52 protein-coding genes and 1 tRNA gene (1 of these 53 running past the window's edge) are annotated in these 55,857 nt (G+C 73.2%); 28 read left to right on the top strand and 25 right to left on the bottom strand.

What is annotated here, in order from left to right:
• Positions 1-69: 69 nt before the first annotated feature.
• A tRNA-Ala gene (locus tag ACUXPL_RS00530) sits at positions 70-142 on the bottom strand.
• Positions 143-176: 34 nt separating this feature from the next.
• Positions 177-587 (bottom strand): VanZ family protein, encoded by a 411-nt coding sequence (locus ACUXPL_RS00525; RefSeq protein WP_180536176.1) that lies wholly within the window; start codon positions 585-587, stop codon positions 177-179.
• Between the two features lie 351 nt (positions 588-938).
• Between ACUXPL_RS00525 and ACUXPL_RS00520 the strand changes: the two genes are divergently transcribed.
• Genes ACUXPL_RS00520 through ACUXPL_RS00510 form a run of 3 tightly spaced genes read left to right on the top strand, consistent with a single transcriptional unit; the run spans position 939 to position 3,355 of the window.
• Entirely contained in the window at positions 939-2,636 is a 1,698-nt protein-coding gene (locus ACUXPL_RS00520) for a sodium:solute symporter family protein (RefSeq protein ID WP_454181176.1), read from the top strand.
• A gap of 33 nt (positions 2,637-2,669) precedes the next feature.
• Complete coding sequence (locus tag ACUXPL_RS00515) at positions 2,670-2,798, top strand: putative transporter small subunit (protein ID WP_020624128.1); 129 nt, start codon at positions 2,670-2,672, stop codon at positions 2,796-2,798.
• Between the two features lie 56 nt (positions 2,799-2,854).
• Complete coding sequence (locus tag ACUXPL_RS00510) at positions 2,855-3,355, top strand: DUF2871 domain-containing protein (RefSeq protein ID WP_454181174.1); 501 nt, start codon at positions 2,855-2,857, stop codon at positions 3,353-3,355.
• 32 nt (positions 3,356-3,387) lie between these two features.
• Here the strand turns inward: ACUXPL_RS00510 and ACUXPL_RS00505 are convergent, their stop codons facing one another.
• Genes ACUXPL_RS00505 through ACUXPL_RS00495 form a run of 3 tightly spaced genes read right to left on the bottom strand, consistent with a single transcriptional unit; the run spans position 3,388 to position 6,580 of the window.
• A complete protein-coding gene (locus ACUXPL_RS00505; RefSeq protein WP_454181172.1) occupies positions 3,388-4,083 on the bottom strand; it encodes a LutC/YkgG family protein in 696 nt (231 codons plus the stop codon).
• Positions 4,080-5,720, bottom strand: a complete 1,641-nt coding sequence (locus ACUXPL_RS00500; RefSeq protein ID WP_454181170.1) for a lactate utilization protein B — start codon at positions 5,718-5,720, stop codon at positions 4,080-4,082. The genes ACUXPL_RS00505 and ACUXPL_RS00500 overlap by 4 nt, the downstream gene beginning before the upstream one ends.
• Complete coding sequence (locus ACUXPL_RS00495) at positions 5,717-6,580, bottom strand: (Fe-S)-binding protein (protein ID WP_180536180.1); 864 nt, start codon at positions 6,578-6,580, stop codon at positions 5,717-5,719. Before ACUXPL_RS00495 ends, ACUXPL_RS00500 begins: the two co-directional genes overlap by 4 nt.
• 201 nt (positions 6,581-6,781) lie before the next feature.
• On the opposite strand from ACUXPL_RS00495, the gene ACUXPL_RS00490 reads away from it, so the two are divergent.
• Positions 6,782-8,443: an L-lactate permease gene (locus ACUXPL_RS00490; RefSeq protein WP_454181167.1), complete on the top strand. Its 1,662-nt coding sequence runs from the start codon at positions 6,782-6,784 to the stop codon at positions 8,441-8,443.
• A gap of 79 nt (positions 8,444-8,522) precedes the next feature.
• Positions 8,523-9,251, top strand: a complete 729-nt coding sequence (locus ACUXPL_RS00485) for a FadR/GntR family transcriptional regulator (protein WP_180536182.1) — start codon at positions 8,523-8,525, stop codon at positions 9,249-9,251.
• Positions 9,252-9,273: 22 nt separating this feature from the next.
• Here ACUXPL_RS00485 and ACUXPL_RS00480 read toward each other — a convergent pair whose 3' ends face one another.
• Positions 9,274-9,771, bottom strand: coding sequence for a DUF456 domain-containing protein (locus ACUXPL_RS00480; protein WP_454181165.1), 498 nt, complete (start codon positions 9,769-9,771; stop codon positions 9,274-9,276).
• Positions 9,772-9,876: 105 nt separating this feature from the next.
• On the opposite strand from ACUXPL_RS00480, the gene ald reads away from it, so the two are divergent.
• Positions 9,877-11,019 (top strand): alanine dehydrogenase, encoded by a 1,143-nt coding sequence (gene ald, locus ACUXPL_RS00475; protein ID WP_454181163.1) that lies wholly within the window; start codon positions 9,877-9,879, stop codon positions 11,017-11,019.
• Between the two features lie 36 nt (positions 11,020-11,055).
• Here ald and pdxT read toward each other — a convergent pair whose 3' ends face one another.
• From pdxT to ACUXPL_RS00455, 4 genes are all read right to left on the bottom strand, one after another.
• On the bottom strand, positions 11,056-11,688 hold the full coding sequence (pdxT, locus tag ACUXPL_RS00470; RefSeq protein WP_454181161.1) for a pyridoxal 5'-phosphate synthase glutaminase subunit PdxT: 633 nt from the start codon (positions 11,686-11,688) through the stop codon (positions 11,056-11,058).
• Positions 11,685-12,629, bottom strand: coding sequence for a pyridoxal 5'-phosphate synthase lyase subunit PdxS (gene pdxS / locus ACUXPL_RS00465; protein WP_036313496.1), 945 nt, complete (start codon positions 12,627-12,629; stop codon positions 11,685-11,687). Before pdxS ends, pdxT begins: the two co-directional genes overlap by 4 nt.
• A gap of 116 nt (positions 12,630-12,745) precedes the next feature.
• Positions 12,746-13,231, bottom strand: a complete 486-nt coding sequence (locus tag ACUXPL_RS00460; RefSeq protein ID WP_454181159.1) for a DedA family protein — start codon at positions 13,229-13,231, stop codon at positions 12,746-12,748.
• A 51-nt stretch (positions 13,232-13,282) separates the two neighbouring features.
• Complete coding sequence (locus tag ACUXPL_RS00455) at positions 13,283-14,128, bottom strand: HpcH/HpaI aldolase/citrate lyase family protein (protein ID WP_454181157.1); 846 nt, start codon at positions 14,126-14,128, stop codon at positions 13,283-13,285.
• A gap of 157 nt (positions 14,129-14,285) precedes the next feature.
• Here ACUXPL_RS00455 and ACUXPL_RS00450 point away from each other — a divergent pair, with 157 nt between their 5' ends.
• The 10 genes from ACUXPL_RS00450 to ACUXPL_RS00405 all read left to right on the top strand — a co-directional run bounded on the left by ACUXPL_RS00450 (position 14,286) and on the right by ACUXPL_RS00405 (position 26,803).
• Positions 14,286-15,083, top strand: coding sequence for a hypothetical protein (locus ACUXPL_RS00450; protein ID WP_454181155.1), 798 nt, complete (start codon positions 14,286-14,288; stop codon positions 15,081-15,083).
• A 72-nt stretch (positions 15,084-15,155) separates the two neighbouring features.
• Positions 15,156-16,370, top strand: coding sequence for an aminotransferase-like domain-containing protein (locus ACUXPL_RS00445; RefSeq protein ID WP_454181153.1), 1,215 nt, complete (start codon positions 15,156-15,158; stop codon positions 16,368-16,370).
• 94 nt (positions 16,371-16,464) lie between these two features.
• A complete protein-coding gene (locus tag ACUXPL_RS00440; protein ID WP_454181151.1) occupies positions 16,465-18,063 on the top strand; it encodes a fumarylacetoacetate hydrolase family protein in 1,599 nt (532 codons plus the stop codon).
• Between the two features lie 2 nt (positions 18,064-18,065).
• The gene (locus tag ACUXPL_RS00435; protein ID WP_454181149.1) at positions 18,066-18,767 is read left to right on the top strand and encodes a GntR family transcriptional regulator; all 702 of its coding nucleotides are present in this window, start codon (positions 18,066-18,068) and stop codon (positions 18,765-18,767) included.
• 83 nt (positions 18,768-18,850) lie between these two features.
• A complete protein-coding gene (hpaE, locus tag ACUXPL_RS00430) occupies positions 18,851-20,395 on the top strand; it encodes a 5-carboxymethyl-2-hydroxymuconate semialdehyde dehydrogenase (RefSeq protein WP_454181148.1) in 1,545 nt (514 codons plus the stop codon).
• A gap of 262 nt (positions 20,396-20,657) precedes the next feature.
• Positions 20,658-21,824, top strand: a complete 1,167-nt coding sequence (gene hpaD / locus ACUXPL_RS00425) for a 3,4-dihydroxyphenylacetate 2,3-dioxygenase (RefSeq protein WP_454181145.1) — start codon at positions 20,658-20,660, stop codon at positions 21,822-21,824.
• A 392-nt stretch (positions 21,825-22,216) separates the two neighbouring features.
• Positions 22,217-23,002 (top strand): 2-oxo-hepta-3-ene-1,7-dioate hydratase, encoded by a 786-nt coding sequence (locus tag ACUXPL_RS00420; RefSeq protein WP_454181143.1) that lies wholly within the window; start codon positions 22,217-22,219, stop codon positions 23,000-23,002.
• A gap of 128 nt (positions 23,003-23,130) precedes the next feature.
• Positions 23,131-23,991 carry an HpcH/HpaI aldolase family protein gene (locus ACUXPL_RS00415; RefSeq protein WP_454181141.1) on the top strand — a complete coding sequence of 287 codons (861 nt, stop codon included), beginning with the start codon at positions 23,131-23,133 and terminating at the stop codon, positions 23,989-23,991.
• Positions 23,992-24,200: 209 nt separating this feature from the next.
• A complete protein-coding gene (locus ACUXPL_RS00410; protein ID WP_180536195.1) occupies positions 24,201-25,151 on the top strand; it encodes a hypothetical protein in 951 nt (316 codons plus the stop codon).
• A gap of 155 nt (positions 25,152-25,306) precedes the next feature.
• Positions 25,307-26,803 (top strand): protein adenylyltransferase SelO, encoded by a 1,497-nt coding sequence (locus tag ACUXPL_RS00405; RefSeq protein WP_454181139.1) that lies wholly within the window; start codon positions 25,307-25,309, stop codon positions 26,801-26,803.
• A 60-nt stretch (positions 26,804-26,863) separates the two neighbouring features.
• Here the strand turns inward: ACUXPL_RS00405 and ACUXPL_RS00400 are convergent, their stop codons facing one another.
• Complete coding sequence (locus ACUXPL_RS00400) at positions 26,864-28,153, bottom strand: NAD(P)/FAD-dependent oxidoreductase (RefSeq protein ID WP_454181136.1); 1,290 nt, start codon at positions 28,151-28,153, stop codon at positions 26,864-26,866.
• On the bottom strand, positions 28,150-28,479 hold the full coding sequence (locus ACUXPL_RS00395) for a bifunctional 3-phenylpropionate/cinnamic acid dioxygenase ferredoxin subunit (RefSeq protein WP_180536198.1): 330 nt from the start codon (positions 28,477-28,479) through the stop codon (positions 28,150-28,152). Before ACUXPL_RS00395 ends, ACUXPL_RS00400 begins: the two co-directional genes overlap by 4 nt.
• 321 nt (positions 28,480-28,800) lie before the next feature.
• Between ACUXPL_RS00395 and ACUXPL_RS00390 the strand changes: the two genes are divergently transcribed.
• On the top strand, positions 28,801-30,870 hold the full coding sequence (locus ACUXPL_RS00390) for a LysM peptidoglycan-binding domain-containing protein (protein ID WP_454181134.1): 2,070 nt from the start codon (positions 28,801-28,803) through the stop codon (positions 30,868-30,870).
• A 187-nt stretch (positions 30,871-31,057) separates the two neighbouring features.
• Here ACUXPL_RS00390 and ACUXPL_RS00385 read toward each other — a convergent pair whose 3' ends face one another.
• From ACUXPL_RS00385 to ACUXPL_RS00375, 3 genes are read right to left on the bottom strand one after another with little or no spacing between them, the layout of a single operon-like run.
• A complete protein-coding gene (locus ACUXPL_RS00385) occupies positions 31,058-31,723 on the bottom strand; it encodes a 3-oxoacid CoA-transferase subunit B (protein ID WP_454181132.1) in 666 nt (221 codons plus the stop codon).
• An 8-nt stretch (positions 31,724-31,731) separates the two neighbouring features.
• Positions 31,732-32,496: a 3-oxoacid CoA-transferase subunit A gene (locus ACUXPL_RS00380; protein ID WP_454181131.1), complete on the bottom strand. Its 765-nt coding sequence runs from the start codon at positions 32,494-32,496 to the stop codon at positions 31,732-31,734.
• 48 nt (positions 32,497-32,544) lie between these two features.
• On the bottom strand, positions 32,545-33,822 hold the full coding sequence (locus tag ACUXPL_RS00375) for a thiolase family protein (protein ID WP_454181129.1): 1,278 nt from the start codon (positions 33,820-33,822) through the stop codon (positions 32,545-32,547).
• 127 nt (positions 33,823-33,949) lie between these two features.
• Between ACUXPL_RS00375 and ACUXPL_RS00370 the strand changes: the two genes are divergently transcribed.
• On the top strand, positions 33,950-34,780 hold the full coding sequence (locus tag ACUXPL_RS00370; RefSeq protein ID WP_454181127.1) for an IclR family transcriptional regulator domain-containing protein: 831 nt from the start codon (positions 33,950-33,952) through the stop codon (positions 34,778-34,780).
• Positions 34,781-34,897: 117 nt separating this feature from the next.
• Positions 34,898-35,419 carry an HPP family protein gene (locus tag ACUXPL_RS00365; protein ID WP_180536204.1) on the top strand — a complete coding sequence of 174 codons (522 nt, stop codon included), beginning with the start codon at positions 34,898-34,900 and terminating at the stop codon, positions 35,417-35,419.
• 10 nt (positions 35,420-35,429) lie between these two features.
• Here ACUXPL_RS00365 and pcaDC read toward each other — a convergent pair whose 3' ends face one another.
• The 8 genes from pcaDC to ACUXPL_RS00325 all read right to left on the bottom strand — a co-directional run bounded on the left by pcaDC (position 35,430) and on the right by ACUXPL_RS00325 (position 43,767).
• A complete protein-coding gene (gene pcaDC / locus ACUXPL_RS00360; protein ID WP_454181124.1) occupies positions 35,430-36,671 on the bottom strand; it encodes a bifunctional 3-oxoadipate enol-lactonase/4-carboxymuconolactone decarboxylase PcaDC in 1,242 nt (413 codons plus the stop codon).
• Between the two features lie 105 nt (positions 36,672-36,776).
• The gene (locus tag ACUXPL_RS00355; RefSeq protein WP_454181122.1) at positions 36,777-38,207 is read right to left on the bottom strand and encodes a lyase family protein; all 1,431 of its coding nucleotides are present in this window, start codon (positions 38,205-38,207) and stop codon (positions 36,777-36,779) included.
• Complete coding sequence (gene pcaG / locus ACUXPL_RS00350) at positions 38,207-38,854, bottom strand: protocatechuate 3,4-dioxygenase subunit alpha (RefSeq protein WP_454181120.1); 648 nt, start codon at positions 38,852-38,854, stop codon at positions 38,207-38,209. Before pcaG ends, ACUXPL_RS00355 begins: the two co-directional genes overlap by 1 nt.
• Positions 38,854-39,663: a protocatechuate 3,4-dioxygenase subunit beta gene (pcaH, locus tag ACUXPL_RS00345; protein ID WP_454181896.1), complete on the bottom strand. Its 810-nt coding sequence runs from the start codon at positions 39,661-39,663 to the stop codon at positions 38,854-38,856. Before pcaH ends, pcaG begins: the two co-directional genes overlap by 1 nt.
• Before the next feature lie 45 nt (positions 39,664-39,708).
• Positions 39,709-40,917, bottom strand: a complete 1,209-nt coding sequence (locus tag ACUXPL_RS00340) for a 4-hydroxybenzoate 3-monooxygenase (RefSeq protein WP_454181118.1) — start codon at positions 40,915-40,917, stop codon at positions 39,709-39,711.
• A 122-nt stretch (positions 40,918-41,039) separates the two neighbouring features.
• On the bottom strand, positions 41,040-41,840 hold the full coding sequence (locus ACUXPL_RS00335; RefSeq protein ID WP_454181116.1) for an IclR family transcriptional regulator: 801 nt from the start codon (positions 41,838-41,840) through the stop codon (positions 41,040-41,042).
• 10 nt (positions 41,841-41,850) lie between these two features.
• Positions 41,851-42,981, bottom strand: a complete 1,131-nt coding sequence (locus tag ACUXPL_RS00330; RefSeq protein WP_454181114.1) for a histidinol-phosphate transaminase — start codon at positions 42,979-42,981, stop codon at positions 41,851-41,853.
• Between the two features lie 57 nt (positions 42,982-43,038).
• Positions 43,039-43,767, bottom strand: coding sequence for an IclR family transcriptional regulator (locus tag ACUXPL_RS00325; protein WP_454181112.1), 729 nt, complete (start codon positions 43,765-43,767; stop codon positions 43,039-43,041).
• Positions 43,768-43,965: 198 nt separating this feature from the next.
• Here ACUXPL_RS00325 and ACUXPL_RS00320 point away from each other — a divergent pair, with 198 nt between their 5' ends.
• A complete protein-coding gene (locus ACUXPL_RS00320; protein ID WP_454181110.1) occupies positions 43,966-45,879 on the top strand; it encodes an FAD-binding monooxygenase in 1,914 nt (637 codons plus the stop codon).
• 34 nt (positions 45,880-45,913) lie between these two features.
• Here ACUXPL_RS00320 and ACUXPL_RS00315 read toward each other — a convergent pair whose 3' ends face one another.
• Positions 45,914-47,413 (bottom strand): hypothetical protein, encoded by a 1,500-nt coding sequence (locus ACUXPL_RS00315; RefSeq protein WP_454181108.1) that lies wholly within the window; start codon positions 47,411-47,413, stop codon positions 45,914-45,916.
• 29 nt (positions 47,414-47,442) lie between these two features.
• Positions 47,443-47,880, bottom strand: a complete 438-nt coding sequence (locus ACUXPL_RS00310; protein WP_454181106.1) for a hypothetical protein — start codon at positions 47,878-47,880, stop codon at positions 47,443-47,445.
• A gap of 261 nt (positions 47,881-48,141) precedes the next feature.
• On the opposite strand from ACUXPL_RS00310, the gene paaA reads away from it, so the two are divergent.
• From paaA to ACUXPL_RS00270, 8 genes are all read left to right on the top strand, one after another.
• A complete protein-coding gene (paaA, locus tag ACUXPL_RS00305; RefSeq protein ID WP_454181104.1) occupies positions 48,142-49,149 on the top strand; it encodes a 1,2-phenylacetyl-CoA epoxidase subunit PaaA in 1,008 nt (335 codons plus the stop codon).
• Positions 49,150-49,152: 3 nt separating this feature from the next.
• Complete coding sequence (gene paaB / locus ACUXPL_RS00300; protein ID WP_020624884.1) at positions 49,153-49,455, top strand: 1,2-phenylacetyl-CoA epoxidase subunit PaaB; 303 nt, start codon at positions 49,153-49,155, stop codon at positions 49,453-49,455.
• Positions 49,452-50,285, top strand: a complete 834-nt coding sequence (gene paaC / locus ACUXPL_RS00295; RefSeq protein WP_454181102.1) for a 1,2-phenylacetyl-CoA epoxidase subunit PaaC — start codon at positions 49,452-49,454, stop codon at positions 50,283-50,285. The genes paaB and paaC overlap by 4 nt, the downstream gene beginning before the upstream one ends.
• A complete protein-coding gene (paaD, locus tag ACUXPL_RS00290) occupies positions 50,282-50,791 on the top strand; it encodes a 1,2-phenylacetyl-CoA epoxidase subunit PaaD (RefSeq protein WP_454181100.1) in 510 nt (169 codons plus the stop codon). Before paaC ends, paaD begins: the two co-directional genes overlap by 4 nt.
• Entirely contained in the window at positions 50,791-51,960 is a 1,170-nt protein-coding gene (gene paaE, locus ACUXPL_RS00285; RefSeq protein ID WP_454181098.1) for a 1,2-phenylacetyl-CoA epoxidase subunit PaaE, read from the top strand. Before paaD ends, paaE begins: the two co-directional genes overlap by 1 nt.
• Before the next feature lie 31 nt (positions 51,961-51,991).
• Entirely contained in the window at positions 51,992-52,777 is a 786-nt protein-coding gene (locus ACUXPL_RS00280; protein WP_049159390.1) for an enoyl-CoA hydratase/isomerase family protein, read from the top strand.
• A 230-nt stretch (positions 52,778-53,007) separates the two neighbouring features.
• Entirely contained in the window at positions 53,008-54,366 is a 1,359-nt protein-coding gene (locus ACUXPL_RS00275) for an MFS transporter (RefSeq protein ID WP_454181096.1), read from the top strand.
• 291 nt (positions 54,367-54,657) lie between these two features.
• Positions 54,658-55,857, top strand: partial view of a thiolase family protein gene (locus ACUXPL_RS00270; RefSeq protein WP_454181094.1) — the 5' portion only. The gene runs 18 nt beyond the window's last position; 1,200 of the gene's 1,218 nt are visible here — the first part of the coding sequence; the start codon lies at positions 54,658-54,660; the stop codon falls past the right edge of the window.

The raw sequence follows: 55,857 nt of genomic DNA, 5'->3' as shown, positions 1-55,857 counted from the left end.
GGCGCACACGCCCCCGTCACGAGAAAGTCCCGGCCCGCGACCTCGAGGATCGCGGACCGGGACGGTCCGTGGAGCTAAGGGGAATTGAACCCCTGACCTTTTCATTGCGAACGAAACGCTCTACCAACTGAGCTATAGCCCCAGGTCATGCCCTCCCGCGGGAGCGCACCGGACCATCATACGCCCGACGCCCCCGATCCTCCAATCCGGCGGCGCCACGCGGCGACCACGCCGAGCACCACACCCGCCAGATCCGCGACGACATCCACCGGGTCCCCCGTCCGCAACGGCACCCACGCGTGCTGCACGAGCTCGCTCACCGGCGCGTGCACCGCGAACGGCAGGGCCCACCACGCGCTCCGCCCCCACCAGGCGGCGAGGAACGCGGGCAGCGCGAACACGGCCACGTGGATCGCCTTGTCCAGCCCCGGCACGGCGAACCCGGCCTGCGGCACCTGCTCGCCCGGCAGGTACAGCACCACCAGCTGCACCACGACGGCGACGGCCAGCGCCGCCGCCAGGGCGCGGCGCCGTCGTGGGGAAGCGGGGGCGGAGCGGGCGGCCGGGGAGCCGGAGGGAACGGTCATCCGCCCATTCTGTCCGGCGTCCGCGCCGGGCACTCATGGTCCCCGCCCTGCTGAAAAGTCTCTATGTTTTTGTCATTTCTGCGCCGACCATGTGATGATCGCGCCATCCGGGTGGGCTCGTTCCGCCCGGATGCCGGTGTTGACAGCGCCGCCCAGGGCCGAGGGACCGCGATGGCTTGAGCAGAGAGCTCGCCGTTCGTGGACTCGGGACCCGGCGGGATGCCCTCCACCTCCCCGGCCCCTGGCCGCGACGTGATCGGTACGCCACCCTCCGCCCTGCGGAGCCGTGCCCTGACCGGACCGCGCCGGGAGATCGGGACGTCCGTAGTCACTCGTGCGAAAGGAAGTTCGATGCCGCCCTCCCAGGACGCAGCATCCCTGACCCAGCTCGGCGTGATCGGGGTGATCCTGCTCGTCGTGCTGTTCTACGGCGGGACCATGATCATGTCCGTGGCCATCTCCAAGAAGAAGGAGAACGCCGACGCCTACATGACCGCCGGAAACAAGATCGGCTTCGGCGTCTCCGCAGCCTCCATGACGGCCACCTGGATCTGGGCCGCCTCCATGTACGCCTCCGTGACCGCCGGCTACACGTACGGCGTCTCCGGCCCTCTCCACTACGGCCTCTGGGGCGCCCTGATGATCCTGTTCATCTACCCGTTCGGCCGCCGCATCCGCGCGGTCGCGCCGCGCGCCCACACCCTCGCCGAGGTCATGTACGCCCGGCACGGCCGCTCGTCGCAGCTCATGCTGGCCGGCTCCAACGTGCTCGGCTCCGTCATCTCCCTGACCTCCAACTTCATCGCCGGCGGCGCCCTGATCTCCCTGCTGTCCCCGCTGTCCTTCGGCGCGGGCATCCTGATCGTGGCCGCGGGCGTGCTGCTGTACACCCTGTGGTCCGGCTTCCGCGCCTCCGTGCTCACCGACTTCGCCCAGGTGATGGCCATGCTCGGCGCGACCGTCATCATCATCCCCGCCGTGTTCTTCGCCGCCGGCGGCCCGGACATGTTCCAGGCCGGCGTCGAGGCGGGCCACGTCACGGCCCAGCAGCAGAGCTTCTTCTCCTCCGACGCGTTCATGAACCAGGGCGCGCCGTACATCGCCGCCGTGCTGGCCTACGCGATCGGCAACCAGACCATCGCCCAGCGCCTCTTCGCCGTGCGGGAGGACCTCATCAAGCCCACCTTCGTCACGGCCACCCTCGGCTACGGCGGCACCGTGATCGGCGTCGGCATGCTCGGCGTGATGGCGCTCTACCTGGGCGTGGAGCCGCTCGACGGCGACGTCAACAACCTCCTGCCGCAGATGGTCGCCGACCACCTGCCGCTGGCGCTCGTGGCCCTGGCGTTCCTGATGATCATCGGCTCGCTGTCCTCCACCGCCGACTCGGATCTGTCCGCCCTCTCGTCGATCGTGATGACGGACGTCTACGGCCAGTCGGTCGGCCGCAAGAACGCGGACCCGAAGACCATGCTGCTGATCGGCCGCATCACCATGATCGTGGCGACGGCGGCGGCCCTGTACTTCGCCACCGCCAAGTTCGACATCCTCGACCTGCTGGTCTTCGTGGGCGCCCTGTGGGGCTGCCTCGTGTTCCCCGTGATCGCGTCCTTCTACTGGGGCAAGATCACCAACGTCGCGTTCACGGCGTCCGTGCTCGCCGCGCTGGCCGTGTTCCTGCCCGTGCGCTTCGAGTGGATCCCGCTCGAGGGCGCCTGGGCGTTCGTGGTGGAGACCCTCGCGATCCTCGGTGTGGGCGTCGTGCTGGGCATCATGTGCTTCGGCTTCTTCGGCCTGCGCCCGGCGGTCGTGGTCGGCGCGATCGCCTCGGTCGTGATGCTGTTCCTCGGCTACGGCTTCCTGCGGGACTACGCCACCCTCACGGGCTCGCTCGTGGCCTACGCCGTGTCCTTCCTCGTGTGCTGGGGGCTGTCCGTCCGCTCCGGGCAGGACTTCGACTTCGACCGGATCGCGCGCGTGACCGGTGACTTCGACCCCGCGACCGAGGGCCTGCCGCAGGCCGAGCGCGCCTCGGCCTCCGTGTCCTGATCCCCCGTCCACCGACTCGCAAGGAGCATCCGCATGACCGTCGGTCTCACCCTGTACGTCCTGATGTGGCCCGTCCTCGTGCTGGCCGTCCTCGTCGCGATCGCCCGCGGCTTCTTCGCCGACTGGGCCGCGGCCCGCCGCGAGGGCCGCTCGATCATCTGAGGCCTCCGCCGGGGGCGGCCCGGCCACGGGAGCGGCCCGGATCAACCGTTCGGGCGATGCCCCGGCACGGGCCGCTCTCCAGCGTGGAGGGCATGATGCGCCACTACGACGCCGCCCTGATGTACACCGTCCTCGGCCTCGCCGCGGGCCTGTTCTACCGCGAGTACACCCAGGCCCACGAGTTCACCGGCGCCACCGAGCTCGGCACCGTGCACACGCATCTGCTGGGCCTGGGGCTGACCGTGACCCTGGTGGTCCTCGCCCTCGACGCGGTTGTCGGCCTGACCGGCCGCGGCCCGTTCACCCGGTTCTTCCGGCTCTTCCACCTGGGCGTGCTGGTCACGTCCGTGATGATGGCCGTGCGCGGCGTCCTCACCGTGGACGGCCTGACGCCCGCCGAGACCTCGGCCGCCATCCCGGGCATCGCCGGACTCGGCCACATGCTCGTGACCGCCGGTCTCGCGCTGCTGTTCGTCGCCCTGTACAGCGGCGAACGGGAGCGTCAGGACCGCCTCGAGACGGGCCGCACCGGCGGCGCCGTCATCGAGGGGGCCTGACCCGCTCGATCCCCTGCTCGACCGCGCCCGCGTCAGCGGGCGCGGTCGAGCAGGATCACGTCCAGGCGGCGCGGCCCGTGCACGCCTTCGACGCGCTCGAGCTCGATGTCGCTCGTGGCCGAGGGCCCGGAGACCATGGTGATCGGCGCCGTCGCCTCCACGCGGGCCAGCGCCTCCGGGAAGAGCTCCACCACGGAGTCCAGCGGCACGATGCACACGTGGTGGTCCGGGACCAGGGTGATCGCCCGGCGGCCCTCGTCCGGGCGGCCGCTCAGGAAGATCGTCCCGGTCTCCGCGCAGGAGACCGTCGAGGACGTCACCACCGCGTCCACCTCGTTCAGCGCGTCCACGTTGAGGGGCTCGCGCTCGCCGTCGTGGGCGCCGCGGACCGCGGCCCGCTCCCCCGTGTGACCCACCGCGGGCTCCGTGATGCGCTCCCGGCCGGCCCCGCGGGAGTCCGCGGGGAGCCAGTCAGGCTCCAGACCGGCCGGCACCACGTACCGGGCGTCCGGGCCGAGCAGCTCGGCGATGGCCGCGGCCACCGTCTCCTCCGTCTCGTCCCGCACGGAGGCCCGGTAGTCGATCAGCCGATCGCGCAGCATCTCCACCACCTCGGCCCGGTCCCGGGAGGAGGTCCGCCGGTAGGTGCGCTGCACCGGGTCCGCGACCGGCCCGTCCGCCGTCGCCTCGCGGATGCGCCGCAGGATCTCGGCCTTCGCCTCGCTCATCGTCCGTCCTCCTCGACGTGCTCGTCCTCCTGGCGGTCCAGCCCGGCGACCCCGTCCAGGGCGGTCCGGTGCTCGGTCTCATCCTTGTGGCGGGCCCACCAGTTGCGGAAGGACTCCCGCGGGGGCGCCGGCACGTCACGTTCGTCGGTCCAGCCGCCGGCGATGCCCGGCAGCCAGCCGAGCACCCGGTCCGGCCCGGCCGCGACCCGGCCCAGCCCCAGGCCCCGCTCGGCCAGCGACATGCGCCGACCCGAGGACATCACCACAGAGGCGCCCTTCATCGCGACGTCCATCTGCGAGGGCGTGACGGACTCCACCGCCGTCTTGGCGCGGGCCAGGGGTCCGGCGTCGCCGTCCCCCTCCGTGCGCAGCGCCTTCCGGGCGGCGTGGGTGGCCTGCACGTCCTCGTCCCGGAGGTGGATGAGGATCGAGGGGATGTCGATCGCCACGGGGCACACGTCGTAGCACGCGCCGCACAGCGTGGAGGCGTAGGGCAGAGTGCCGTTCTCCCCCGCGTCCACACCGGTGAGCTGCGGGGAGAGGATCGCGCCGATCGGACCCGGGTAGACGGAGCCGTAGGCGTGGCCGCCGGTCTGCTCGTACACGGGGCACACGTTCATGCACGCCGAGCAGCGGATGCAGTGCAGCGCGGAACGGCCCTTCGGGTCGGACAGCACCGCCGAGCGGCCGTTGTCCAGCAGGACCAGGTGGAACTCCTGGGGCCCGTCGCCCTCGGTGACGCCCGTCCACATGGAGGTGTACGGGTTCATCCGCTCACCCGTGGACGAGCGCGGCAGCAGCTGCAGGAACACCTCGAGGTCCTCGAAGGTGGGCACGAGCTTCTCGATGCCCATCACGGTGATCAGCGTCTCCGGCAGGGTCAGGCACATGCGGCCGTTGCCCTCCGACTCGACGACGGCCAGCGTGCCCGTCTCGGCGACGCCGAAGTTCGCCCCGGAGATCGCCACCTTCGTGCTCAGGAACTTCTCGCGCAGGTGCCGGCGTGCAGCCTCGGCCAGGTCTGCCGGCTCGGAGGTGAGGCTCTCGTCCGTCTCCGGCATCTCCCGGAGGAAGATGTCCCGGATCTCCCGGCGGTTGCGGTGGATCGCCGGGACGAGGATGTGGCTGGGCCGGTCGTGGCCGAGCTGGACGATGAGCTCCGCCAGGTCCGTTTCGACGGCGGCCACGCCGGCCTGCTCGAGCGCGGCGTCCAGGCCGATCTCCTGGGTGGCCATGGACTTGACCTTGATCACCTCGTCCACGCCCTTGGCGGTGACGAGCTCCGTGATGATGCGGTTGGCCTCGGCCGCGTCCCGGGCCCAGTGCACGACGCCGCCGCGCGCGGTGACCTCGGACTCGAGCCGCTCCAGGAGCGCGGGCAGGTCCGCCATGACGGACTGCTTCAGCGCCGAGCCGGCGGCACGCAGCTCCTGCCAGTCCGGCAGCTCCTCGACGACGCCGGCACGCTTGGCACGGATGGTGTGCGTGGCCCGGCGGATGTTGGCGCGCATCTGGCCGTTCCCCAGCTGCTCGCGGGCAGACTCGGGGAACGGGGTGTTCAGCAGGATCTCGCCCTCGCCGTGGACGGGGCGGACGGTGGGCATTCCCAGGCGCACGCGGGTGGGTGCGGTGCTCATCGGCGGGCCTCCTCGACACGGGCGGACGGTCCGCGGCGGACGCCGGCGGACGCGGGGATGGACAGTTCGACGGGGCCGTCGACCTCGAGCGGATTCTCCCGGGTGGCCGCGAGGATCTCGGCGAGGTGCACGGTGCGCAGCGGGCGGCCGTCCTGACCGCGCGCCTCTCGACGGTGCATGGCCCCGTCCAGGTGGAGCAGGCAGGACGCGTCGCCGCCCGTGCAGAGGGAGGCGCCGGACGCGGTGACCTTCTCGATCTTCTCCTCCGCGATGGCGGCGGAGACGTCCGGGTTCTTCAGGGAGAAGGTGCCGCCGAAGCCGCAGCACTCCTCGGCGTCCGGCAGCGGGCGCAGGTCGATGTCCGCGACGGTGCGCAGCAGGTCCTCCTGGCGCGAGCCCAGGCGCAGCAGGCGCATGCCGTGGCAGGAGGGGTGGTAGGTCACGGTGTGCGGGAACCAGGAGCCGAGCTGGGCCCCGGCGTCCGTCACCCCGAGGACGTCCGTGAGCAGCTGCGACAGCTCGAGGGTGCGGGAGGCGACGACCTCGGCGTCGCGGGCCAGACCCTCGTCCCCGCCGGAGCGGGCGACGTCCGGCTGCTGGTGGCCGAGCGAGGCCACGCAGGAGGCGGAGGGGGCGACGGCGAGGTCGTAGTCGGCCTTCATGAAGGTGCGGACGTGGTTGCGCACCACGGGCAGGGCGTCCTTCATGTATCCGCTGTTGACGTGCATCTGCGAGCAGCAGACCTGGCCGGGCGGGAAGACCACCTCATGGCCGAGCCGCTCGAGGATGCGGACGGTGGCGAGGGCCACCTTGGGGTACATCGCGTCCACGATGCACGTGGCGAACAGGGCGATTCTCATGCCGGTCTCCGTTCCGGACGGGGCGCCTGGGGCGCCGTGCGGTGCGGCAGCACACGGGTGCCGTAGTGGTCAGACCATATCATGCCAGCACCTTGCAAGGTGACCACCCTCACAGTACGCTCCTTGGTCTGACCACAGTGGTCCGACCATCACCGGCCCGACCGGATCCCGCCCCGTCCCCTCGCCCACCGGGAGACCCCCGTGCACACCTTCACCCCCACCCCCGATGCCGCCGGCAGCGTCGCGCTCTCCGCCGCGCTCGGCGTCCTGCCCCTGCTGACGTTCTTCGCCACCCTCCTCGGCCTGCGCCTCAAGGCCTGGCAGTCGGGCCTCGCCGCGCTCGTGGTGGCCCTGCTCGTGGCCGTGCTGGGGTTCCACATGCCGGCCCACCTGGCGGCGCTGGCCGCCGCCCAGGGAGCGACCTTCGGCCTGTTCCCGATCGTCTGGATCGTCGTGATGGCGCTGTGGTTCTACCAGGTCACCGTGCTCTCCGGGCGATTCGACGACATGCGCGCGATCTTCGACTCGCTCGGCGGCGGAGACATCCGCATCCAGACTGTGCTCATCGCGTTCTGCTTCGGCGGCCTGCTCGAGGCCCTTGCCGGCTTCGGCGCCCCCGTGGCCATCACGGCCACCATGGTGCTCGGCCTGGGCGTGCCCCCGCTGCGGGCGGCCACCGCCGTGCTGCTGGCGAACACCGCGCCCGTGGCCTTCGGCGCCGTGGGCACCCCCATCACCACCGCCGGCACGCTCACCGGCATCCCCGCCACCCACATCGGCGCGATCGTCGGCCACCAGGCCCCGTTCGTGGCCGTGATCGTGCCGTTCCTGCTCGTGTTCATCATCGACGGGCTGCGCGGCGTGCGGCAGACGTGGCCGGCGCTGATCGTGATCGGCCTGAGCTTCGCCGTCGCCATCTGGCTGGCCTCGACCCACTTCTCCTACGAGCTCACCGACGTGGTGGCCTCCCTGGTCTCCCTCGCCGCCGCCGTCCTGCTGCTGCGCTTCTGGCGGCCGCGCGGCGCCGAGGAGGCCCGCCAGCGCCTCGACGCCCCCGCCCGCGCGGCGGCGCAGGACCTCACCCCCGGCCGGATCTTCATGGCCGTGCTGCCCTACATCGTGGTCGTGGCCGTGTTCGCCCTGGCCAAGCTGGTGCCCCCGATCACCGCGGCCCTGAACTCCGTCACCGCGAAGATCCCGTGGCCCGGGCTCGACGGGCACCTCGTCGACGCCTCCGGCGCGCCCCTGGCGAGCACCGTGTACAAGTTCGAGTGGCTGGCCTCCCCCGGCACGCTGCTGCTGATCGCCGGCCTGATCATGGCCGTGGTCTACTCCCGATTCGACCACGACGGCCGGTTCCCGCTCTCGGTGGGGAACGCGCTCGCCGAGATCGGCCGCTGCTTCGCCCGCATGCGCTGGTCCGCCCTGACGATCGTGATCGTGCTCTCCCTGGCCTACGTCATGAACTTCTCGGGCCAGACGGTCGCCATGGGCACGTGGGTGGCCGGCCTGGGCGCGGCCTTCGTGTTCCTGTCCCCCGTGCTCGGCTGGCTCGGCACCGCCGTGACCGGCTCGGACACCTCCGCGAACGCGCTGTTCTCCACCCTGCAGCAGACCGCCGCCACGAACATCGGCGCCGATCCGGCCCTGCTGGTGGCCGCCAACACCTCCGGCGGCGTCGTGGGCAAGATGATCTCCCCGCAGTCCCTGGCGATCGCCGCGACGGCGGTCGGCATGGAGGGACGGGAGTCCGAGATCCTGCGCCGCGTGGTGGTGTGGTCGGTCGTGCTCCTGCTGGCGGTGTGCACGCTCGTGTACCTGCAGTCCAACGTGCTGGCATGGCTGCTGCCGGCGGCGGGCTGACCACCTGCACCACCAGAACGGGGCGGCGTCCGTCGGTAGGATGGACGGTCGCCGCCCCGCCCCCTCGGAAGGTCCGTCCATGACCGCTGCCCCCGCCTACACCATCGTGCTCGACTGGCTCGAGGCCGAGCTGCGCTCCGGCGCCGTGGTCGTGGGGGACAAGCTGCCCGGCGAACGCACCCTGGCCGAACGCTTCGGCATCTCCCGGGCGTCCGTGCGGGAGGCCACCCGGATGCTCGAGGCCATGGGCCTGATCCGCGCCAGCGCCGGCTCCGGGCCGAACTCGGGCGCCGTCGTCGTCTCCGAGCCGTCCGCGGCGCTGGGCTGGGCGCTGCGCCTGCACATCGCCACCCGGTCCCTGCCGATGGCCGACGTCGTCGCCGCGCGCGTGCTCCTCGAGACCGATGCGGCGCAGGCCGCCGCCGCCACCTCCGGCGACCCCGAGAGCGTCGCCGTCCTGGCCGAGGCCGAAGCCCTGCTGGACCGGATGGACGACCCCGCGCTGCCGGAAGAGGACTTCCACCTGCTCGACACCGAGTTCCACGTGCGGCTGGCCACCCTGGGCGGGAACGTCGTGACGACGATGATGCTGGACTCCCTGCGCCAGGCGACCATCGGCTACGTGACCGAGACCGTGGCCGGGCTGTCCGACTGGCCCGCCGTGCGCGCCGGTCTGCAGGCCGACCATCGGCGGATCCTCGCCGCCTCCACCGCCGGGGACGGCCGGGCGGCCGCGCAGGAGCTGCGGGAGCACGTCCTCGGCTTCGCCGCCCTCGCCCAGACCGGCAGGGTGCCCGCCGCCGGCTGAGCCGGCGGACGGCTCCGGCGGTTCAGGCGGTGACGCCGTGCACCAGGGCGCCCACGCCCACGGCGGTCAGCGAGCCCAGCGCACAGCAGAACTCCACGAGCATGCCCACACCCATGGCCGTGAGGGCGCCGACCGAGCTGCTCAGGGCGGCCCGGGCGTCCCGGGTGCGGGCCCACTGGGAGGCGAACAGGCCGACGGCGAAGCCGAGGAACAGACCCACCACCGGGACCACGAAGAACCCGACGGCGGCGCCGGCCACCCCCCACAGGATCGGGCCGCGGGCGACGCGTTCACGCCGCAGCCGCCGGCCAGTCAGCACCGCGGACGCGCTCAGCCCCGCCACGGCGAGACCGGCCGCAATGACGCCGAACGTCCAGGACGCGGGGGAGCCCAGCAGCGCGGCCCAGCCGAGAGCCGTCACGAGGTTGAGCAGCGAGCCGGGCAGGACGGGGTACACGGTGCCCACCAGCCCCACCAGGAGCAGGAGCACGGCCACGAGGGAGATCAGCGCGGGAGTCACCGCACCAGTATGACGGGACGGGCACCGCGGTGACGGCGGCATCGGCGACCGCGCAGCGGCCCCCGTGCCCTCGCCGGAACGGGCCGGATCGGCTAGATTCGCCGCATGTTGGTCGCCGTGCCCACCGAAGTGAAGAACAACGAGTTCCGTGTCGCCCTGACGCAGGGCGGCGTCCAGGAGCTGGTGCGCGCGGGCCACCAGGTCCTCGTGCAGTCGGGGGCCGGCGTCGGCTCCGGCGCCTCGGACCAGGACTACCGCGATGCCGGCGCCGAGCTGGTCGACGACGTCGACGAGCTCTGGCAGCGCGCCGAGCTGGTCCTCAAGGTCAAGGAGCCCCAGCCGGAGGAGTACGGCCGCCTGCGCCGCGGCCAGGTCCTCTTCACCTACCTGCACCTGGCCGCCTCCCCCGAGTGCACGCGGGCGATCCTGGACGCCGGCACGACGGCGATCGCCTACGAGACGGTCACCCGCGGTCGCTCCCTGCCGCTGCTGGCCCCCATGAGCCAGGTGGCCGGCCGCCTGGCCCCCGCCGCGGGCGCCTACCACCTCCTCCAGCCGCAGGGCGGCTCGGGCGTGCTGATGGGCGGCGTGCCCGGCACCCGCCGCGCCCGGGTGGCCGTGATCGGCGGGGGTGTGGCCGGCGAGGCGGCGGCCGTGATCGCCGCGGGCATGGGCGCCGACGTGACCGTCCTGGACATCTCCCTCGAGCGGCTCGCGCAGCTGGACGCCGTCCACCAGGGGCGGATCCGCACGCTGGCCTCCTCCCACCTGAACATCGGCGAGACCGTGGCGGACGCGGACCTCGTGATCGGCTCCGTGCTGATCCCCGGCGCCGCGGCCCCGAAGCTGGTGACCGCCGAGATGGTGGAGTCCATGCGGCCCGGCTCCGTGCTGGTGGACATCGCGATCGACCAGGGCGGCTGCTTCGAGAACTCGCGGGCCACCACCCACCAGGATCCGACGTACCTGGTGGGGGACAAGATCTACTACTGCGTCTCCAACATGCCCGGCGCCGTGCCGCAGACCTCCACCGCTGCCCTGACCAACGCGACGCTGCCCTACATCAAGCGCATCGCCGACCTCGGATGGCGCGCCGCGCTGGCCGCGGACGAGGGCTTCGCCGGGGGCCTCAACGCGCACGACGGCGTGCTCACCCTGTCCTCCGTCGCCACGGCCGTGGCCGACGAGCTCGGCCTGGACCCCCGGAAGGACGTCCGCGTCACCTCCGAGGCGCTCGCGGAGGCCTGAACCCCGCGCCCGTCGCGCGCGAGGCCGGCCGGCCGCTCAGAGCCCCGCGAGGAACGCCCGGTGGAAGGACCAGTCGCCGGTCACCTCGGGGTGGAAGGCCGTGGCGAGCAGGTGGCCCTGCCGCACGGCCACGGGCAGCCGCGCGTCGCCGTCGACCCCCGGGTCCGCCGCGGGCACGGACAGGCGCGACGCCGGCACGCTCGCCAGGACCTCGACGCCCTCCCCCGCCTGGAGGACGGCGGGGGCGCGGATGAACACGGCGTGCACCGGCTCCGCCGCGACCGCGGGGACGTCCAGGTCCTCCTCGAACGAGTCGACCTGCGCGCCGAAGGCGTTGCGCCGCACGGCCACGTCCAGCACGCCGAGCCTGCCCTGATCCGGCGCCGGGTTGCGGATCTCCCGGGCCAACATGATCAGCCCCGCGCACGTGCCGTAGGCGGGCAGGCCGTCGCGGAGGGCGGCGATGAGCGGGTCCTTCAGCCCCATGATCCGGGCGAGGCGGTCCATCACGGAGGACTCGCCGCCGGGCAGCACGATGCCGTCCAGGCCCTCGAGGTCCGCGGGGCGGCGCACCGGGCGCGTACGCGCGCCGAGGGACTCGAGCACGTGCACGTGCTCCCGCACGTCGCCCTGGAGAGCGAACACGCCGACGGTCTTCTGTGGACTCACCAGCCGCGCTCGGCCAGGCGGTGCGGGGCCGGCAGGTCGCCCACGTTGATGCCCACCATGGCCTCGCCCAGACCGCGGGAGGCCTCGGCGACCGCCATCGGGTCGTCGAACTGGGCGGTGGCCTTGACGATGGCGCGGGCGCGCTCGGCCGGGTTGCCGGACTTGAAGATGCCGGAGCCCACGAACACGCCGTCGGCGCCCATCTGCATCATCAGGGCCGCGTCGGCCGGGGTGGCCACGCCGCCGGCGGTGAACATCACGACGGGCAGGGCGCCGGTCTCGGCGACCTCGCGCACCAGCTCGTACGGCGCCTGCAGCTCCTTCGCGGCCACGTACAGCTCATCCTGGGCCAGGCCCTGGAGCTGGGCGATCTCCTTGCGGATGGTGCGGATGTGCTTCACGGCCTCGGAGACGTCGCCGGTGCCGGCCTCGCCCTTGGACCGGATCATGGCCGCGCCCTCGGTGATGCGGCGCAGGGCCTCGCCGAGGTTGGTGGCGCCGCACACGAAGGGCACGTCGAAGTCCCACTTGTCGATGTGGTTCACGTAGTCCGCCGGGGAGAGCACCTCGGACTCGTCGATGAAGTCCACCTTGAGCGCCTGCAGCACCTGGGCCTCCACGAAGTGGCCGATGCGCGCCTTGGCCATCACGGGGATGGACACGGCCTCGACGATGCCGTCGATCAGGTCGGGGTCGGACATGCGGGCCACGCCGCCCTGGGCGCGGATGTCGGCCGGGACCCGCTCGAGCGCCATGACGGCCACGGCGCCGGCGTCCTCGGCGATGCGCGCCTGCTCCGCGTTGACGACGTCCATGATCACGCCGCCCTTCATCATGTCCGCCAGGCCGCGCTTGACGCGGGTCGTGCCGGTGCCGCGGGCGCCGTCGTCGGCGGCGGAGGCGGTGGAGGCGGAGAAGCTGCGGGCGCGCTCGTCGCTCATGGTGGTCCTTCCGAAGGGGTGGCGGCCCCGGCCGCGGGGCGGCTGGCCGGGGCGGAGACGCGGTCAACTCTAGTCCCCCGGCGGCGACCCCCGGCCCGCGTCACGGACAGACGACGTCACCCGGCCCCGTGCCGGCGCAGCGTGCGGCGTCGGCGCCAGACGACGAACGCGGCCACCGCCGCGAGGATCAGCACGAGGGCGAGGACGCCCCGGCCCTCTCCGAGCGCCGCGCCGATGACGGCCCACACCACGGCCATCCCGACGGTCCCGTACACCACGCCCCACAGGAACGTGCCGAGCGCGGCCGCCGGCAGGAACCGGCGCCAGGGCATGCGGGCGACGCCGGCGGAGCCGATCACCGCCGTCTGGATGCCCACCGTGAGGTAGCAGAACGGGATGGCCCACACCCCGTGGCGCTGGATGAAGCGCTGGGCCCGGACATAGACGGGCCCCTTCATCACGCGGGCGAACCAGCGGGTCCGCTCGACGCCGGAGGCCAGCCCCCGCCCGAGCGAGAACACGATCAGGGTGCGCAGGATCGCCAGCATCCAGAAGAACCCGATGGACCACAGCAGCGGCAGCCCCTCGATCCACGCCATCATGGGCGGAGCCACCCGTCGGTGCGGGGACTCATGTGCGCGCCCCGGCCGTGCTCACGCGTTCCAGAGCCCGTACGAGTCCGCGAGGTCCGCGATCTTCTGGGCGCGCAGCACGCGGGGCAGGTACGAGCCGTCGCCGACGGCGGCGCCCTGCGCGTGCTTCTCGAGCAGGTCGCGGGCCCACGCGAGCTCGTCCTCGGACGGAGACATCGCCCGGTTGACCCAGTCCACCTGATCCCGGTTCAGGACGAGGCGGCCGGTCATGCCCATCGAGGCGGTGACGGCGCTGGAGTCAATGACCGCCTCTTCCCCGTCCGTGTTGCCGGGCGGTCCGTCGATCGCGCCGGGCAGACGGCCCACGCGGGAGGCGATCACCATGCGGGAGCGGGCGTAGGCCATGGCCAGCGGGTCCTCGCCGACGCCGACGTCCTTGCGGAAGTCGTTCACGCCGAAGGCGAGACGGAACGTGCCCGGCGCCTTGGCCACGGCCGTGGCGTTCTCGATGCCCAGGGCGGACTCCAGCAGGGCGATCACCGGGGTGCCGGCGCGCAGCCGCATGGCGGTGAACGTGACCTGCTCCGGCTCCTCGGTCTCGGCCAGCACGACGCCGCGCACGCCGTCGAGGCCCGCGAGCGCCTCGAGGTCCCGCTGCCAGTGGTCCGTGGAGGTCGGGGAGATGCGCACCCACGCCGTCATGCCGCCGGAGAGGGCGTCCACGACGTGCTGGCGGGCCGTGTCCTTCTGCTCCTCCGGCACGGCGGCCTCGAGGTCGAAGATGACGGAGTCGGCCTCGGAGGCCAGGGCGGGGGCGAACGCGTCGGGGGTGGCCGCGTTGACCAGCAGCCAGGAGCGGCTGAGCTTGGCGGGCAGGGCGGCGGCGCGACGGTTCCTCACGGGCATGGCCTCCAGCCTAGCCCGCCGCGGCCGTCCGCCCGCGGGCCCCTTCCCCCCGTGGGAGGCCTCACACCCGCTCGCGGCGGGCGAGGCGGACGGCCGTAGCATGGAGGGGCCGTCGGCCCGTCCGACGCCGCCGAGCCCCGACCGCCAGGAGTATCCGATGCGCCCGCCCTCCCCTCCCCGCGCCCTGCGGCTCACGGGTGCCGTGGCCGCCGTGTGCCTGCTGGCCGGCTGCGCGGTCGACCCCGGCCTGGCCGAGGACTCGGCGTCCGACGACGGCGTGCCCCTGCCCGCGACGGAGGGGTATCAGCCGCTGACGGTCTACCTCGCCGTCGCCGAGGCGGAGGCGGTCCCGGGGACGAGCGGCCGGCCCTTCGGCTGCGGCGACCTGTTGGTGCCCGTGCAGACCGTGCCGACGGACACCGAGGACGAGGCGGACGCCGCCCTGGACTTCCTGTTCGCGGACGAGCAGGGCTGGCACGGCGACCCGTCGCTGTGGAACGCCGTGTTCGACGCGCGTGAGACCCTCACCCCGACCGGGCACCGCCGCGAGGGCGACGTGGAGATCTTCACCTTCACCGGCGCCGTGACGCCGGAGGACGACTGCACGGCCGAGCGGATCCGCGCCCAGCTGCAGGCGACCGCCGCCGCCTTCACGTCAGCGGGACAGGTCCGGCTCGAGGTGGACGGCCGGGACCTCGACGACGTGCTGGGGCTCGAGCCGCTCCACCTCGGCGAGTCCGTGGACGTCCCGCAGGGGGACCCCACGCCGAGCGGGGAGCCGAGCGACGGATCCGGCGAGCAGACGTGGGCGCCGGAGGGCGAGTCGTCGGAGGACACGTGGTCACCGGCCGAGCCCTCGGACGACACCTGGGCGCCGGCCGAGGAGTCGTCGTGGGGTCCCGCCGAGCCGACCCAGGACACGTGGTCCCCCGCCCAGGAGCCGAGCGCCCCCTGACCGCGCGACCCGCCGTCGTCGCCCGTCATCGGGCCTCCACCGGCGGCCGCGTCGTGCTATAGGGTGCCGAGCGTGCGGAATCTCCGAGATCACCTGTCCCAGCGCGCCGTCGGCGTGAAGCAGTCCGCGGTCCGCGACGTCTTCGACATCGCGATGGACCCGAACCTCGTCTCGCTCGCGGGCGGGAACCCGTGGCTCGCCGACCTGCCCCTCGACGAGCTGGGCCGGATCGCCTCCGACCTGATGACCCGGTTCGGCACGGAGTCCCTGCAGTACGGCCCCGGCCAGGGCACCGAGGAGATGCGCGCCGCCGCAGCCAGCGTCATGGCCGCCGACGGCATCCCGGACGCGGACCCCGAGCTCGTGGTCATCACCCCCGGCTCGCAGGCCGCGATCGACACCGCCTGCCGGGCGTTCGCGAACCCGGGCGACGTCGTCGTGGTGGAGGACCCCACGTTCGTGGGCGCGTTGACCACCTTCAACACGTGGCAGCTCGACGCCGTGGCCACGGGCACCGACGACCACGGCCTGGTGCCCGCGGCCCTCGACGAGACCCTGACCCGCCTGGCCGCCGAGGGCCGCCGCGTGGCCTTCCTCTACACGATCCCCTCGTTCGCGAACCCCTCGGGCGCCCTCCTGCCCCCGGGCCGCCGCGCCGAGGTGGGCGCGATCTGCGAGAAGCACGGCGTGCTCATCGTGGAGGACAACCCGTACGGGCAGATCGCGTTCGACGGCGAGCCCGTCGCCCCGATCGCCGCCGACCACCGGGACAACGTGGTCTACCTCGGCACGATGTCCAAGATCTTCTCCCCGGGCGTGCGCATCGGCTGGGCGCTCGTGCCGGCCGAGCTCAAGCGCGAGTTCTACCTGTGCGCGGAGTCGGCCTACATCCACGCGTCCACGTACTCGCAGATGCTTTCCACCGCTTTCGTCACGCAGCTGGACTGGCAGGGCCACGTCCGCCACGTGACCGGGCTGTACCGCGAGCGGGCGGGGGCGCTCGTGGACGCGGTGCGTGAGCACTGGGACCCGGGGGTCGAGTTCATCACCCCGCAGGGCGGCTTCTTCCTGTGGGCCACCCTGCCGGCCGGGGTGGACACCCTCGAGGTGATGCACCGCGGCATCGAGGCGGGCGCGGTGTTCGTGCCGGGGGCGGCCTTCACCCCCGTCGAGGGCACGCACTCCACCCTGCGCCTGGCGTACTCGTTCGTGGAGGCCGAGAAGCTCGTGGAGGGTGTGCGGCGCCTGGCCCCGGCGGTGAACGAGTCGATCGCCCGGGCCCGCTGAGCCGCGGCGGGCGCCCACGACGACGTCGGCCCGGCGCGTCTGCCGGACGTGCGACCCCTTCCCCGGGCCCGCGAGATCGTATACGATCTCGACCATGACGCAGAGCACACCGGAGCCCACGCCCACCGTCACCGAGCACGACTTCACCGTCCGGGAGAACCGGCCGGGCAAGGTGCTCGCCCTCCACCTGAACTACCCCTCCCGCATCGCCCAGCGCGGCCGGTCCCCGCAGGCCCCCGGCTACTTCCTCAAGGCCGGCACCTCCATCGCCCGCAGCGGCGACACGATCGAGCGCCCCGCCGGCACCGAGCTGCTCGCCTACGAGGGCGAGATCGCGCTGATCATCGGCCGCACCGCCCGGCGCGTCAGCCCGGAGGAGGGCTGGTCGCACGTCTCCGGCATCACCGCCGCCAACGACTGGGGCCTCTACGACCTCCGCCACGCGGACAAGGGCTCCAACGTCAAGAACAAGTCCGGCGACGGCTACACCCCGCTCGGCCCCGCGGTGATCTCCGCCGCGGGCCTGGACCCGGCCGCCCTGCGCGTGCGCACCTGGGTCAACGGCGAGATCGTCCAGGAGGACACCACCGAGGGCCTCGTCTTCCCGTTCGGCCGGCTCGTGGCCGACCTCTCGCAGCTCATGACGCTCGAGGAGGGCGACGTCATCCTCACCGGCACCCCCGCCGGATCCTCCGTGGCCCAGCCGGGTGACGTCGTCGAGGTGGAGGTGGACGCCCCCGGCGCCCCCGGCGCCCCGACCACCGGCCGCCTGGTGACGACGGTCGTCGACTCGGAGCACTCCCTGGCCCCGTTCGGCGCGCAGCCGCAGGTGGACGACGTGCAGCGCGAGGAGGCCTGGGGCTCCCGCGAGGCCGCCGGTCTGGCCCCGCAGGCCGCGGCGCCGTCGTCGTCCGCGGTGGACGAGAACGGCCACTGGGTCGCGAGCGCCCCGCAGCCGGACCGCTCCCTGCTGACCCCTCAGCTGCGCGCCAAGATCGACGCCATCGCGGTGGCCACCCTCACCGCCCAGCTGCAGAAGCGCGGCATCCAGAACGCGACCATCGACGGCCCGCGACCGATCCACCGGGGCCGGCGCGTCCTCGGCTACGCCAAGACCCTGCGCTACGTCCCCAAGCGCGAGGACCTGTTCAAGGAGTTCGGCGGCGGCTTCAACGCCCAGAAGCGGGCGATCGACTCGGTGCAGCCGGACGACGTGGTGGTCATGGAGGCCCGCGGCGAGCACGGCACCGGCACCCTCGGGGACGTCCTGGCCCTGCGCGCCCAGGTGAACGGCGCGAACGCCGTGATCACGGACGGTGGCATCCGCGACTCCGCCGCCGTGGCCGAGGTCGGCCTCCAGGTCTACGCCGGCGCCACGCACCCGGCCGTGCTGGGCCGCCGTCACATCCCGTGGGAGGTCGGCGGCACCATCGCCTGCGGCGGCACCACCGTGCAGCCCGGGGACATCATCGTCGGTGACGACGACGGTGTGGTGGTCATCCCGCCGTCCCTGCTCCAGGAGGTCGTGGACGACGCCTACGAGCAGGAGCTCCAGGACGCCTGGGCGTACGAGCAGGTCAAGGCCGGCCACCCGGTGGACGGGATGTTCCCCCCGAACGCCGAGTGGAAGGCCAAGTTCGCCGAGTACCGCAAGACCCTGCCGGACGCCCCGGCCCCGGAGGGCGACGCCTGAGCATGCGCCGGACGGACATCGGAACGGTCGGCCTCGCAGGCACCCCCGTCTCCAAGGCGGACCGCGCCTACCAGGCGATCCTCGAGGGGATCCGGGACCAGCGCCACGAGCCGGGCGACCGGCTGGTGCTGTCCCAGATCGCCGCGGAGCTGGGCATGTCCGTGGTGCCCGTGCGGGAGGCGATCCGCCGCCTGCAGTCCGAGAAGCTGGTGGCCTACGAGCGCAACGTGGGCGCCACCGTGGTGGGCATCGACCCGGTCGAGTACCGCCACACCATGGAGACGCTGGCGCTGGTGGAGGGGTTCTCCACCGCCCAGTGCGCCCCGCACGTGACCGCCGAGGACCTCGCGGCGGCCCGTGAGGTGAACGCGACCATGCGCGCGATGACGGAGTCGGAGACGGCCTGGGACCCGGTGGCGTTCACCGAGCTCAACCGCCGCTTCCACTCGATCCTGTTCGAGCATCACCAGAACGAGCACGTGCACGACCTCGTGCACCGCGGCTGGAACCGCCTGGCCGCGCTGCGCTCCTCCACGTTCGCGTACGTGCCCGGTCGGGCGGTGGCCTCCGTGAACGAGCACGAGCACCTGCTGCGCCTGATCGAGGACGGGGCGCGCTTCGAGGAGATCGAGGCCGCCGCCCGCGCCCACCGCCTGAACACCCTGCACGCCTACCTGGAGCACAGCGCCGAGCCGTCCGCGTGACCGCCGGCCGGACCGGCGCCGACGCCGGCTGCTCCAGGCCCCGATCATCAGACCCACCCGAAGCACTCAGCGAAAGAGACACCATGACGGAGAAGACCAGCATCGAGGCCCGCACGCCCGCGGGCCTGCCCGACGTCCTGCGCCATTACATCGACGGTGAGTTCGTCGACTCGATCGACGGCGACACCTTCGAGGTGCTCGACCCGGTGACCAACGAGCCGTACCTGACGGCCGCCTCCGGCAAGGCCGCGGACATCGACCGCGCCGTCGCCGCCGCGAAGCGGGCCTTCGAGTCCGGCGAGTGGTCCCAGGCCCTGCCGCGCCAGCGCTCCCGCGTGCTGCACCGGATCGCCGACATCATGGAGACCCGCGGCGACCAGCTCGCCGAGATGGAGTGCTTCGACACCGGCCTGCCGATCAAGCAGGCGAAGGGCCAGGCCGCCCGCGCCGCCGAGAACTTCCGCTTCTTCGCGGACCTGATCGTGGCCCAGCACGACGACACCTTCAAGGTGCCGGGCCGCCAGATCAACTACGTGAACCGCAAGCCGATCGGCGTCGCCGGCCTGATCACCCCGTGGAACACCCCGTTCATGCTGGAGTCCTGGAAGCTGGCCCCGGCCATCGCCACGGGCAACTCGGTGGTCCTGAAGCCGGCGGAGTTCACCCCGCTCTCGGCCTCCCTGTGGGGCGGGATCTTCGAGGAGGCCGGCCTGCCGAAGGGCGTGTTCAACATGGTGCACGGCTTCGGCGAGGAGGGCTACGCGGGCGACCCGCTCGTCAAGCACCCGGACGTGCCGCTGATCTCCTTCACCGGCGAGTCCCGCACCGGCCAGATCATCTTCGCCAACGCCGCCCCGCACCTGAAGGGCCTGTCCATGGAGCTCGGCGGCAAGTCTCCGGCCGTGGTGTTCGAGGACGCGGACCTGGACGCGGCGATCGACGCGACCATCTTCGGCGTGTTCTCCCTGAACGGCGAGCGCTGCACCGCCGGCTCCCGCATCCTGGTCCAGCGGTCCGTCTACGACGAGTTCGTGGAGCGCTACGCCGCCCAGGCCTCCCGTGTGAAGGTCGGCCTGCCGGACGACGAGACCACCGAGGTCGGCGCCATCGTGCACCCGGAGCACTTCGAGAAGGTCATGTCCTACGTGGAGATCGGCAAGACCGAGGCCCGCCTGGTGGCCGGCGGCGGCCGCCCGGAGGGCTTCCCCGAGGGCAACTTCGTGCAGCCCACGGTGTTCGCGGACGTGGCCCCGGACGCCCGGATCTTCCAGGAGGAGATCTTCGGCCCGGTGGTGGCCATCACCCCGTTCGACACGGAGGAGGAGGCCCTGCAGCTGGCCAACAACACCAAGTACGGCCTGGCCGCCTACATCTGGACCAACGACCTCAAGCGCGCCCACAACTTCGCGCAGAACGTAGAAGCCGGCATGGTGTGGCTGAACTCGAACAACGTGCGGGACCTGCGCACGCCGTTCGGCGGGGTGAAGGCCTCCGGCCTGGGCCACGAGGGCGGCTACCGCTCGATCGACTTCTACACCGATCAGCAGGCCGTGCACATCAACCTCGGCGAGGTCCACAACCCGGTGTTCGGCAAGCAGGAGCAGGCCGCGGCGAAGATCGACGGCTGACCCCGCGCTGACCAGCGACCACGACCGCGCCCGCACCGTCCCCGCGACGGTGCGGGCGCCGTCGTCGTGGTGGGCCGGGCCGGCTCCCTCCCCCCACCCACCCGACGCGGGTTGAGTTGTCGCGGGTGCGGGCACCCCGGACCCGCGACAATTCACCCCGCGTTCCTCGAGAGCCTTTCCGCCGGACGCCCGGATCGTATACGATCGAGCCACTGACCGTGTCCCAGGCCACAGCGCACCGCCCCCTCACCAAGGAGCACCGATGACCAACCTCGAGAGCCGCCAGAAGACCTCCTCCGGCTTCTTCGTCACGAAGGAAGCCCCCATCGACCCGGAGAACCCCCTCCCCACCCCGACGTCCGAGGCACCGGACATCCTGCGCTGCGCCTCGATGGAGCTCGTGGTCACGGACCTCGCCCAGTCTCGCCAGTTCTACGTGGACGTCCTCGGCCTCGTGGTCACCGAGGAGGACGAGGAGACCGTCTACCTGCGCTCCATGGAGGAGTTCATCCACCACAACCTGGTGCTGCGCCAGGGCGAGACCGCCGCCGTGGCCGCGTTCTCCTACCGGGTGCGCACCCCCGAGGACCTGGACAAGGCGGTCGCCTTCTACGAGGAGCTGGGCTGCCGCGTCGAGCGCCGGAGGGACGGCTTCGTCAAGGGCGTCGGCGACTCCGTGCGCGTCGAGGACCCGCTGGGCTTCCCCTACGAGTTCTTCCACGACGTCGAGCACGTGGAGCGCCTGGCCTGGCGCTACGACCTCTACACCCCGGGCGCCCTGGTCCGCCTGGACCACTTCAACCAGGTGACCCCGGATGTGCCGCGCGCCGCCCGCTACATGCAGGACCTGGGCTTCCGCGTCACCGAGGACATCCAGGACGAGAAGGGCACCGTCTACGCCGCGTGGATGCGCCGCAAGCCCACCGTGCACGACACCGCCATGACCGGCGGCGACGGCCCCCGGATGCACCACGTGTGCTTCGCCACGCACGAGAAGCACAACATCCTGGCGATCTGCGACAAGCTCGGCGCCCTGCGCATGTCCGACCACATCGAGCGCGGCCCGGGCCGCCACGGCGTCTCCAACGCGTTCTACCTCTACCTGCGCGACCCGGACGGCCACCGCGTGGAGGTCTACACCCAGGACTACTACACCGGTGACCCGGACAACCCGGTGGTCACCTGGGACGTGCACGACAACCAGCGTCGCGACTGGTGGGGCACCCCGGTCGTGCCGTCCTGGTACACCGACGCCTCCCGCGTGCTGGACCTCGACGGCAACCTGCAGCCGCTGGTCTCCCGCACCGACGATTCGGAGATGGACGTGACCATCGGCGCCGACGGCTTCTCCTACACCCGCGCCGACCAGGGCGAGGAGTCCATGCCGGAGTGGAAGCAGGGCGAGTACAAGCTCGGCAACCAGCTCTGACCGGCACTGCCGGCGCGCTCCGGGACACCACGACGACGGCGGGCACCCACCTCGGCTGCCCGCCGTCGTCGGCCGCACTCCCTGCCACCCTCCGCGTCCCCCCGTCCCACGCCGTTCGAGGCGGAAAATCCACCTCATTCGAGTCGGGAGGGCCAGTTTGAGCTCGATTTCCCGCCTCGAAGCGTGGGGAGCAGGGGTGTCCCGCCTCGCAGACGGGCCCCGAGGGGCTGGCCTGGCTCACGGTGCACCGCCGCAAGCCCGGGCTGGGCATCGGGACGCGCGCCCCGGACTGATCCGGGGCGGTGGCAGGATGGCGACGGGGCCGGGGGCGAGCTGCGTAATCGTATACGATCAAGGCCAGGCCCCTGCCCGTCGTCGTGAAGGAGACCGCTGTGCTGGACCACGAGACCCACGTCAAGATCGCCGACGAGCTGCACCGTGCGGGCATCGACCGCGTGCCCGTGCCACGGCTGACCGCGCGCTACCCGGAGATGCAGATCGAGGACTCGTACGCCGTCCAGCGCATCTGGGCCGAGCGTCAGGTCGAGGCGGGCCGCCGCAAGGTGGGCCACAAGATCGGCCTGACCTCCAAGGCCATGCAGGACGCGACCGGGATCGACGAGCCGGACTACGGCGTGATCTTCGACGACCAGGTGTTCGAGTCCGGCCACGTGTACGAATGGAAGAAGTACACCCATCCGCGCATCGAGATGGAGCTGGCGTTCGTGCTGCGGGACGAGCTGCGCGGGCCCGGCCTGAACCTGATGGACGTGCTGCGCGCCACCGAGTACGTGGTGCCCGCGCTGGAGGTGCTGGACTCCCGCATCGAGATGGCCGGCCGCACCATCACGGACACCATCTCGGACAACGCCGCCCTGGGCTCCCTGGTGATCGGCGGCCGCCCCGTGGGCGTGCACGACGTGGACCTGCGGTGGGTCGCCGGCATCCTCTCCCGCAACGAGGAGATCATCGAGACCGGGGTGGCCGCGGGCGTGCTGAACCACCCGGCCAACGGCGTGCACTGGCTGGCCAACCGCATCGCCGAGCACGGGGACGCGCTCGAGTCCGGTGAGATCGTGCTCGCCGGCTCCTTCACCCGCCCGATGTGGGTGTACGAGGGCGACACCGTCTACGCCGACTACGGCCCGCTCGGGACCATCACCTGCCGCTTCGCCTGAGCCGCCCGCCGTCGTCGCCCCGCCCGCCCGCAACGCGGGTTGACCTTTCACCAGTACGACCCCTCTCCACCCGCGACAACTCAACCCGCGTCGGGTGGAGGGCGCGGAGAACCCCGGAGGAACGTCCCATGCCCGTCCGCCACAACCCGCAGCCGCTGTTCCGCGACCTCTTCACGCCCGAGGCCGTCGCCGCCCGTGGGGGCCGCCCCGCCGCCGGCATGTTCCTCTCCTCCGGGGACCCGACGACGGCGGAGATCTGCGCCGGCGCGGGCCTCGACTACCTGCTCATCGACGCCGAGCACGCCCCGCTGACCCTGCAGGACGTCATCGCCCAGCTGCGCACGATCGCCGGCTACCGCGTGCCCACCCTGGTGCGTGTGCCGGCGCTGGACACCGTGGCCATCAAGCAGTTCCTGGACCTGGGCGCCCAGACGCTGCTGGTGCCCATGGTCGACGACGCCGCGATGGCCCGCCGCGCCGTGGCCGCCGCCCGCTACCCGGACGGCTCCGCCGAGGGCGGGGTGCGCGGCGTGGGCTCCGCCCTGGCGCGCTCCGGCCGCTGGAACCGGATCCCCGGCTACCTGCCCGGCGCGGCGGACCACGTCTCCGTGATCGTGCAGATCGAGACGGCCGCGGGCGTGCGCAACGCGGATGAGATCGCAGCGGTGGACGGGATCGACGGCGTCTTCATCGGCCCCTCGGACCTCTCCGCGTCCCTGGGCCTGCTCGGCCAGCAGTCGCACCCGGACGTGGTGGCCGCGGTCGAGGAGGTCATCGCAAAGGTCAAGGCCGCCGGGAAGATCGTGGGCGTCAACGCGTTCGTGCCCGCGCAGGCCGACGCCTACGCCGCCGCCGGTGCGGACTACGTCAACGTGGGCGCCGACGTCGCCCTGCTGGCCCGCGCCGCCGAGGCCCTCGCCGACCGCTGGTGCCCGGCACCGAGCGACGCCGCGGCCGGCGGCGAGGGAGCGCCCCGCGCGTCGTACTGATCCGGTCATCCCCTCACTTCGGGGCGCGAAATCCACCCCTTGGACGCCCGATCCTGGCCCATGGCGTGGATTTCCCGCCTCGAATGGCTCGGGGCCGGCGTTCCGGGGGACGTCGCCGCCTCCTGCACAACCGCACCGGACCCCCTCGTGCGTCCCCAGGCCCACACTCATCCGTCTCGGGATGCCGAGCGACGGGGCACGCTCGCCGCATGCCCCGTCGTCCCGCCCCGCTGCCGGCATCGATCGGCCCCGCCGCCTTCACGGTCGACGACGCGCGCCGGGCGGGTGTGACGTGGTCCCGACTGCAGTCCTCAGACCTGCGGCGGCTGCGCCACGGCATCTACGGGCCGGCCGGCCCTGCGGCGGTCTCCGTGCGTGAGTGGACGCTGGATGAGGTCCGTGCGTATCAGCGGCGCCATCCCGACGTCGTCGTCAGCCATGAGACCGCCGCCCGCCTGCACGGCCTGACCGTGCCCGCACGGCTGTTGGCCCCCGGTGCGGTGCACGTCAGCGTCGGCACCTCGGGCGGCCGGCCGGTCCAGGCGGGTCTGGTGCCCCACCGCATCGAGGTGCCGGAGGGACAGCGGATGACGCGGGGCGGCGTGCTCGTGACGACGCCGGCCCGCACGCTGTGGGACCTGTGCGCGGCACGGTCGGCGCTCACGGAGCGGGACGTCGTCGTCGCCGGTGACGCGCTGCTCTGCCCACCGTGGCTGCCCGGCGGCGGACGCGGGGCTCCCGCCTACACCCCGGAGGAGCTCGTCCGATCGCTGACCGAACGGGGACGTTTCCGGGGGCGCGGCCTGGCCCGGGCAGCGCTGGCGAGGATGCGCGTGGGGGCGGATTCGCCGCGCGAGACACGTCTGCGGCTGGCGCTCGTCGATGCCGGGCTGCCGGAGCCCGAGGTGCAGTGCCGGCTGGACCCGTCAGACCGCCGCGCTCCGACGGTCGACCTCGGGTATCGGCCGTGGCGCCTCGCGTTGCAATACGAGGGCGAGCACCACCGCACCGCCGAGCAGCAGGCCCGGGACGTGCTGCGCGACCGCTGGTGCACCGACCACGACTGGCTCTCGATCAAGGTCATGTGGTCCGACGCCCGGGACGACTACGCGGACGTCGTCGCGCGGGTGCGGCGCCGGGCGGCCGAGTTCGGTGGGTGACCCGGTGAGATCCACGGCCCCCCCCGTTTCGGGGCGGGAAATCCAGGTCATAACGCTCTGGTCCACGCCCATGGGGTCGATTTCCCGCCTCGAAAGGACGGGCGCGGTGGGAGTCGGCCCGTGAACACCCGTCCTCCCCCACGTAGCGTGGCCCCATGACCACGTCCGCCCCCACCCTGAGCTCGCATTTCGCCGATACCTTCCCCGAGCTCGCCCTGCCCTGGCAGGCCCAGGCCACGGACGGCCCGCGGCTCGTCCTGCTCAACGCCTGCCTCGCGGCGGAGCTCGGCCTCGACGCCGAGTGGCTCGCCAACGACGACGGCGTCCGCTTCCTCACCGGCGAGCAGCCCGGCCCGGACGCACGGCCGGTCGCGCAGGCGTACGCGGGCCACCAGTTCGGCCACTACTCCCCCCGCCTGGGTGACGGGCGCGCCCTCCTCCTCGGCGAGCTCACGTCCCCGGACGGTCGGCTCCACGACCTGCATCTCAAGGGCTCCGGTCGCACGCCCTTCGCGCGCGGCAACGCCGACGGGCAGGCCGTGCTCGGCCCCATGCTCCGCGAGTACGTGGTCTCCGAGGCGATGCACGCCCTCGGCGTGCCGACCACGCGGGCGCTGGCCGTCGTCGCCACAGGCCATCCGGTCCGCCGCGAGACCGTGTTGCCGGGCGCGGTGCTGGCCCGGGCGGCCGCCTCGCACCTGCGCGTCGGCACGGCCCAGTACGCCGCGGCCCTCCCCGAGCGGGTGGACCCCACGGACGTGCTGCGCCGAATCGTCGACGAGGCCATCGCCCGCCACCACCCGCACGCCTCCGACGCCGAGCACCCCGCGCTCGCGCTCTACGAGGCGGTGATCGCCGCGCAGGCCGAGCTCGTCTCCCGCTGGATGCTCGTCGGCTTCGTGCACGGTGTGATGAACACGGACAACATGACCCTGTCCGGCGAGACCATCGACTACGGCCCCTGCGCGTTCATCGACGCCTTCGACCCGGCTGCGAGCTTCTCCTCGATCGACGCCCAGGGCCGGTACGCGTACGGGAATCAGGGGCCCATCGCGGCGTGGAACCTCGCCCGGTTCGGCGAGGCCCTCGTGCCCGTGCTCCACGACGACCCCGACCGCGCCGTCGCGCTCGCCCAGGAGGCGCTGGGCAGGTTCCACGGCGCCCATCTCGCGGCGTGGCGGGGCGGACTGCGGGACAAGCTCGGCCTCCCGGCGTCGGTGGCGCAGGACGACGTCGCCGCGCTCACCGACCGCCTGTTCCCGTGGCTGGCCGCGGCGCGGGCCGACTGGACCTCGTTCTGGGTGCGGCTGGCCGAGCACACGGCGGCGCCCGTGGACGACGACGCGGCGCGCGCCGAGGCGGCACGACTCGTCCCCGGCGCCCCGGACCCCGCGGGGCTCGCCGCCTGGCTCGCGGACTGGCGGGCGATGGGTCCCGATCCGGCCCGGATGCGCGCCGTGAACCCCGTGTACATCCCGCGGAACCACCTGCTCGACGAGGCCCTGACGGCCGCGGGGGGCGGGGACCTCACCCCGGTCCACCGGCTGCTCGAGGCCGTCACGGATCCCTTCACCCCGCGCCCCGGGTTCGAGCGGTACGCGGAGCCGGGTCCGGCGGACGGGACCCCGTTCGTCACCTACTGCGGCACCTGACCGCTTTCGTTGACGAAACGGACGCCCTCCAGGCCGCTTTCGTTGACGAAACGGGCGCCCTCACCCCCGCGCCAGCGACTTGACCGGCACGGCCGGGTCCGTGAGCGCGACGGGGTCCACCACGATCCCCCGGTCGATGATGCGCCGGGCGGCCTTGACGGTCATGGGGTCGTCGATCGACGCCGCCCCGCGCAGGGTCCCGTCCGCGGCCAGGGCGAAGCTCGCCACCACGACCCCGCGCACCTCGCGGTCCACGATCCGCCCACCGGCCGGCACCGTCATGTCCCCCACGGCCTCCACGTGGGCGTCGTACCGGCCGGACCAGAACCACGGGGCGCCCGGGGCGTCCGCCTGCTCCCCCAGGATCGCCGCTGCGGCGGCCGCACCGGAACGCAGGGCCGGTTCCCAGTGCCGCGACGGTGCCCACGCAGACTCCCGGGCGCGCGCGGCGTCGCCCACGGCCAGGATCCCGGGCACGGCAGTGCGGCCCATCGCGTCCGTGAGCACGCCGTCGGCCACCTCCAACCCGGCGTCCTCGGCGAGGGCGGTGTCCGGCACGGTGCCTCCGGCCAGCACCACGACGTCGGCGTCCACGGTCCGCCCGTCGTGGAGGTGGAGCCGGTGAGCGGCCGGCAGCACGGCGCCGCCGTCGGCGTCCCGGTGCTCGATCCAGGCCGCCCGCCCGACCTCGACCGCGACCCCGTGCTCGGCGTGCATCCGGTGCAGGCGGGCGGCCAGCGCCGGCCCGACCGCTGCGCCAGCCGGGGCGTCCGTCCCGGTCACGAGCGTCACCGCGGCGAGCGAGCGGCGGGCCGCGGCCGCGACCTCGGCGCCCGTGAAGCCGCCGCCCACGACCGCCACCTCGGTCCCGAACGTCAGGCGGTCGCGCAGGGCCTCGGCGTCGGCGCGGGTGCGCAGGGTGATCAGGTCCGGGTGGTCGGCGCCGGCGACGTCGAGGGCCCGGGGTCGCCCGCCCGTGGCGAGCACGACCGCGCCCGCCTCCAGGACCCGCCCGGAGGCCGTCTCCACCCGGTGGGGCGCGGGGCCGCCGTCGGGGTGGACACCGCCCGGCACCACCCGGACCGCCTCGTCCTCCAGCAACTCCACCCCGTGCTCGGCGAACCACGCCGGCGGAGCGAGCAGCAGGCGGTGCGCGTCCGCGTCGCCGGTCAGGAACTCCTTGCTCAGGGGCGGCCGGTCATAGGGCACGCCCTGCGGGTCCACGAGGGCGATCCCGCCCGCGAAACCGCGGCGCCGCAGCTCGCGGACCACAGCGAAGCCCGCGACGCCGCCGCCCACCACGACGACCGAGCCGGGCACGCCTGCCGGGGCCTCGACGTCGTGGCTCATGCGCCGGCGACGAGGTAGAGCTGGCCCTCGCGCTCCTCGACGCGGTGCACGCCGACGCCTTTGGTGGCGGGCAGGCAGAGCGCCTCGCCGGTGCGCAGGCAGAACTGCGCGGCATGCAGCGGGCACTCCACCCGGTCGTCCTCGAGCCAGCCCTCGGCCAGCGAGGCGTCCTCGTGGGTGCACGTGTCGTCGATCGCGTGGAACTCGCCCGCGTCCGTGTGGAACACCGCGACGTCGTCCCTCGTCCCCGCCGTCGCCGCCGGGACGACGATCGCCTCGCCCTCCGGGATGTCCGCCGCCGCGCCGATGTGGATCGACTCCGCCATGGTCTGCCTCCTCTGGTTCCCGGGCCGGACGGCCCGTGGTGGTCTCCCGTCACCGTATCCCCCGGCGCGGACCCGGCACCCCTCCGCTGTGCTCCGCCCCGGTGTGGAATCGCCTCCGCCTGTGAATGGATGAACCGGACATCACGGGGGCGTGAAATCACCCGACAGGCCTGAGAAAAAGGTCCCCGGGAATGGTCGATCACGCTACGATCACGACGGCCCTCCGGCCCTCATCCCGCCCGCACCACGCCACCGACCCGGGGATGCGGCACGGCCCGCGCCTGTCGTTCCTCGGGCACTCCACCTTCCGAAGGCATCCGCATGAAGATTCTCCCGCCGCGCTCCGCCGCGTCCCCCCGCCCGCTCGCGCCCGCCGTCGCGGTCGCCGCGCTCTCCGTCCTCGTCGGCGGCCTGCTCCCGCAGCAGCCGTCGACGACCACGGAGGGCGCCCCCGACGCACTTCCGCGCGACGACGCCGCCCGCGCCACGACCGCCGGGACGGCCGCGACCCCCGCGGCGGCCGCCCCCGTCGAGGGCGCCGGCGTCGCGACCGTCCCGCAGGAGGGCGAGAACCTCGTCCCGGCCGAGGCGGCCCCGGCCGGCGTCGTGCTCGGCGAGCCCGTGGTGGACCGCCCGTTCACGGTGGCCGCTGCCGTGTGGGACGCCGCGGCGGACGACGCCGTCGAGCGCGTGGAGATCCGCGTGCGTCAGGACGGGGCCTGGGGCCCGTGGCAGGTCCTGGATCGGCCCGTCCTGCCCGAGGACGCCGCCCCCGCGCGCACCGGCACGGACCCGTTCGTCGCGTTCGGCGCGGACGGCGCCCAGCTGCGCGTGACCACCGTCGACGGCGCGGCCCCGGCCGGCCTCGAGCTGTCCCTCATCGACCCGGGCACGGCCGCCACGGACGAGACCGTCGCGAGCGCGCAGCCGGCGGTGACCGCCGAGCAGGCCGCGGAGACGGCCGGTCTGCCCCGGGGCGTGAAGTCGAGCGCCGTCGTCGGGGGCGAGGAGCCCGCCGAGGGCCACACCGTGGCCACGGCCTCGGACGCGCGCGCGAAGATCCTCCCGGACGTGATCACCCGCGCGCAGTGGGGCGCGGACGAGTCCTGGGCGGAGGACTCCCCGCAGTTCGACCAGGTGCGCGCGCTGACCATCCACCACACGGCCGGCACGAACGACTACACGCGCGCTCAGGCCGTGGAGCAGATGCGCGGCATCTACGCGTACTACACGAAGACCCTCGGCTGGGGCGACTTCCCGTACCACCTGATCACGGACCGCTTCGGGAACATCTACGAGGGCCGCCGTGGCGCCCTGGACTCGAACCCGCTGGGCACGCACGCGGGCGGGTTCAATCGGGGCACGATGGGCGTCTCCACGATGGGCAACTACGACGTGGTCGCCCCGTCCGAGGAGGTCGTGGACGCGATGGCCCGCGCCACCGCCTACTACCTGTACCGCGACGGCATCGACGCGCGCGGCCGGGTCACCCTGACCTCGGGCGGCAGCACGAAGTACGCCGCGGGCACGCCCGTCACCGTGGACACGATCTTCCCGCACCGGGCCACGTCCGCGACCGCGTGCCCGGGGCAGCACCTGATGGCCCGCTTCGACGGCCTCCGGGACCGCGCCGAGGCCATCGCGACGGCGGCCGGCCAGCCGCCGGCACCGGCCACCCCGGCTCCGACGCCGGCCCCGACGACCGCGCCGTCGACCGCCGGCACGTACACGGTGCAGCCGAACGACGGCTGGTGGACCATCGCCCGCCGCACCGGGGTGCCCGCGGCCACCCTCCAGGAGCTCAACGGCATGACCGAGTCGACCGTGCTCCACCCGGGCATGGTGCTGCGCACCGTCGCCGACCCGACCGCCCCGGAGCCCACCCCCATCACCACCGGCACGTACACGGTGCAGCCGAACGACGGCTGGTGGGTCATCGCCCGACGGACCGGCGTCAGCGCCGCGGAGCTCCAGCGGCTCAACGGCATGACGGCGTCGACCGTCCTGCACCCGGGGATGGTGCTCATCACGGCCGCCACGGCGCCGGCCGCCACGCCCGCGCCCGCCCCGGCCCCCGCCCCGGGCACGTACACGGTCCGCGAGGGCGACGGCTGGTGGATCATCGCCCACCGCACCGGCGTGACGATGGAGACCCTCCAGCGCCTCAACGGCATGACCGCGACCACCGTGCTGCACCCGGGGATGGTGCTGCGGACCGGCCAGACCGCCTCCGCCCCGACACCCTCGCCCGCCACGTACGTGGTCCAGGCGAACGACGGCTGGTGGCTCATCTCCCAGCGCACGGGCGTGTCCATGGAGCGCCTGCAGCGCCTCAACGGCATGACGGTCTCGACCATGCTCCACCCGGGCATGGTGCTGCGCACCGCCTGAGCACCCCGCCGGGACGACGTCGGCCCGCACCTGCGCGTGAAGGTGCGGGCCGACGTCGTCGGTTGAGTTGTCACCGGTCGTAGGCCGCCGCACCCGGGATAAGTCAACCGACGTTCCTCCCCAGGACAAGTCGACGAGGGCGCGCGCCGCCTCAGTCCTGTGGGGCCGGTGACTGCGGCGCGGCGACTCAGTCCTCGAGCTTCTCGAACCGCACGCCGGGGTGCGCCGCCTCCAGCTCCTCCCACGTGATGCCGTGCAGCTCGCGGACCTTCACGACGCCGGAGGCGTCCAGCAGGAAGACGCCCCGATCCGCGTAGATGCGGGAGACGCAGCCGACGCCGGTCAGGGGGAACGTGCACGCGGCCAGCAACTTCGGATCGCCCTTCTTGGTGAAGAGGTCCATCATCACGTAGGTGTCCTTGGCGCCGATCGCCAGGTCCATCGCGCCCCCGACGGCGGGGATCGCCCCGGGCTTGCCCGTGGACCAGTTGGCGAGGTCGCCGGTCGCGGAGACCTGGTAGGCGCCCAGGACGCACACGTCCAGGTGGCCGCCGCGCATCATGGCGAACGAGTCGGCGTGGTGGAAGTACGCGGCCCCGGGCAGCTCGGTGACGGGGATCTTGCCGGCGTTGATGAGGTCCTCGTCGATCTGTTCGCCCTCGGCCTGCGGGCCGAAGCCCAGCATGCCGTTCTCGGTGTGCAGGGTGACGTTCTTCTCCGCCTCCAGGTAGTTGGACACCGTGGTGGGCTGGCCGATGCCCAGGTTCACGAAGGAGCCGGGGGCGATGTCCGCCGCGATCGTCCGGGCGAGCTCGTCCTGGGTCAGCGGGGTGTCGGTCTGGGTGAAGCTCATGGCGCTCCTCACTTCCCCTCGGCGGCCTGCCCGGCCGCGGTGATGGTGGCCGCGCACGGCTTGGGCCGGCCGGCGGCCAGGGCCTCGCGCTCCGCGCGCTCCTTCTCCCCGGACGCCGTGGCGATCCGCACCACGGTGTCCGTGTAGATGCCGGGCGTGATCACGTGCTCTGGGTCGATGGGCTCCTCGCGGATCTCGTCCACCTGCACGATCGTGTGCTCGGCCGCGGCGGCCATGACGGGACCGAAGTTGCGGGCCGTCTTGCGGTAGACGAGGTTGCCGAAGCGGTCCGCCGCGTACGCCTTGATCAGGGCGACGTCGCCGCGGATCGGGGACTCGAGCACATAGTGTCTCCCGTCGATCTCGCGGACCTCCTTGCCCTCGGCCAGCGCGGTGCCGTAGCCGGTGGGCGTGAAGAACCCGCCGATGCCGGCCCCGCCGGCACGCAGCCGCTCGGCCAGGTTGCCCTGGGGCACGAGCTCCAGCTCGATCTCACCGGCGCGGTAGGCCTCGTCGAAGTGCCACGAGTCGGACTGGCGGGGGAACGAACAGATGATCTTGGCCACGCGACGCTCCTTGATCAGCAGCGCCAGGCCCGCGTCCGCCTGGCCCGCGTTGTTGTTGACCACCGTGAGGCCGGTGGCCCCGGACTCGAGCAGCGCGTCGATCAGCTCCATCGGCTGCCCGGCGTCGCCGAACCCGCCGATCAGCACGGTGGCGCCGTCGGTGATGCGGGAGACGGCCTGCGCGGCCGTGTTCACGAACTCCAGCATGAGGACTCCTTCTGGGGAGGGGGTCGGGTGGGTGCTCGGCCGGACGCGTCAGCGCGCGGCCACGTTCTCGAGGACGACGGCGATGCCCTGGCCCACGCCGATGCACAGCGCGGCCACGCCCCACCGCTCACCGGAGGCCTCGAGGCGGCGGGCCAGCGTGCCGAGCACGCGGGTGCCGGAAGCCCCGAGGGGGTGGCCGATCGCGATCGCGCCGCCCCAGGCGTTCACGATCTCCGGGTCCACGCCCCAGGCGTCGGTGCAGGCCAGGGACTGGGCGGCGAAGGCCTCATTGAGCTCGACGGCGGCCACGTCCTTCCAGCCGATCCCGGCGCGGGACAGGGCCCGGTTCGCCGCCTCCACCGGCGCGTAGCCGAAGAAGTCGGGCTCGTTGGCGGCGGTGGCGCGGCCGGCGATGCGGGCCAGGGGCTCCAGGCCAAGCACGTCCGCGCCCGTCGCCGAGCCCAGGAGGGCAGCCGAGGCGCCGTCGTTCATGGGCGAGGCGTTGCCCGCGGTGACGGTGCCGTTCTCCCGGCGGAACACGGTGCGCAGGCCGGCGAGGGTCTCGGGGGTGGAGTCCGGGCGGACGGTCTCGTCCCGCTCCAGGTCGGCGCCGGGCACGGCGGCCACGAGCGAGTCGTACCGCCCCTCGTCCCACGCCCGCGCGGTGAGGCGGTGCGAGCGCGCGGCGAACTCGTCCTGGCGCTCGCGGGAGATGCCGAAGCGCTCGCGCAGCTGTTCCGTGGCCTCGCCGAGCGAGACGGTCCACTCCGGCGGCATCGCATCGTTGATCAGGCGCCAGCCGAGCGTGGTGTTCGCCGCCGCCAGGTCGTGCAGGGGGAACGGGCGGGTGGTCTTGGGCAGCACCCACGGGGCACGGGACATGGACTCGACGCCGCCCACGAGCACGACGTCCGCCTCCCCCACCTCGATCTGACGGGAGGCCATGATCGCCGCGTCCAGGGAGGATCCGCAGAGCCGGTTGACGGTGGTGGCGGGGACGGTGACGGGCAGGCCGGCCAGCAGCGCGGCCATGCGGCCCACGTTGCGGTTCTCCTCCCCGGCCCCGTTCGCGTTGCCGAACACCACCTCGTCGATCCGGTCCGGGCGGGCGCGGTCCGTGCCGGCCTCGATCGGGGCGCCGCGCAGCTCGTCCGCCACGTCCTGCGCGCTCTCGCGGCGCAGCCCCGCCAGACCGGGCGCACGGTCCACGAGGGTCCGGAGCACGTGGGCGGCGAGGTCGTCCGGCCGGGAGCCGGCGAGCGCGCCGCCGATCTTGCCGAAGGGGGTGCGGACGGCGTCGTACACATAGGCGTCCGTGACGGTCATGGCGGGGTCTCCTCTGCTGTGCGCTCGCGATCTCTCTCGCCGGTGACGCTAGCTCCGCCCCGGACGCCGGACCAGAAGAGTTCGTTCAGCGCACACTTGTGCGCACAGCGAACGGTAGGCTCGCCGCATGCTCCCCGCTCCCCCCGCCGACGGCCCCGGCCCGTCCCGCCCAGAGGCCCCCGTGCGCGCCCTGGCCACCGGCCTGGCCGTGCTGCGGTCCTTCACCCCGGGCCGTCCGGCGCTGACCGTCTCCTCCGCCGCAGAAGCCGCCGGCATCACGCGCGCCACGGCGCGCCGTGTCCTGCACACGCTCGTCCACGAGGGCTTCGCGGTGCAGGAGGGCCGCGAGTTCCGGCTCACTCCGCGGGTGCTCGAGCTCGGCCACGGCTACTGGACGGGCACGTCGCTGGCGGAGCTGCTGCGGCCGGTGCTGGCCCGTGCCTCCCAGGCCCTCGAGCAGTCCTGCTCCGCCGCGGTGCTGGACGGGCCCTTCCTGCTCTACATCGCCCGCGTGCACACCGAGCGGATCATCCGGGTGAACCTCGACGTCGGCACGCGGCTGCCGGCGTTCCTCACCTCCATGGGCCGGGTCCTGCTCGCCGACCTGCCGCCGGCCGCCGCGCGTCGTCTGCTCCAGGGCACGCCGCGGACCCCGCGGACGCCGGAGACCGTGACGGACGTGGCCGCGCTGCTCGCCGAGCTGGCGCGGGTGCGGGAACAGGACCACGCCGTGGTCACGGCCGAACTGGACCCCCATCTCAGCTCCGTGGCCGTGCCGGTGCGCGGGCCGGACGGCGCCGTGGTGGCCGCGATCAACACGGCACTGCCCCACCGCTCCCCCGGTGTGGCCGGACCGAGCGCGGCCGAGCAGACGCGGGCCGCCGTCGACGCCGCCCTGCCGGTGCTGCGCGAGGCCGCGCGGGACGCCGAGGACGCCCTCGTGGCGCTGCGCCACTGAGCGGCCGTCACAGTCCCGGCCTCTCCGCCCCCGGGCGCCCCCGGACCCCGCCCGCGGCCTACCCTGGAGGAGCCCGACCCGGGCCGCGACCGAGTCACGAGGAGATGAGACGAGCGCATGACCCGCCTGCCCGGTCTGCGTCCCCCGCGGTTCCTGGACCCATGGCGTCGCCCGCTGGCCCCCCGTCTGCCCTGGCACGTGGTCCTCGCAGCCTCGATCGCGGGGGCACTGACCATCGCCACCCTCAGCCTCGGCGAGGACCTGGCCTCCGCGCCGCTGCTGGTGGGCGCCTTCGGCTCGTCCTGCGTGCTCGTGTTCCTCGTGCCGCACGGCCCGCACTCCCACCCCGCCAACGTGCTCGTGGGGCACGTGGTCTCGGCCGCATGCGGGATCGCCGTGGTCTCCGTGCTGCCCCTGGCCTGGTACTCGCTCGCGGCTGGCATGGGCCTGGCCATGGCCGTCATGGCCGGGCTCCGTGTCATCCACGCCCCCGCGGGCGCCACCGCGCTGACGGTCATGCTGAGCAACGCGGACTGGCACTACCTGGTCACCCCGGTGCTCGCCGGAGCGCTGGTCCTCACCGCGTGCGCGCTGCTGTACCGCCGCCTGATGTGGCGGGTGATCGGGCCGCCGGAGTGAGCCTCCAGGCTCAGAGCGGCCGGCCGGCCGCCAGGTCCTCGTCCACCTCCGCGAACACCTGCTGGGCCAGCTTGAAGGCGATGTTCGCGGCCGGGACCGAGGCGTAGATCGCGGTCTGCAGCAGGATCTCCCGGATCTCCTCCCGGCTCAGCCCGTTGCGCAGGGCGGCGCGCAGGTGCATGGCGCACTCGTCCCAGTAGCCGCCCGAGACCATCGCCGTGATGGTCACCGCCGAGCGCATCCGCCGGTCCAGGCCGGGCCGCGTCCAGATGGTGCCCCAGGCGTACCGGGAGATGAGGTTCTGGAAGTCCTCCGTGGTCTCGTCCTTCTTCGCCTCCGCGCGGTCCACGTGGGCGTCCCCGAGCACCTCCCGGCGCACGGACATCCCGGCGTCGAGGACCTCCTGCGCCGTGCGGTGCATCTGGTGCCCGATCGGGGCCTGGCCGCCGCTCACCGCACCCGCCAGGAACGCGCGCAGGGCCTCGGCCGTGGCCTCCGGCTGCTCGAGGGGGGCCTGGTGTGCGGCGTCGTCGAACGCGACCACCGTGGTGCCGCGGACCGCCGCGGCGATCTCCTCGCCGGCCGCCGGCGGCGTGACCGTGTCGTGGGCGCCGTGCACGGTGAGCACGGGGACGGTGATCGTGGCGAGGCGTTCGCGCACGTCGAAGTCGCCGAGCGCCTCGCACAGCCGGGCGTAGGAGTGCCGGTCGGCCTCCTGCAGCGTGCGCAGCAGGGCCGTGGCGCGCTCCGGATGGCGCTCGATGAACCCCGGGGCGAACCAGCGCTCGGCCGAACCGGCCACCATGGTCGGCGTGCCGGCCCGCTCGACCAGCTCGGCACGCTCCCGCCAGGCCTGCGGCTCGCCGATCCTGGCGGCCGAGCAGATGACGGCCACCCCGGCGATCTCGTCGGCGTGGTCGAGGGCCAGCTGCAGCGCCACACAGCCATTGAGCGAGACACCGGCGAAGAACACCGGCACCTCCGCCGGGATCGAGCCCTCATCCCGCAGGCGGGCCACGGCGGCGACGACGGCGTCCGCCAGCTCGGCGATCGTGCACGGCTCGGCCTGGGGGGCGGAGGCGCCGTGGCCGGGCAGGTCGTAGCCGACGACGAAGGTGTCCTCGCCCATGCGCTCTGCGGCGAGGGACCACAGCGCGTGCGCGCCGGTGCCGAGGCCGGCGCCCACCACGAGGACACGGGCGGGCGACGGCGCGGCATGCAGGAGGGTGGTGGTGACGGTGGGCTGGACCATGCGACATCCTTCCGGTCGGGGTCGGGCTCCCCGCGGCGGGCGGGGCTCTGCTGATCGATCCTGGCAGGGCGGCCCGCCCGACGCAGGGGGGTGACGTCTCGCGGCTCAGTCGGCCGCGAGGTCGGCGTGGGCGGCCACAATGCGGTCCACCAGCGCGGCCGCCTCGCCGGTGTAGCCGGCCGGATCGCACAGCTCCGCGAGGCGGTCGTCTCCGACGGACGCGGGCACGGCGGCGCGCAGCAGGGCGCCGAACTCACCGCGGCCGGCCAGGGCGTCGTCGACGACGGCGTGAATCGCGTCCCGGCCCGCGCCGGGCTGCCCCGCGGCCGCGTCGATCACGGGGGCGAGCTCGGCCACGAGCCGCTCGGAGACCAGCGCCGGCCCCGTGCGGCCGAGGTTCTGCCGCATCCGGTCCTCGTCCACGCGCAGACCCGCGGTGAGCTCACGGGTGAGCGCGGCGGCCCCGCCGGCCAGCCGGAGCAGCTGCCGCAGCGCAGGCCACTCCGCGTGCCACGCGCCGGACGGGCGGTCGTCATCGGCGGCGCCGGCGGCCGTGTGGACCTGCGCGAGCACGCCGGGCGCGGACAGGGCCGCCGAGCGGACCAGCACGGACAGCACCGGGTTCTGCTTGTGCGGCATCGCCGAGGAGCCACCCCGCCCGGGGGCAGTGGGCTCGCCCAGCTCGCCGATCTCGATGCGCGCCGCGATCAGCACGTCGTTGGCGATCCGGCCACACGCGGCGACGACGTCCGCGAGCGCGGCGGCCACGCCCGTGACGGCCATCCGGTTGGTGTTCCACGGGGCGGGCGGAGCGCTCAGACCCAGCTCCGCGGCCAGGTCCTCGACGAGGTCGAAGGCGGTGACCTCGTCGGCGAGCCCACCGGCGCGGCGGGCCCGCTCGACGTGACCGGAGAGCGAGGCCAGCGTGCCGGCTGCCCCACCCCACTGGATCGGCAGGTCCGTCGTGGCGCGCTCGAGGCGCCGGGTGGCCTGCGCGAGGCCGTCGAGCCAGGTGGCGGCGCGCAGCCCGAAGGTCGAGGGCAGGGAGTGCTGCGTGAGCGACCGGGCGACCATGGGCGTCGTCCGGTGCGTCAGTGCGAGCCGGGACAGGGCGCCGACGGCGGCCCTCAGGTCCGCCGTCAGGTCGCGCGCGGCGCGGGCCACCATCAGCATCAGGGCCGTGTCCACCACGTCCTGGCTGGTGGCCCCGCGATGCACGGTGGCGGCGGCCCCGGCCGGCAGTCGTGTGCGCAGCGCCCGCAGCGTGGGGATCAGCGGGTTGCCGCCGCCCTGTGCGGCGCGGGCGATCTCCGCCTGGTCGTACTCCGCCGGGTCGCAGGCGGATCGGACCTGCTCGGCCTCGGCGGCGGAGGCGAGCCCGCGCCGGGCGAGGACGTCCACCCACGCCGCCTCGACCTCCAGCAGGTGGCCGAGGACGGCGCGGTCCGACGTCGTCTCCGCCACCGTGCCGGCCGCCCAGACGGGGCTGAGCAGACCGACGTCGGCGGTGGGAGCCAGGGGGTCGACGGCCGCCATCAGCCGTGCCTCGGGTACTCGATGCCGGGGAACTGGAGGAAGACCGTCTCCTTGTCCGCGTGCTCGCCGCGGCCCTGGATCCAGACGTCGAACTTCAGGGAGCCGTCATCGAGACGCTCGGCCACGAGGGTGCGGCGCCGCCCCTCGGGCAGGGAGGACAGCAGGGGGTCCTGCTCGAAGGCCTCGGCGTCCTCGGGCAGGTAGACGCGCGTGTGGAGCTTGTTCAGCAGGCCCCGGGCGAACAGCACGAGGTGGATGAAGCGCGCCGTGCCCTCGCCGGTCGCCCCGGGTTCGACGGTGGAGAACGTGTACGTGCCGGCGTTGTCCACGGTGGCCCGGCCCCAGCCGGTGAACGTGAAGCCGTCGCGCAGGAGGGAGCCCTCCTCCTGGGCGATGACGCCCTCGGCATCCGGCTGCCAGATCTCCAGCATCGCGTCCGGGACGGGGTCACCGTTGCCGTCGTAGACCGTGCCGGTCAGGCGCAGCGCGTCCGCGCGGCCGGGCGGGACGAGGTTCTGGCCGTCGCGGAAGGGCAGGTGCACCTGCTCATAGCCGTCCGCGTACCCGAAGAACGGGCCGATGGTCTGGCCCGGCGTCGGGATGAGCGTGCCGTCCGGGGCGCGTTCGGTGTTCTCGTCGATCCGCATCAGTGATCGCCCTCCTCGTCTTCCATCCACGTGCGCTGGCTGCCGGTCAACACGATGTCCCACCAGTAGCCGGTGTTCCACTCGTGGCTGGTCACGGAGTGGTCGTAGGTGGCCACGAGGCGGTCGCGTGCCTTCTGGTCCGTGATGCCCTGGTAGATCGGGTCCAGCGGGAACAGCGGGTCGCCCGGGAAGTACATCTGGGTGATCATCCGTTGCGTGAAGTCGGTGCCGAAGAGGGAGAAGTGCACGTGGGCGGGGCGCCACGCGTTGTGGTGGTTCTTCCACGGGTAGGGCGCCGGCTTGATGGTGGTGAATTCATAGCGGCCCTCGGCGTCGGTGAGGGTGCGGCCCACGCCCGTGAAGTTGGGGTCCAGGGGGGCCGGGTGCTGGTCGCGCTTGTGCACGTAGCGGCCGGCCGCGTTGGCCTGCCAGATCTCCACGAGCTGGTGACGGACCGGCCGGCCGGCGCCGTCCAGCACGCGGCCGCGGATCTTGATGCGCTCGCCGATCGGCTCGCCGTTCTGGCCGACGGTCAGGTCCGCCTCGAGCGGGTGCACGTCGCGGTGGCCGAAGGCCGGGGACCACAGCTCCACGGTCTCGGGGTCGGCGTGCACGAGCGACTTGGTGGGGTGGCGGAACACAGACGAGCGATAGGGCGGGAAGTCGAGCCGCGGCTGGGTCTCGCCCTGGGCCTGCGCGTGGACGGCCGCGATCTCTTCACTGATCTGCTCCTGCGAGTCGCGGGTGGCGGCTGGGTCGAGCACGTGGGCGCTGTCGAACGTGTCGTCGTCCTTGGCCTGGGCGGCGATGCTCACGTCGGCTCCTTTCTCTGCGGGGTCGGGGATCGGTCGGGCTCAGGCGGAGGGCCAGCCGGTGTACTGCTCGGCGAGGAACTGCCGTCCGTAACGGGACTGGACCACGTTGCGGAGCTCACCGCGCACGCGCCTGTCCTCGAACTCCGAGGCGTCCGGGCGGGCGTGGAGCATGGTGGTCATCCAGTAGGAGAAGTTCTGCGCCTTCCACACGCGGGCCAGCGCCGTCTCCGAGTAGGCGTCGAGCAGGTCGCGCGAGCCCGTGGCGGCCCACGACTCGAGCGCCTCGGCCAGAACGCGCACGTCCGCGAAGGCGAGGTTCAGGCCCTTCGCGCCGGTGGGCGGGACGGTGTGTCCGGCGTCGCCGGCGAGGAAGACGTTGCGGTGACGCAGCGGTGTGCGCACATAGGAGCGGAAGCCGAGCACCGTCTTGTCGATGATGGGGCCCGTCTTGAGGGTGAAGCCGTCCGGGCCGGCCACGATGCTCTGCAGCCGGTCCCAGATCCGGTCGTCGGACCAGTCCTCCACCCGGGTCGAGGGGTCGCACTGGAAGTACATGCGCTGCACGGTCTCTGAGCGCTGCGAGATCAGGCCGAAGCCGTGCTCGGAGCGGGCGTAGATCAGCTCGGGCGAGGACTTGGGCGCCTCGGTGAGGATGCCGAACCAGGCGAAGGGGTACGCGTTGAAGTGGTCCTCGCCCTCGGTGTCGCGCTGGAGGGCCTTGCGCACGGTGGAACGCGAGCCGTCCGCGCCCACGAGGATGTCGCAGCGCAGCTCCTCGACCGGTCCCTCCTCGCCACCGGCCACGGAGCGGAACCGGACGCCGGGGGTGTCCGAGTCGACGTCGAGCACCTCGAGCACCTCGGTCTCGAAGCGGACGTCGCCGCCGTCGCGCCGGCGCGCCGCGGCCAGGTCGACGAAGACCTCGTTCTGCGCGTACAGGGTGACCGTGGCGCCCACGAGCTCCGGGAAGTCCAGGGCATGCGACTCGCCGTCGAAACGCAGGATGATGCCGCGGTGCTCGTCGCCCACCGTCCTCACCCGGCCGTCGACGCCCGTGTCCGTCAGCATCTCCACGCTGGGCTGCTCGAGGATGCCCGCGCGGTGGGTGTGCGCGATGGTCTCGGGGTCACGGGACTCGAGGACGACGTTGTCGATCCCCTGCCGCGCGAGCAGGTGGGAGAGCATCAGACCGGCGGGCCCACCGCCGACGATGCCGACGCGGGTGCGGGTCACGGGGGGCTGGGTCATGGCGTCCTTTCCGGGGGCGTCACCGGTCGGGCCGGGCGGGTCGGGCCGCGCGGCCGGATCCGGCGGCGGAGGTCTCGACCATCCTGTGGCGCAGGACACGGGCCGTGCCCGGCCATTCTCACTCAGTGAGAATGGCTGCCGAGTCCGCGGGCGATCCCGCGGGCCGCCGTCATCAGCAGGGGCGGCACCCCCGGGGTGTACGGCGCCTCGCGCGGGACGACGACCCCGAGCGCGGCCACCGCCACGCCGTCGGCCCCGCGGACCGGCACCGCGACCCCCCGGGTCTCCTCGTCCAGCGCGCCGTCCACGGCCGCGTGGCCCTCCCGGCGCACGTCCGCCAGGAGCGCTCGCAACCGCGGCTCGCTGGGCGTGGACACCCGCGCCCGCACGCCCGCGGGCACCGCACCCCCCGACTCGAGGGGATGGTGATCCACGACGGCGCCGAGCCGGTCCCGGTGCCGGGCGATGAACCGCTCGGCCGTCTCGACCGGGGCGTGCGCGAGCAGCACGAGCCCCAGGGCCGTGGTGAACGGCGGCAGCCGCCCCGCGACGTCCGCCTGGTTCACCACGGCCCCCTGGGAGGAGAGCCGGGCGAGCACGAGGACGCCGTCGTCGTCGAGGACCGCGAGCTGTGTGTGCTGCCGCAGCACCGACTGCACGTCCACGAGGAACGGCATGGCCGTCCGGGCCAGGGACATGCTCGGCGCGCTGCGGGAGGCCATCTCCCACAGCCGCAGGCCGGGCCGGACCACGCCGTCCTCGTCCTTCTGCAGCAGCTCGGCGCGCACCAGCCGGTCCACCCACCGGTAGGCGGTGGCCAGGGGCAGGTCGGCGCGCCGGGCCAGGGCCGCCACGGTCAACGCCGGATGCTCCGCGTCGAACGCGGAGAGGACCCGGATCAGCCGGTCCAGCGTGCCGCTCACGCCGGCCCGCTCACGTCAGGAAGTCGCGCGCGACCTCGAGGAAGCGGTCGTTGGCCTCCTTCTCGCCGATGCTCACGCGCACGCCCTCGCCCGCGAACGCCCGGACGGACAGGGCCCGGGCCTGGGCGGCCTCGGCGAACGCCTGCGCGCGCTCGCCGAGCGGCAGCCACACGAAGTTGGCCTGCGAGGAGGGCAGGTCCCAGCCGGCCTCGGCCAGGGCGGCGGCGACGCGCTCGCGCTCGTCAACGACGACCTGCACGCGATCGAGGACCTCGTCCAGGTGCTCGAGCGAGGCGATCGCGGCCTCCTCGGCCACCGTGGACACCGCGAACGGGGTGGCCACGGTGCGCAGGGCCTTCGTGATCTCCGGCTGCGAGACCGAGTAGCCCACGCGCAGGTTGGCCAGGCCGTGCGCCTTCGAGAAGGTGCGCAGCACGACGACGTTCGCGTGCTTGCGGTACATCTCCAGGCCCTTGACCGCGTCCTCGTCGCGGACGAACTCCACGTACGCCTCGTCGATGACCACGAGGATGTGCGCGGGCACGCGCGCCAGGAAGTCCTCGACCTCGGCGGTCGTGAGCACGGGGCCGGTCGGGTTGTTGGGGGTGCAGAGCAGGATCACGCGGGTCCGCTCCGTGATCGCCTCCAGCATGGCCGGCAGGTCGTGGCGGTGGTCCGCCGTGAGCGGCACCTGCACGTCCACGGCACCGGCGGTGCGGACCACGATCGGGTAGGCCTCGAAGGAGCGCCACGCGAAGATCACCTCGTCGCCCTCCCCGGCCTCGCCGTGGCCGGCGAAGGCGGTGATGACCTGGGCCAGGGCGCCGAGGGAGCCGGCGCCGGTCACGACGTCGTCCGCCGGGACGTCCAGGTGCGCGGCCAGGGCCTGGCGCAGGCCGGTGGAGAGGGTGTCCGGGTAGCGGCAGAGGGTGCTGGGCGCGCCCTCCGGGCCGGTCACGACCTGACGCACCCGGTCGATCACGCCGGACACGGGCGCGTAGGGGTTCTCGTTCGAGGAGAGCTTGTAGGGGTGCAGGCCCGGGACGGCGACCGGCGGCTTGCCGGCGGCGTACGGCGGCAGCATGCCGACCTTCTTGTGGGGGGCGACCACGGCGGGCGTCTGCGGTGCGTCATCAGTCATGGCCACCAGGGTAATGCGGGCCGCGGACGCTGTGATCCGCCCCACGGGCCCCGGCGTTCAGGCTGCGCCGAAGGCGACGGCGACGGCCCGGGCCGCCTCACCGAGCCGACCTCCGAGGCGCGCCGGGTCCTCCGGCCGCGTCGCGTAGACCACGGCGAGGGCGGCGGGCAGCTGGCCCGGGACCCGCAGCGGCACCGCGACCGAGGAGACGCCGGTGATGACCTCGTCGGAGCTGACGGCCCAGCCGCGCTCCCGCACGTCGTCGAGCTCGGGTCGCTCGGGCGGGGCCTCGCCGGGCAGCTGCGCCCACTCCTGTCCGGTCAGGGTGGCGGCGATCGCCATCCCCGGCGCCCCGACCCCGAGGGGGTGCCGGGTCCCCGGCCGCTGCGTGACGAGGTTGCCGCTGGGCGGCTCGGCCGTGGCCAGGGTGAGGCAGTGCACGCCGTCCCACACCACCAGGAACGCGGTCATGCCCAGGTCGGTGGAGACGGCGGTCAGGTGCGGCATGGCCGCCGCGCGCAGATCCTGCTCCACCCGGCAGGCGAGGACGGCCAGGCCGGGGGCGGCATGCACGCGGCCCAGGTCGTCGCGGCGCAGCAGGCCGTGGGCCTCGAAGGTGCGCAGCATGCGGTAGGCCACCGAGCGATGGACGCCCAGGCCGTCGGCGAGGTCGGCGATGGTGGGCGGCTCGGGCGCCTCCACGACGGTCTCGAGCAGGGTGAGCGCGCGGGAGAGCGTCTGGGAGGGCGCGCCCTCCCGGACCGGGCCGCCGTCGTGGTCTGCCATCCGCGCTCCTCGCCTCACGTGCCGGACGTGACGCGCCCGGGGCGTGGTCGACCCGCGCACCGGTTGTGAACCCGGTCACGTCCGCGTACAGTCTGGCACACATGTGTTCCCAGGGGGAACACCGTGTTCTCTGAGAGAACACACCGTCGGGTGGCACGCGCGCCGCGCAGCGACATCCCCCGCAGCGAAAGGACCCCCATGCTCTTCCATCACCACGGCTATGTCTCCACGAACCCGCGCGTCCAGGTGGCGGCCGGCATCGGCCTGGACCGCCCCGCCGAGCTGCCGGACGAGATGGACGTGCTGATCGTCGGCTCGGGCCCGGCCGGCATGATCGCCGCCGCCCAGCTCGCGATGTTCCCGGACGTCCACACCCGCATCATCGAGCGCCGCCCCCACCGCCTCGAGATCGGCCAGGCGGACGGCATCCAGGCCCGCTCCGTGGAGACCTTCCAGGCCTTCGGCTTCGCGAGCGAGATCATCGACGAGGCCTTCGACCTGACCTCCATGGCGTTCTGGAACCCGGCCGAGGACGACGCGGACACGATCGTGCGCACCTCGCTGGCCGAGGACGACCCGGAGGGCGTCTCCGAGTTCCCGCACCTGATCGTGAACCAGGCCCGCATCCTGGACTGGTTCGCCGAGTACATGAAGAACTCCCCCACCCGCGCGCGGCCGGACTACGGCTGGGCGTTCGAGACCCTCGAGGACACGAACGACGGCGAGCACCCCGTGCTCGTGACCCTGCGCCGCACCGTGGACGCCGAGGGCAACGCCCTCGAGGACCCCGCCTCGGGACCGACCCGCCAGGTGCGCGCCAAGTACGTGGTGGGCGCGGACGGCGCGGGCTCTCGCGTCCGCAAGGCGATCGGCCACACCCTGACCGGCGACGCCGCGAACCACGCGTGGGGCGTCATGGACGCGCTGGCCGACACGGACTTCCCGGACATCCGCACCAAGTGCGCGATCCACTCGTCCAGCGGCTCGATCCTCCTGATCCCCCGCGAAGGCGGCCACCTGTTCCGCATGTACGTGGACCTCGGCGAGGTCCCGGCGGACGACAACCACAAGGTGCGCCAGACCCCGCTCGAGGAGATCATCCGCCGGGCCCAGCAGATCCTGCGCCCCTACACGCTGGACGTGAAGGAGGTCGCCTGGCATTCGGTGTACGAGGTGGGCCACCGCCTCACCTCGGGCTTCGACAACCGCGAGCGCGTGGCCCACCCCAACGTGTTCCTGCTCGGCGACGCCTGCCACACCCACTCCGCGAAGGCCGGCCAGGGCATGAACGTGTCCATGCAGGACGGCTGGAACCTCGGCTGGAAGCTGGGCCAGGTGCTCTCCGGGATGGCCCCGGCCGAGCTCGTGCCGACCTACTCGGAGGAGCGCAAGGAGATCGCCAAGAACCTGATCGACTTCGACAAGGAGTGGTCGACGCTCATGGCGAAGCCCACCTCCGAGCTGGGCGACCCGAACGAGGTGGCCGAGTTCTACACGAAGACCGCCGAGTTCCCGGCCGGCTTCATGACGCAGTACCGGCCCTCCCTCCTCACCACGGACGCCGCCGGCCAGGCGCTGGCGCAGGGCTACCCCATCGGCAAGCGCTTCAAGTCGGCGCTGGTGGAGCGCTCGTGCGACACCAACGTCAAGCACCTGGGCCACCTGCACCGCGCGGACGGCCGCTGGCGCGTCTACGTGTTCGCCGACGCCGCCTCCCCGCGCGCCGAGGATTCGAAGGTCGCGGCGTGGGCGAAGGCGATCGAGGAGGATCCGCGGTCCTTCCGCAACCGCCACACCCCGTCGGACGGGCCGGAGGACGCCCGCTTCGACATCAAGGTCGTGTACCAGCAGAAGCAGACCGAGTTCGCCCACCCGGACGTGCCGTCGGTCTTCCGGCCGACCACCGGCTCGCTCGGCCTGCACGACCTGAACAACATCTTCGCCACGTGTCAGCCCACGCACGGCGAGGACATCTTCGAGGCCCGCGGCATCAGCCGTGACGGCGCCGTCGTCGTGGTCCGCCCGGACCAGTACGTCTCCGGCGTCTTCGGCCTGGACGAGGTCGATCGCCTGAACGCGTTCTTCGCGGGCGTGCTGCTCGACGCGAACTGAGCAGGCGGCGTCGGGCGCCCCGCCGCCGGTGCGCTCACCAGGATCCCGGGGGCAGGTGGCCCCGCTCGGGCGGCGTGCGGCGCAGGCGCACCGCCCGGCTCGAGGCCACGGTGCCGGCGGTCAGCCCGGCCAACGCGGCGGAGAGCCCGGCGACCTCCGCCCGGGACGCGGGCTCGGCGGCCTCGAACTGCCGGATCAGGTCCACCTGGGCGTCGAAGTCGTGGGCGGCGCCCAGGGCGTCCTCGGCCGCCAGCGGAGAGGTGGTCCGGAAGCCGCCCCCGGGCGCGTCCCATCCGTGGCCGGCCGGGTGGAAGACCACCTCGGCCCGGCGCGACGAGACGGGGGTGGGCGCCCCGTCCGCGGCGACGGCCAGGTCCCCATCCGAGGAGAACTCCAGCACCGCGGTCCGCCCGGTCTCCACCGCGTTGCCGGACGGTGCCGCGATCGTCATGACGCCGGCCACGGGGTACACGGACGTGAAGTCCTCGCGACCGGCCAGGTTGACGGCGTGCACCCCGCCCTGGGAGTAGCCGGCCAGGACGAGCGGGGCACCGTGCGGGACGCCGGCCGCCTCGAGCGCCGCCCGCACCGCCGGGGCCGTGACCTCGGACTCGGAGCCGAGGGCGTCCAGCAGTCCGCCGGCGTCCCACGGGTCGGTCGACTCGGGATCCGGGATCAGGCCGCCGCGGGTGCCCGGCAGGCCCACCACCCAGGCGCGGCTTCCGTTCTCTCGCACCACCTCCGTGACCGTGAGGTCGCCGTCCCCCTCCTCGCGCGGGATGAGAGAGGCCAGCCCCGTGGCCGAGCCGTCCAGCAGGGCGGGCGCCGTCGGCCGGTCCTGCGGCGCCCCGTGCGGGGTCACCGCGCCCTCGGGCGCCGCGCCGGCGAGGGTCAGGGCGTCCTCCACCACGGTCCACGCCTCGTCCGGGGAGACCCGCAGCGCCTCAGTGAGGTCCGACACGGCATCCGTCCCCTTCTTCGCCGCGGTGGAGACGGGCCGCTTCAGCACGCGCCTCTGCGCCCTCGTCAGCATCTTCACGTCGATCCGTGCCAGGGCCGCGAGCAGGGGGAACCCGGTGGCCGTGAGCATGGCGGCCACGATGGCCTCGGGCACCGCCTGGACGAAGTCCTGCACGAGCCGCTCCGCCTCGCGGGTGGTGAGGCCGTCATGGCCGTCCCGCCAGAGCAGCGCCGGCAGCTCCCCCAGGGAGGCGTCTTCGGCGGCCATGATGCCGGCCGCCGCGCGCTCGGCCTCCTCGTAGCGGGCCGCCGCGGAGAGCAGGTCACGGTGCAGCTCGGCGCACTGCTCCGACAGGCTCTGCACGCGACCGACCGCCTCCGCCAGCCGGTCCTGCAGCAGGGCGGCGGAGGCGAGCCACGTGGCCGACCGGCCCAGCCCGAAGGCGGCCGCGTCGACCTGCCACGAGGCTCCGGCCGCCTCGTCGGCGGCGTGCTCGTGCCGCCCGGCCACGACGCGCATCTCCTCGGCCTCCGCGTAGATCGAGCCCGGTCCGCCGTGCGTGCTGAAGGCCACCGCCCCCGGGCCCGCACCCCGCCCGCCGGTCACGCCGCCACCGCCAGCGAGCGCAGGACGGCCAGCGCCGTCTCCTCGGCCGCCCGCTGCCGGGCCTCCGCGTTCCGGCGCGCGTCCTCGGCGTCCCGCTCGGCGGTGGCCCGCAGGGCGAGCCACTCCCCGGCCTCCCGTTCGAGCTCCGCTGCCAGGGTCGCCGCACGCCGGACGGCCTCCCCATAGGCGCCGGCGGCCTCCCCGTGCCATGCGGTGTGCATCGCCGAGCGCACGTCCGTGGCGGCGCTGACCAGCCCGCCCAGCGCCGTGCGCAGCTGCGTCTGGGCCACGGCGAGGTCGGCGAGGGCCTGCTCGGCGGCCTCCCGCTCGCGCCGGGCGGGGTCGGCCCACGCGACCAGGCGGGCGGCGTCGTCGTCGAGTCCGACGGCCCGCAGGGCCGTGGCGATCTGCTGAGGTCCGATGAGGGGTGGCATGCGGCCACCGTAGGAAGGGCACGGGTCCCGCGACCGCGGCGCGGGAGGATCCGGGGATGGGGGACGCCGTCGGGACGCCTGTGCAGGAGTGAACCGTCCCGCGCGGCCCCCGGTGGCCGCCTCGCACCCGGGTCGCGCCGACCCCGACGTGTTGACCGAGGTCACACCCTGACCTATCCTGAACGAGCGGTCAGTAATTCGGTGCACCCCCGGTGCGCCCTGACCACGGAACCAGCCCGCACTCAGCGTGAGGTGATCCCCATGACGCAGACCAGCTCCCCCCAGCACCTGGCCTCCGTCCCGTCCCCCGAGGATGCGGCCGGCCAGGAGAACTTCGATCGCCTGATCGCGGAGGACTCGCGCATCGAGCCCCGCGACTGGATGCCCGAGGCGTACCGCAAGTCCCTGACCCGCCAGGTCTCCCAGCACGCGCACTCCGAGATCATCGGCATGCAGCCGGAGGCCAACTGGATCACCCGCGCCCCCTCCCTGAAGCGCAAGGCGATCCTCATGGCCAAGGTCCAGGACGAGGCCGGCCACGGCCTGTACCTGTACTCCGCCGCCGAGACCCTCGGCACCCCGCGAGACGAGCTGAACGAGCAGCTGCTCTCCGGCCGCGCGAAGTACTCCTCGATCTTCAACTACCCGGCCCGCACCTGGGCGGACATGGGCGCGATCGGCTGGCTCGTCGACGGCGCCGCGATCTGCAACCAGGTGCCGCTGTGCCGCGCCTCCTACGGCCCGTACGGCCGCGCGATGGTGCGCATCTGCAAGGAGGAGTCGTTCCACCAGCGCCAGGGCTGGGAGATCCTCTACGAGCTCTCGCACGGCACCCCGGAGCAGAAGCAGATGGCCCAGGACGCCGTGAACCGCTTCTACGGCCCGGCCCTGCAGATGTTCGGCCCGCCGGATGAGGACTCCCCCAACTCCCGCCAGTCCATGGCGTGGAAGGTCAAGCGCTTCTCCAACGACGACCTGCGCCAGCGCTTCGTGGACATGATCGTCCCGCAGGCCGAGGCCCTCGGCCTCACCCTGCCGGACCCGGACCTGAAGTGGAACGAGGAGCGCGGCCACTACGACTTCGGCGAGCTGGACTGGGACGAGTTCATGTCCGTGATCAAGGGCAACGGCCCCATGAACACCCAGCGCATGGCCCGCCGCATCCAGGCCCACGAGGAGGGCGCCTGGGTCCGCGAGGCCGCCGCCGCCTACGCCCGCCGCCAGGCCGAGCAGAACGCTCCGGCCGAGACCCACCTGATCGGAGCCTGACCCATGAGCGAGACCACCGCCGCCTCCCACGCCTGGCCCCTGTGGGAGGTCTTCGTCCGCGCCAACCGCGGCCTCTCCCACGTGCACGCCGGCTCACTGCACGCCCCGGACGCCACCCTGGCGCTGCGCAACGCGCGGGACCTGTACACCCGCCGCAACGAGGGCACCTCCGTGTGGGTCGTCCCGGCCGAGGCCATCGCGGCCTCCGACCCGGACTCCAAGGGCGGCTTCTTCGAGTCCGCGCAGGGCAAGTCCTACCGTCACGCCACCTACTACCAGCAGTCCGAGGGGGTGCCGCACCTGTGAGCTTCGCGACCAACGACTCCGCCACGAAGCACTCCGCGGGCGTGGCCATCACCGCCGAGGAGATCGCGGCCGGCGAGCAGAAGGCGAGCGACGACGTCGCCCGCTACGCCCTCGCCCTCGGCGACGACGCCCTGATGCTCGGTCAGCGCCTGTCCTGGTGGATCTCGCGCGCCCCGGAGCTCGAGGAGGACATCGCCCTGGGCAACATCGCCCTGGACCTCGTGGGCCACGCCCGCTTCCTCCTCTCCTATGCCGGCACGGCGTGGGGCAAGACCGAGGACGAGCTCGCGTACTTCCGCGACGAGGAGGAGTTCCGCTCCGTCCGCCTCGTGGAGGCTGAGAACGGCGACTTCGCCAAGACCATCGCCCGCCAGCTGTACTACTCGTTCTACTCGTACGAGCTGTACACCCGCCTGCGCGAGTCGGCGGACCCCACGCTCGCCGCCATCGCGGACAAGGCCCTCAAGGAGGTCCTGTACCACCAGGACCACGCCGCCCTGTGGGTGCAGCGCCTGGGCCTGGGCACCGAGGAGTCGAAGCGTCGCATGCAGCGCGGCCTGGACGAGCTGTGGCCCTACGTGGCCGAGCTCTTCCACGACGACGACGTCGTCCGCGCCCTCGCCGAGCAGGGCGTCGCCGTGCTGCCGTCCTCGCTGGAGGAGCCCACGATGACCCGCATCCGCGCGGCCATCGAGGAGGCCGGCCTGACCGTCCCGACGACGGGCACCGCCCGCGGCGGCGACCGCTCCGGCGCCATGAGCGAGTACCGCGGGTACATCCTCGCGGAGATGCAGTCCCTGGCGCGCCGTCACCCGGGAGCGACCTGGTGACCACCGCCAGCGAGCTGCGCCCCGCCGATCCCGCCGACGCGCGGGTCTGGGATGCGGCCTCCACCGTGCACGACCCGGAGATCCCCGTGCTGTCCATCGCGGACCTGGGGATCCTCCGGGAGGCACGGGTCGAGGGCGAGAGGGCCGTCGTCGTCATCACGCCCACCTATTCCGGCTGCCCCGCCATGGACACCATCACCACGGACGTCACCCGCGCGCTCGAGCGTGCCGGGTTCCCCGACGCCGAGGTGCGCCTGGTGCTCCAGCCGGCGTGGACCACGGACTGGATGACGGACGAGGGCAAGGCCAAGCTCAACGAGTACGGCATCGCCCCGCCCGTCGCGCGCACCACGGACGGCCCGGTCATGATCGGCATGGCCGTGAAGTGCCCGCGCTGCCACTCCCTGAACACCCGCGAGATCACCCGCTTCGGCTCCACCTCCTGCAAGGCCCTCTACACCTGCCGGGAGTGCCTCGAGCCTTTCGACTACTTCAAGGTGCACTGATGACCGAGACCACCGACGCCCCCACCACCGGCAAGCGCCGCGCCACGTTCAACACCCTCGAGGTGTCCGAGCTGCGCCGCCTGACCGACGACTCCGTGGAGGTCACCTTCGCGGTGCCCGAGGAGCTCGCCGACGACTACGACTACGTGCCGGGCCAGTACGTGGCCCTGCGCAAGGAGCTCGACGGCGCCGAGGTGCGCCGGTCCTACTCGATCTGCGCCGTCCCGAAGCGCGGCGAGATTCGCGTGGCCGTGAAGAAGGACATCGGCGGCAAGTTCTCCACGTGGGCCAACGAGAGCCTCGAGGTCGGCGAGAAGATCGACGTGATGAACCCGCAGGGCGCGTTCACGTCCCGCACGCACGTCACCTCCCTCAACGACGCCCAGCAGGTGGCGGCGGAGAAGGTCGCGGAGAAGAAGGACACGCACCTGGTGGCGTTCGCGGCCGGCTCGGGCATCACCCCGATCATGGCGATCGCCAAGGCCGTGCTCGCGGCCTCCGAGTCCTCGCGTTTCGACCTGGTCTACGCGAACCGCTCCGCCATGGACGTGATGTTCGCCGAGGAGATCGGCGACCTCAAGGACAAGTACCCGGCCCGGTTCACGGTGCACCACGTGCTCTCCCGCGAGCAGCGCGTGTCCCCGCTGCTCTCCGGTCGCATCGACGAGGACAAGCTCACCACCCTCCTGGACCGCGTGATCGACGTGGAGGGCACCGACGAGTGGTTCCTCTGCGGCCCGTTCGAGCTCGTGCAGCTCACCCGTGAGACGCTCGCCGCCCGCGGCGTGTCCGAGGACGACGTGCGCTTCGAGCTGTTCACCACTGGCCGCCCGGAGAACCCGCAGGGCCACTCCGGCCGTGTGGTGGAGGTGGACCCGAAGGGCGACAACGTGACCATCGAGTTCAACCTCGACGGCCTCACCGCCAAGGTCGAGTCCCCCAAGTCCGCCCACGAGACGGTCCTCAACGCCGCGCTGCGCGTCCGCTCGGACGTGCCCTTCGCGTGCGCCGGCGGCGTGTGCGGCACCTGCCGCGCCAAGGTCGTCGACGGCGCCTACGAGATGGACGAGAACTACGCGCTCGAGAAGGACGAGGTGGAGAAGGGCTACGTGCTCACGTGCCAGACCCGCCCGACCTCCGACTCGATCACGCTGGACTTCGACGCCTGAGCGCCCGCCCACGAGACCGAAGGAACCCCCGATGATCGAGATCACCGTCGAGAACGGCGTCGCCGAGATCGTGCTGGACGCCCCCCAGAGGATGAACGCCCTGGACGAGGCCGCGCTGGCCGAACTCCAGGCCGCCTACGAGCGGGCCGCCGCCGGCGTCGAGTCCGGCGAAGTCCGGGCCGTGCTGCTGCGCGGCGAGGGCCGCGGCTTCTGCGCGGGCCGCGACATCTCCGCCGTGGTCCCTGCCGAGGACGACGCCACCGCCTACCTGCGGGACAGGGTCACCCCGGTGCTGCGGGCCATGTCCGCGATCCCGGTCCCCACCTTCGCCGCGGTGCAGGGCGCCTGCCTGGGCGTGGGTCTGGGCCTCGCGATCGCCACGGACGTGGTGTACGTGGCCGAGGACGCGAAGATCGGCTCGCCGTTCGCGAACCTCGGGGCCACCCTGGACTCGGGCGGCCACTGGCTGTTCACCGAGCGCCTGGGCGCGCACCGCACCCTGGACCTGATCTACACGGCCGAGCTCCTCTCGGGCGCCGAGGCCGTCCAGGCCGGGCTGTTCTCCCGGGCCCTGCCCGCGGACGAGCTGCTCGAGTTCACCCGCGCCAAGGTCGCCCAGGTGGCCTCCGGCGCGACCCTCGCGTTCCGCGCGTCGAAGGAGCTCGTGGCCCAGGTCCGCGACCACCGCGTGGGCCTGTGGGAATCCCTCGACGCGGAGAACATCGCCCAGGGCGAGCTCTGCGGCACCGCGGACTACGCCGAGGGCTTCCAGGCCTTCCAGGAGAAGCGAAAGCCGGAGTTCACCGGCCGCGGCTGAGCCGCCGCACCCCGCCACCGACGACGGCGCCGCACCCTTCGCGCGAGGGGCGCGGCGCCGTCGTCGTCCCGGCCCGGCCGCGTCACATTCCCGTCATCAGCCCGGATCGTGGCGTGAGTCACAGAGATCGTATACGGTGACGGGTGTCACTTCCCGACCGATCGGTCGGGAACCACACCGTCCCGCCGCCGTCTCACGGTCGGCCGCCGCCCCGCATCCCAGGAGCACCCATGAGCCACACCGTCGCATCCCCCGCGGCGCCCGCCCCCGCGCGCGACCGCCGCGAGGAGCGCAAGGTCATCGCCGGCACCGTCGTCGGCACCACCATCGAGTGGTACGACTTCTTCATCTTCGCCCAGGCCACCGCGCTCGTCTTCGCCGCCCTCTTCTTCCAGCCGATGGGCGAGAGCGGCTCCCAGATCGCCGCGTGGGTCACCCTCGGCATCTCCTTCCTCGTCCGCCCGCTCGGCGCGATCATCGCCGGCCACCTCGGCGACCGCTTCGGCCGCAAGCTCGTCCTGTCCCTCACGCTGATCGGCATGGGCCTGGCCACCACCCTCATCGGCCTGCTGCCCACCTACGCCCAGATCGGCGTGTGGGCCCCGATCCTGCTCGTGGCGCTGCGCCTGCTGCAGGGCCTGTCCGCCGGCGGCGAGTGGGGCGGCGCGGCGCTGCTGTCCGTGGAGCACGCCCCCCACGGCAAGCGCGGCCTGTTCGGCTCCGCCCCGCAGATCGGCGTGCCGCTGGGCATGATCCTGGCCACCGGCGTGCTGTTCATCGTGCGTTCCACCATGTCCGAGGAGCAGTTCCTCACCTGGGGCTGGCGCATCCCGTTCCTGATCTCCGTGGTGCTGATCGTCGTCGGCTACCTGATCCGCAAGGCCGTCGAGGAGTCCCCGGTCTTCAAGGAGATGCAGCAGCTCAAGGTGGACGAGTCCGCCCCGCTGGGCGAGCTCTTCCGGCACCACACCAAGGAGGTCATCCTCGCCGCCGTGATCTTCGCCGCGAACAACGGCGTCGGCTACCTGCTCATCGCGTGGTTCTCGAAGTACGGCGGTCCGAAGGGCCTGGGCATGACCTCCTCCGAGGTGCTCATCGCGAGCCTCGTCGGCGGCGTCGGCTGGTTCATCTTCACCCTGCTCGGCGGCTGGGTCTCGGACAAGATCGGCCGCAAGCTGACCTTCGTCCTCGGCTACGGCTTCCTGATCGTCTGGGCCTTCCCGCTGTTCGGGCTGCTCAACACCGCGTCTCTGCCGCTGTTCTCGCTGGGCCTGTTCGTCCTGACCCTGGGCCTGGGCCCGTCCTACGGCCCGCAGTCGGCGATGTACGCCGAGATGTTCCCGGCCCGCGTCCGCTTCTCCGGCGTCTCCATCGGCTACGCGCTCGGCACCATCATCGGCGGCGCCTTCGCCCCGCTGCTCGCCGACCAGCTCGTGAAGACCGGCTGGGAGAACGTGGCCTGGTACATCATCGTGATCTCCGCGATCTCGCTCATCGCCGTCCTGTTCGTCCCCAAGGGCATCCAGGACCGCGAGCTGCACGACGAGCAGGTCGTCGCCACGCGCTCGAACCCGGTGGTGCCGGCCTGATCCGGCCCGTCTGACGGGTTTCACCCGTCCCCACCCCACGACGACGGCGCGTCCTCCTCCGGAAGGGCGCGCCGTCGTCGTGCGCGGCCGGACCGGCGCCGAGGCCCGCAGACACGCCGCCACGTCGGGATCGAAGCGACGCGTCTGCGGGCCTCGGCGCGGGCTCCCGCCTGTCCCGTCACACCCGCCCCCGCAGTTGACCCCCGTCACACCGGCCCGGGATACTGAACCTGAACGCACGGTCGGTAATTCGCCGCGCCCGCCCCGTCGTCGGTCACTCAAGGAGTCTCCATGTCCGCACAGTCCCAGGCCCTGCTCGTCGGCGGTCGCCGCACGCCCGTCGGCAAGTACGGCGGCGCCCTCTCCTCCGTCCGCCCCGACGACCTCGCCGCCCTGACCGTCAAGGCCGTGATCGAGGACGCCGGCATCGACCCGTCGGTCGTGGACGACGTCATCCTCGGCAACGCCAACGGCGCCGGCGAGGAGAACCGCAACGTCGCCCGCATGGCCTGGCTGCTGGCCGGCTTCCCGGACACCGTCCCGGGCATCACCGTGAACCGCCTCTGCGCGTCCGGCATGTCCGCGATCGGCATCGCCACCGCGATGGTGCGCTCCGGGATGGCCGACGTCGTCGTGGCCGGCGGTGTGGAGTCGATGTCCCGCGCCCCCTGGGTGATGGAGAAGCCGACGACGGCGTTCGCCAAGCCCGGCGCGGCCTTCGACACCTCGATCGGCTGGCGCTTCGTGAACCCGCGCTTCGCGGACGGCGAGTTCGGGGAGAAGTTCACCTTCTCCATGCCGGAGACCGCCGAGGAGGTGGGCGAGGTGGACGGCATCACCCGCGAGGACGCCGACGCCTTCGCCGCCCGCTCGCATGCGCGTGCGCTGGCCGCCATCGAGGCCGGCCGCTTCGTGGACGAGATCGTGCCCGTCGTCGTCACGGGCCGCAAGGGCGCCGAGACGATCGTGGACACGGACGAGGGCCCCCGCCCCGGCTCCACCCCCGAGGTGCTCGCCGGCCTGCGCCCGATCATCAAGAAGGACGGCGTGGTCACCGCCGGCAACTCCTCCTCCCTCAACGACGGCGCCTCGGCGATCCTCGTCGTCTCCGAGCGGGCCGCGCAGAAGTACGGCCTGACCCCGCGGGCCCGCGTCGTGGAGTCCACCTCGGCGGGCCTGGCCCCCGAGATCATGGGTCTGGGACCCGTCCCGGCCACCGAGAAGGCCCTCGAGCGCTCCGGCTGGTCCGTGGCGGACCTGGGCGCCGTCGAGCTCAACGAGGCCTTCGCCACCCAGTCCCTGGCCTCGATGCGGCGACTCGGCCTGGACCCGGAGACCGTCAACGCCGACGGCGGCGCGATCGCCCTGGGCCATCCGCTGGGCTCCTCGGGCTCGCGCCTCGTGGTCACGCTGCTCGGTCGGATGGAGCGTGAGGGCGCGGACAGGGGCCTGGCCACGATGTGCGTGGGCGTGGGCCAGGGCTCCGCGATG

Source organism: Micrococcus sp. 140720015-1 (assembly GCF_053627595.1).
Note: the sequence above shows the minus strand (reverse complement) of the source record. Positions and strands in the feature narration are given on the sequence as shown.

Excerpts from the sequence above, each read along its gene's own strand:
- ACUXPL_RS00525 (WP_180536176.1), bottom strand. The coding sequence starts at position 587 with ATGACCGTTCCCTCCGGCTCCCCGGCCGCCCGCTCCGCCCCCGCTTCC.
- ACUXPL_RS00520 (WP_454181176.1), top strand. The coding sequence starts at position 939 with ATGCCGCCCTCCCAGGACGCAGCATCCCTGACCCAGCTCGGCGTGATC.
- ACUXPL_RS00515 (WP_020624128.1), top strand. The coding sequence starts at position 2,670 with ATGACCGTCGGTCTCACCCTGTACGTCCTGATGTGGCCCGTCCTCGTG.
- ACUXPL_RS00510 (WP_454181174.1), top strand. The coding sequence starts at position 2,855 with ATGCCCCGGCACGGGCCGCTCTCCAGCGTGGAGGGCATGATGCGCCAC.
- ACUXPL_RS00505 (WP_454181172.1), bottom strand. The coding sequence starts at position 4,083 with ATGAGCGAGGCGAAGGCCGAGATCCTGCGGCGCATCCGCGAGGCGACG.
- ACUXPL_RS00500 (WP_454181170.1), bottom strand. The coding sequence starts at position 5,720 with ATGAGCACCGCACCCACCCGCGTGCGCCTGGGAATGCCCACCGTCCGC.
- ACUXPL_RS00495 (WP_180536180.1), bottom strand. The coding sequence starts at position 6,580 with ATGAGAATCGCCCTGTTCGCCACGTGCATCGTGGACGCGATGTACCCC.
- ACUXPL_RS00485 (WP_180536182.1), top strand. The coding sequence starts at position 8,523 with ATGACCGCTGCCCCCGCCTACACCATCGTGCTCGACTGGCTCGAGGCC.
- ald (WP_454181163.1), top strand. The coding sequence starts at position 9,877 with ATGTTGGTCGCCGTGCCCACCGAAGTGAAGAACAACGAGTTCCGTGTC.
- pdxS (WP_036313496.1), bottom strand. The coding sequence starts at position 12,629 with ATGAGCGACGAGCGCGCCCGCAGCTTCTCCGCCTCCACCGCCTCCGCC.
- ACUXPL_RS00460 (WP_454181159.1), bottom strand. The coding sequence starts at position 13,231 with ATGATGGCGTGGATCGAGGGGCTGCCGCTGCTGTGGTCCATCGGGTTC.
- ACUXPL_RS00455 (WP_454181157.1), bottom strand. The coding sequence starts at position 14,128 with ATGCCCGTGAGGAACCGTCGCGCCGCCGCCCTGCCCGCCAAGCTCAGC.
- ACUXPL_RS00450 (WP_454181155.1), top strand. The coding sequence starts at position 14,286 with ATGCGCCCGCCCTCCCCTCCCCGCGCCCTGCGGCTCACGGGTGCCGTG.
- ACUXPL_RS00440 (WP_454181151.1), top strand. The coding sequence starts at position 16,465 with ATGACGCAGAGCACACCGGAGCCCACGCCCACCGTCACCGAGCACGAC.
- ACUXPL_RS00435 (WP_454181149.1), top strand. The coding sequence starts at position 18,066 with ATGCGCCGGACGGACATCGGAACGGTCGGCCTCGCAGGCACCCCCGTC.
- hpaE (WP_454181148.1), top strand. The coding sequence starts at position 18,851 with ATGACGGAGAAGACCAGCATCGAGGCCCGCACGCCCGCGGGCCTGCCC.
- hpaD (WP_454181145.1), top strand. The coding sequence starts at position 20,658 with ATGACCAACCTCGAGAGCCGCCAGAAGACCTCCTCCGGCTTCTTCGTC.
- ACUXPL_RS00415 (WP_454181141.1), top strand. The coding sequence starts at position 23,131 with ATGCCCGTCCGCCACAACCCGCAGCCGCTGTTCCGCGACCTCTTCACG.
- ACUXPL_RS00410 (WP_180536195.1), top strand. The coding sequence starts at position 24,201 with ATGCCCCGTCGTCCCGCCCCGCTGCCGGCATCGATCGGCCCCGCCGCC.
- ACUXPL_RS00405 (WP_454181139.1), top strand. The coding sequence starts at position 25,307 with ATGACCACGTCCGCCCCCACCCTGAGCTCGCATTTCGCCGATACCTTC.
- ACUXPL_RS00400 (WP_454181136.1), bottom strand. The coding sequence starts at position 28,153 with ATGAGCCACGACGTCGAGGCCCCGGCAGGCGTGCCCGGCTCGGTCGTC.
- ACUXPL_RS00395 (WP_180536198.1), bottom strand. The coding sequence starts at position 28,479 with ATGGCGGAGTCGATCCACATCGGCGCGGCGGCGGACATCCCGGAGGGC.
- ACUXPL_RS00390 (WP_454181134.1), top strand. The coding sequence starts at position 28,801 with ATGAAGATTCTCCCGCCGCGCTCCGCCGCGTCCCCCCGCCCGCTCGCG.
- ACUXPL_RS00385 (WP_454181132.1), bottom strand. The coding sequence starts at position 31,723 with ATGAGCTTCACCCAGACCGACACCCCGCTGACCCAGGACGAGCTCGCC.
- ACUXPL_RS00380 (WP_454181131.1), bottom strand. The coding sequence starts at position 32,496 with ATGCTGGAGTTCGTGAACACGGCCGCGCAGGCCGTCTCCCGCATCACC.
- ACUXPL_RS00375 (WP_454181129.1), bottom strand. The coding sequence starts at position 33,822 with ATGACCGTCACGGACGCCTATGTGTACGACGCCGTCCGCACCCCCTTC.
- ACUXPL_RS00370 (WP_454181127.1), top strand. The coding sequence starts at position 33,950 with ATGCTCCCCGCTCCCCCCGCCGACGGCCCCGGCCCGTCCCGCCCAGAG.
- ACUXPL_RS00365 (WP_180536204.1), top strand. The coding sequence starts at position 34,898 with ATGACCCGCCTGCCCGGTCTGCGTCCCCCGCGGTTCCTGGACCCATGG.
- pcaDC (WP_454181124.1), bottom strand. The coding sequence starts at position 36,671 with ATGGTCCAGCCCACCGTCACCACCACCCTCCTGCATGCCGCGCCGTCG.
- ACUXPL_RS00355 (WP_454181122.1), bottom strand. The coding sequence starts at position 38,207 with ATGGCGGCCGTCGACCCCCTGGCTCCCACCGCCGACGTCGGTCTGCTC.
- pcaG (WP_454181120.1), bottom strand. The coding sequence starts at position 38,854 with ATGCGGATCGACGAGAACACCGAACGCGCCCCGGACGGCACGCTCATC.
- ACUXPL_RS00340 (WP_454181118.1), bottom strand. The coding sequence starts at position 40,917 with ATGACCCAGCCCCCCGTGACCCGCACCCGCGTCGGCATCGTCGGCGGT.
- ACUXPL_RS00330 (WP_454181114.1), bottom strand. The coding sequence starts at position 42,981 with ATGACTGATGACGCACCGCAGACGCCCGCCGTGGTCGCCCCCCACAAG.
- ACUXPL_RS00325 (WP_454181112.1), bottom strand. The coding sequence starts at position 43,767 with ATGGCAGACCACGACGGCGGCCCGGTCCGGGAGGGCGCGCCCTCCCAG.
- ACUXPL_RS00320 (WP_454181110.1), top strand. The coding sequence starts at position 43,966 with ATGCTCTTCCATCACCACGGCTATGTCTCCACGAACCCGCGCGTCCAG.
- ACUXPL_RS00310 (WP_454181106.1), bottom strand. The coding sequence starts at position 47,880 with ATGCCACCCCTCATCGGACCTCAGCAGATCGCCACGGCCCTGCGGGCC.
- paaA (WP_454181104.1), top strand. The coding sequence starts at position 48,142 with ATGACGCAGACCAGCTCCCCCCAGCACCTGGCCTCCGTCCCGTCCCCC.
- paaB (WP_020624884.1), top strand. The coding sequence starts at position 49,153 with ATGAGCGAGACCACCGCCGCCTCCCACGCCTGGCCCCTGTGGGAGGTC.
- paaE (WP_454181098.1), top strand. The coding sequence starts at position 50,791 with ATGACCGAGACCACCGACGCCCCCACCACCGGCAAGCGCCGCGCCACG.
- ACUXPL_RS00280 (WP_049159390.1), top strand. The coding sequence starts at position 51,992 with ATGATCGAGATCACCGTCGAGAACGGCGTCGCCGAGATCGTGCTGGAC.
- ACUXPL_RS00275 (WP_454181096.1), top strand. The coding sequence starts at position 53,008 with ATGAGCCACACCGTCGCATCCCCCGCGGCGCCCGCCCCCGCGCGCGAC.